Annotated in this window: 52 protein-coding genes, 5 tRNA genes and 2 pseudogenes (2 of these 59 running past the window's edge); 22 read left to right on the plus strand and 37 right to left on the minus strand. The window is 63.6% G+C overall.

The window, feature by feature from the left end:
- Positions 1-896: the 3' end of an ABC transporter permease gene (locus ACIPZB_RS23655; RefSeq protein WP_400642969.1), read on the plus strand. The gene continues 1,612 nt to the left of window position 1, outside the view; only the last 896 of its 2,508 coding nucleotides appear in the window; the start codon falls outside the window, past its left edge; it ends in the stop codon at positions 894-896.
- Between the two features lie 158 nt (positions 897-1,054).
- Here ACIPZB_RS23655 and greB read toward each other — a convergent pair whose 3' ends face one another.
- The 3 genes from greB to ACIPZB_RS23670 all read right to left on the minus strand — a co-directional run bounded on the left by greB (position 1,055) and on the right by ACIPZB_RS23670 (position 3,484).
- The gene (gene greB, locus ACIPZB_RS23660; RefSeq protein WP_400642970.1) at positions 1,055-1,528 is read right to left on the minus strand and encodes a transcription elongation factor GreB; all 474 of its coding nucleotides are present in this window, start codon (positions 1,526-1,528) and stop codon (positions 1,055-1,057) included.
- Between the two features lie 11 nt (positions 1,529-1,539).
- Positions 1,540-1,848 (minus strand): hypothetical protein, encoded by a 309-nt coding sequence (locus tag ACIPZB_RS23665; RefSeq protein ID WP_400642971.1) that lies wholly within the window; start codon positions 1,846-1,848, stop codon positions 1,540-1,542.
- A 229-nt stretch (positions 1,849-2,077) separates the two neighbouring features.
- Positions 2,078-3,484 carry a transglycosylase SLT domain-containing protein gene (locus tag ACIPZB_RS23670; protein ID WP_400642972.1) on the minus strand — a complete coding sequence of 469 codons (1,407 nt, stop codon included), beginning with the start codon at positions 3,482-3,484 and terminating at the stop codon, positions 2,078-2,080.
- 158 nt (positions 3,485-3,642) lie between these two features.
- On the opposite strand from ACIPZB_RS23670, the gene ACIPZB_RS23675 reads away from it, so the two are divergent.
- From ACIPZB_RS23675 to ACIPZB_RS23685, 3 genes are all read left to right on the plus strand, one after another.
- Positions 3,643-4,440, plus strand: a complete 798-nt coding sequence (locus ACIPZB_RS23675) for a TatD family hydrolase (protein ID WP_400642973.1) — start codon at positions 3,643-3,645, stop codon at positions 4,438-4,440.
- 117 nt (positions 4,441-4,557) lie between these two features.
- Positions 4,558-6,036, plus strand: coding sequence for a methyl-accepting chemotaxis protein (locus ACIPZB_RS23680; protein ID WP_400642974.1), 1,479 nt, complete (start codon positions 4,558-4,560; stop codon positions 6,034-6,036).
- Between the two features lie 75 nt (positions 6,037-6,111).
- Positions 6,112-6,480, plus strand: a complete 369-nt coding sequence (locus ACIPZB_RS23685; protein ID WP_400642975.1) for an Mpo1-like protein — start codon at positions 6,112-6,114, stop codon at positions 6,478-6,480.
- A 102-nt stretch (positions 6,481-6,582) separates the two neighbouring features.
- Here the strand turns inward: ACIPZB_RS23685 and ACIPZB_RS23690 are convergent, their stop codons facing one another.
- From ACIPZB_RS23690 to ACIPZB_RS23700, 3 genes are all read right to left on the minus strand, one after another.
- Positions 6,583-7,380, minus strand: coding sequence for an acyl-CoA thioesterase (locus ACIPZB_RS23690; protein WP_400642976.1), 798 nt, complete (start codon positions 7,378-7,380; stop codon positions 6,583-6,585).
- A 77-nt stretch (positions 7,381-7,457) separates the two neighbouring features.
- Positions 7,458-8,237 carry a CHAD domain-containing protein gene (locus ACIPZB_RS23695; RefSeq protein WP_400642977.1) on the minus strand — a complete coding sequence of 260 codons (780 nt, stop codon included), beginning with the start codon at positions 8,235-8,237 and terminating at the stop codon, positions 7,458-7,460.
- Positions 8,238-8,251: 14 nt separating this feature from the next.
- Entirely contained in the window at positions 8,252-8,530 is a 279-nt protein-coding gene (locus ACIPZB_RS23700) for a hypothetical protein (RefSeq protein ID WP_016394418.1), read from the minus strand.
- Between the two features lie 156 nt (positions 8,531-8,686).
- Between ACIPZB_RS23700 and ACIPZB_RS23705 the strand changes: the two genes are divergently transcribed.
- A complete protein-coding gene (locus ACIPZB_RS23705; RefSeq protein WP_043273707.1) occupies positions 8,687-9,727 on the plus strand; it encodes a patatin-like phospholipase family protein in 1,041 nt (346 codons plus the stop codon).
- A 200-nt stretch (positions 9,728-9,927) separates the two neighbouring features.
- Here ACIPZB_RS23705 and ACIPZB_RS23710 read toward each other — a convergent pair whose 3' ends face one another.
- From ACIPZB_RS23710 to ACIPZB_RS23740, 7 genes are all read right to left on the minus strand, one after another.
- Positions 9,928-11,799 carry a SurA N-terminal domain-containing protein gene (locus ACIPZB_RS23710; protein WP_400642978.1) on the minus strand — a complete coding sequence of 624 codons (1,872 nt, stop codon included), beginning with the start codon at positions 11,797-11,799 and terminating at the stop codon, positions 9,928-9,930.
- A 181-nt stretch (positions 11,800-11,980) separates the two neighbouring features.
- Positions 11,981-12,253, minus strand: a complete 273-nt coding sequence (gene hupB, locus ACIPZB_RS23715) for a nucleoid-associated protein HU-beta (RefSeq protein ID WP_008097930.1) — start codon at positions 12,251-12,253, stop codon at positions 11,981-11,983.
- Between the two features lie 152 nt (positions 12,254-12,405).
- Entirely contained in the window at positions 12,406-14,802 is a 2,397-nt protein-coding gene (gene lon / locus ACIPZB_RS23720) for an endopeptidase La (protein ID WP_400642979.1), read from the minus strand.
- A 163-nt stretch (positions 14,803-14,965) separates the two neighbouring features.
- Positions 14,966-16,249, minus strand: a complete 1,284-nt coding sequence (gene clpX / locus ACIPZB_RS23725; protein ID WP_008097935.1) for an ATP-dependent Clp protease ATP-binding subunit ClpX — start codon at positions 16,247-16,249, stop codon at positions 14,966-14,968.
- A 108-nt stretch (positions 16,250-16,357) separates the two neighbouring features.
- A complete protein-coding gene (gene clpP, locus ACIPZB_RS23730) occupies positions 16,358-16,999 on the minus strand; it encodes an ATP-dependent Clp endopeptidase proteolytic subunit ClpP (protein WP_008097937.1) in 642 nt (213 codons plus the stop codon).
- 91 nt (positions 17,000-17,090) lie between these two features.
- Positions 17,091-18,404 (minus strand): trigger factor, encoded by a 1,314-nt coding sequence (gene tig, locus ACIPZB_RS23735; protein WP_400642980.1) that lies wholly within the window; start codon positions 18,402-18,404, stop codon positions 17,091-17,093.
- Between the two features lie 246 nt (positions 18,405-18,650).
- A complete protein-coding gene (locus ACIPZB_RS23740) occupies positions 18,651-18,950 on the minus strand; it encodes a DUF6388 family protein (protein ID WP_400642981.1) in 300 nt (99 codons plus the stop codon).
- Between the two features lie 182 nt (positions 18,951-19,132).
- Here ACIPZB_RS23740 and ACIPZB_RS23745 point away from each other — a divergent pair, with 182 nt between their 5' ends.
- Complete coding sequence (locus tag ACIPZB_RS23745) at positions 19,133-19,489, plus strand: type II toxin-antitoxin system RelE/ParE family toxin (RefSeq protein ID WP_400642982.1); 357 nt, start codon at positions 19,133-19,135, stop codon at positions 19,487-19,489.
- Positions 19,486-19,788 (plus strand): Fis family transcriptional regulator, encoded by a 303-nt coding sequence (locus ACIPZB_RS23750; RefSeq protein ID WP_400642983.1) that lies wholly within the window; start codon positions 19,486-19,488, stop codon positions 19,786-19,788. The genes ACIPZB_RS23745 and ACIPZB_RS23750 overlap by 4 nt, the downstream gene beginning before the upstream one ends.
- Before the next feature lie 91 nt (positions 19,789-19,879).
- Here ACIPZB_RS23750 and ACIPZB_RS23755 read toward each other — a convergent pair.
- From ACIPZB_RS23755 to ACIPZB_RS23775, 5 genes are all read right to left on the minus strand, one after another.
- A tRNA-Leu gene (locus ACIPZB_RS23755) sits at positions 19,880-19,964 on the minus strand.
- 57 nt (positions 19,965-20,021) lie between these two features.
- Positions 20,022-20,097: transfer RNA gene (locus ACIPZB_RS23760), tRNA-His, on the minus strand.
- Between the two features lie 45 nt (positions 20,098-20,142).
- A tRNA-Leu gene (locus ACIPZB_RS23765) sits at positions 20,143-20,227 on the minus strand.
- Between the two features lie 54 nt (positions 20,228-20,281).
- Positions 20,282-20,357, minus strand: a tRNA-His gene (locus ACIPZB_RS23770).
- Positions 20,358-20,399: 42 nt separating this feature from the next.
- Positions 20,400-20,476: transfer RNA gene (locus tag ACIPZB_RS23775), tRNA-Arg, on the minus strand.
- Between the two features lie 255 nt (positions 20,477-20,731).
- On the opposite strand from ACIPZB_RS23775, the gene folD reads away from it, so the two are divergent.
- Positions 20,732-21,586, plus strand: a complete 855-nt coding sequence (folD, locus tag ACIPZB_RS23780) for a bifunctional methylenetetrahydrofolate dehydrogenase/methenyltetrahydrofolate cyclohydrolase FolD (protein ID WP_008089453.1) — start codon at positions 20,732-20,734, stop codon at positions 21,584-21,586.
- 160 nt (positions 21,587-21,746) lie between these two features.
- On the opposite strand, the gene ACIPZB_RS23785 is transcribed toward folD, so the two are convergent.
- Genes ACIPZB_RS23785 through ACIPZB_RS23810 form a run of 6 tightly spaced genes read right to left on the minus strand, consistent with a single transcriptional unit; the run spans position 21,747 to position 27,666 of the window.
- Positions 21,747-23,486 (minus strand): carbohydrate ABC transporter substrate-binding protein, encoded by a 1,740-nt coding sequence (locus ACIPZB_RS23785; protein WP_400642984.1) that lies wholly within the window; start codon positions 23,484-23,486, stop codon positions 21,747-21,749.
- A 38-nt stretch (positions 23,487-23,524) separates the two neighbouring features.
- Positions 23,525-23,797 carry a DUF2160 domain-containing protein gene (locus tag ACIPZB_RS23790; protein ID WP_008089450.1) on the minus strand — a complete coding sequence of 91 codons (273 nt, stop codon included), beginning with the start codon at positions 23,795-23,797 and terminating at the stop codon, positions 23,525-23,527.
- Between the two features lie 13 nt (positions 23,798-23,810).
- Complete coding sequence (locus ACIPZB_RS23795; RefSeq protein ID WP_400642985.1) at positions 23,811-24,611, minus strand: carbohydrate ABC transporter permease; 801 nt, start codon at positions 24,609-24,611, stop codon at positions 23,811-23,813.
- A gap of 3 nt (positions 24,612-24,614) precedes the next feature.
- Positions 24,615-25,478: a carbohydrate ABC transporter permease gene (locus tag ACIPZB_RS23800; RefSeq protein WP_008089446.1), complete on the minus strand. Its 864-nt coding sequence runs from the start codon at positions 25,476-25,478 to the stop codon at positions 24,615-24,617.
- Positions 25,475-26,572, minus strand: a complete 1,098-nt coding sequence (locus ACIPZB_RS23805) for an ABC transporter ATP-binding protein (RefSeq protein WP_400642986.1) — start codon at positions 26,570-26,572, stop codon at positions 25,475-25,477. Before ACIPZB_RS23805 ends, ACIPZB_RS23800 begins: the two co-directional genes overlap by 4 nt.
- A complete protein-coding gene (locus tag ACIPZB_RS23810) occupies positions 26,572-27,666 on the minus strand; it encodes an ABC transporter ATP-binding protein (protein ID WP_400642987.1) in 1,095 nt (364 codons plus the stop codon). The genes ACIPZB_RS23805 and ACIPZB_RS23810 overlap by 1 nt, the downstream gene beginning before the upstream one ends.
- A gap of 224 nt (positions 27,667-27,890) precedes the next feature.
- On the opposite strand from ACIPZB_RS23810, the gene ACIPZB_RS23815 reads away from it, so the two are divergent.
- The 3 genes from ACIPZB_RS23815 (at position 27,891) to ACIPZB_RS23825 (ending at position 31,435) form a co-directional block, all read left to right on the plus strand.
- The gene (locus ACIPZB_RS23815) at positions 27,891-29,645 is read left to right on the plus strand and encodes a sigma-54-dependent Fis family transcriptional regulator (protein ID WP_400642988.1); all 1,755 of its coding nucleotides are present in this window, start codon (positions 27,891-27,893) and stop codon (positions 29,643-29,645) included.
- Positions 29,646-29,798: 153 nt separating this feature from the next.
- Positions 29,799-30,863 carry an ornithine cyclodeaminase gene (locus tag ACIPZB_RS23820; RefSeq protein ID WP_400642989.1) on the plus strand — a complete coding sequence of 355 codons (1,065 nt, stop codon included), beginning with the start codon at positions 29,799-29,801 and terminating at the stop codon, positions 30,861-30,863.
- An 80-nt stretch (positions 30,864-30,943) separates the two neighbouring features.
- A complete protein-coding gene (locus ACIPZB_RS23825) occupies positions 30,944-31,435 on the plus strand; it encodes an Lrp/AsnC family transcriptional regulator (RefSeq protein ID WP_400642990.1) in 492 nt (163 codons plus the stop codon).
- A 111-nt stretch (positions 31,436-31,546) separates the two neighbouring features.
- On the opposite strand, the gene ACIPZB_RS23830 is transcribed toward ACIPZB_RS23825, so the two are convergent.
- From ACIPZB_RS23830 to ACIPZB_RS23845, 4 genes and pseudogenes are all read right to left on the minus strand, one after another.
- The gene (locus ACIPZB_RS23830; protein WP_400642991.1) at positions 31,547-31,684 is read right to left on the minus strand and encodes a hypothetical protein; all 138 of its coding nucleotides are present in this window, start codon (positions 31,682-31,684) and stop codon (positions 31,547-31,549) included.
- A gap of 13 nt (positions 31,685-31,697) precedes the next feature.
- Positions 31,698-33,386 carry a putative bifunctional diguanylate cyclase/phosphodiesterase gene (locus tag ACIPZB_RS23835; RefSeq protein ID WP_400642992.1) on the minus strand — a complete coding sequence of 563 codons (1,689 nt, stop codon included), beginning with the start codon at positions 33,384-33,386 and terminating at the stop codon, positions 31,698-31,700.
- 12 nt (positions 33,387-33,398) lie between these two features.
- On the minus strand, positions 33,399-34,475 hold the full coding sequence (locus ACIPZB_RS23840) for a methyl-accepting chemotaxis protein (protein WP_400643032.1): 1,077 nt from the start codon (positions 34,473-34,475) through the stop codon (positions 33,399-33,401).
- Between the two features lie 207 nt (positions 34,476-34,682).
- A pseudogene (locus ACIPZB_RS23845) lies at positions 34,683-35,048 on the minus strand (PAS domain-containing protein); the annotation flags it as partial.
- A gap of 344 nt (positions 35,049-35,392) precedes the next feature.
- Here ACIPZB_RS23845 and ACIPZB_RS23850 point away from each other — a divergent pair.
- The 4 genes from ACIPZB_RS23850 to ACIPZB_RS23865 all read left to right on the plus strand — a co-directional run bounded on the left by ACIPZB_RS23850 (position 35,393) and on the right by ACIPZB_RS23865 (position 39,400).
- The gene (locus ACIPZB_RS23850) at positions 35,393-36,703 is read left to right on the plus strand and encodes a C4-dicarboxylate transporter DctA (protein ID WP_400642993.1); all 1,311 of its coding nucleotides are present in this window, start codon (positions 35,393-35,395) and stop codon (positions 36,701-36,703) included.
- Positions 36,704-36,747: 44 nt separating this feature from the next.
- Positions 36,748-37,449: a FadR/GntR family transcriptional regulator gene (locus tag ACIPZB_RS23855; protein ID WP_400642994.1), complete on the plus strand. Its 702-nt coding sequence runs from the start codon at positions 36,748-36,750 to the stop codon at positions 37,447-37,449.
- A gap of 17 nt (positions 37,450-37,466) precedes the next feature.
- The gene (locus tag ACIPZB_RS23860) at positions 37,467-38,147 is read left to right on the plus strand and encodes a GntR family transcriptional regulator (RefSeq protein WP_008089425.1); all 681 of its coding nucleotides are present in this window, start codon (positions 37,467-37,469) and stop codon (positions 38,145-38,147) included.
- Between the two features lie 191 nt (positions 38,148-38,338).
- Positions 38,339-39,400 (plus strand): hypothetical protein, encoded by a 1,062-nt coding sequence (locus ACIPZB_RS23865; protein ID WP_400642995.1) that lies wholly within the window; start codon positions 38,339-38,341, stop codon positions 39,398-39,400.
- A 121-nt stretch (positions 39,401-39,521) separates the two neighbouring features.
- Here ACIPZB_RS23865 and ACIPZB_RS23870 read toward each other — a convergent pair whose 3' ends face one another.
- Complete coding sequence (locus ACIPZB_RS23870) at positions 39,522-39,950, minus strand: PACE efflux transporter (protein WP_008099818.1); 429 nt, start codon at positions 39,948-39,950, stop codon at positions 39,522-39,524.
- A 102-nt stretch (positions 39,951-40,052) separates the two neighbouring features.
- Here ACIPZB_RS23870 and ACIPZB_RS23875 point away from each other — a divergent pair, with 102 nt between their 5' ends.
- The 3 genes and pseudogenes from ACIPZB_RS23875 (at position 40,053) to ACIPZB_RS23885 (ending at position 42,961) form a co-directional block, all read left to right on the plus strand.
- A complete protein-coding gene (locus ACIPZB_RS23875) occupies positions 40,053-40,931 on the plus strand; it encodes a LysR family transcriptional regulator (protein WP_400642996.1) in 879 nt (292 codons plus the stop codon).
- Positions 40,932-41,074: 143 nt separating this feature from the next.
- Positions 41,075-42,103: pseudogene (gene mcpA / locus ACIPZB_RS23880) on the plus strand (methyl-accepting chemotaxis protein McpA); the annotation flags it as partial.
- A 117-nt stretch (positions 42,104-42,220) separates the two neighbouring features.
- Complete coding sequence (locus ACIPZB_RS23885) at positions 42,221-42,961, plus strand: methyl-accepting chemotaxis protein (RefSeq protein ID WP_400643033.1); 741 nt, start codon at positions 42,221-42,223, stop codon at positions 42,959-42,961.
- A 112-nt stretch (positions 42,962-43,073) separates the two neighbouring features.
- Here the strand turns inward: ACIPZB_RS23885 and ACIPZB_RS23890 are convergent, their stop codons facing one another.
- The 3 genes from ACIPZB_RS23890 to ACIPZB_RS23900 all read right to left on the minus strand — a co-directional run bounded on the left by ACIPZB_RS23890 (position 43,074) and on the right by ACIPZB_RS23900 (position 45,735).
- A complete protein-coding gene (locus ACIPZB_RS23890; protein ID WP_400642997.1) occupies positions 43,074-44,138 on the minus strand; it encodes a hypothetical protein in 1,065 nt (354 codons plus the stop codon).
- 70 nt (positions 44,139-44,208) lie between these two features.
- On the minus strand, positions 44,209-44,586 hold the full coding sequence (locus ACIPZB_RS23895; RefSeq protein WP_400642998.1) for a RidA family protein: 378 nt from the start codon (positions 44,584-44,586) through the stop codon (positions 44,209-44,211).
- Between the two features lie 12 nt (positions 44,587-44,598).
- Positions 44,599-45,735, minus strand: a complete 1,137-nt coding sequence (locus tag ACIPZB_RS23900) for an NAD(P)/FAD-dependent oxidoreductase (RefSeq protein ID WP_400642999.1) — start codon at positions 45,733-45,735, stop codon at positions 44,599-44,601.
- 114 nt (positions 45,736-45,849) lie between these two features.
- On the opposite strand from ACIPZB_RS23900, the gene ACIPZB_RS23905 reads away from it, so the two are divergent.
- The 3 genes from ACIPZB_RS23905 to ACIPZB_RS23915 all read left to right on the plus strand — a co-directional run bounded on the left by ACIPZB_RS23905 (position 45,850) and on the right by ACIPZB_RS23915 (position 48,033).
- Positions 45,850-46,473: a helix-turn-helix domain-containing protein gene (locus tag ACIPZB_RS23905; RefSeq protein ID WP_400643000.1), complete on the plus strand. Its 624-nt coding sequence runs from the start codon at positions 45,850-45,852 to the stop codon at positions 46,471-46,473.
- 109 nt (positions 46,474-46,582) lie between these two features.
- Entirely contained in the window at positions 46,583-47,368 is a 786-nt protein-coding gene (locus ACIPZB_RS23910; RefSeq protein ID WP_400643001.1) for a sulfite exporter TauE/SafE family protein, read from the plus strand.
- 71 nt (positions 47,369-47,439) lie between these two features.
- Positions 47,440-48,033, plus strand: coding sequence for a biliverdin-producing heme oxygenase (locus ACIPZB_RS23915; RefSeq protein ID WP_400643002.1), 594 nt, complete (start codon positions 47,440-47,442; stop codon positions 48,031-48,033).
- Here the strand turns inward: ACIPZB_RS23915 and ACIPZB_RS23920 are convergent.
- The 4 genes from ACIPZB_RS23920 to ACIPZB_RS23935 form a co-directional block, all read right to left on the minus strand.
- Complete coding sequence (locus ACIPZB_RS23920; RefSeq protein ID WP_400643003.1) at positions 48,026-48,358, minus strand: DUF3325 domain-containing protein; 333 nt, start codon at positions 48,356-48,358, stop codon at positions 48,026-48,028. The genes ACIPZB_RS23915 and ACIPZB_RS23920 overlap by 8 nt on opposite strands.
- Positions 48,355-49,869: a PepSY-associated TM helix domain-containing protein gene (locus tag ACIPZB_RS23925; RefSeq protein ID WP_400643004.1), complete on the minus strand. Its 1,515-nt coding sequence runs from the start codon at positions 49,867-49,869 to the stop codon at positions 48,355-48,357. The genes ACIPZB_RS23920 and ACIPZB_RS23925 overlap by 4 nt, the downstream gene beginning before the upstream one ends.
- Entirely contained in the window at positions 49,866-50,153 is a 288-nt protein-coding gene (locus tag ACIPZB_RS23930; RefSeq protein WP_400643005.1) for an iron transporter, read from the minus strand. The genes ACIPZB_RS23925 and ACIPZB_RS23930 overlap by 4 nt, the downstream gene beginning before the upstream one ends.
- Positions 50,154-50,282: 129 nt before the next feature.
- Entirely contained in the window at positions 50,283-52,523 is a 2,241-nt protein-coding gene (locus tag ACIPZB_RS23935; protein WP_400643006.1) for a TonB-dependent siderophore receptor, read from the minus strand.
- A 254-nt stretch (positions 52,524-52,777) separates the two neighbouring features.
- On the opposite strand from ACIPZB_RS23935, the gene ACIPZB_RS23940 reads away from it, so the two are divergent.
- Positions 52,778-54,061, plus strand: a complete 1,284-nt coding sequence (locus ACIPZB_RS23940) for an arsenic transporter (RefSeq protein WP_400643007.1) — start codon at positions 52,778-52,780, stop codon at positions 54,059-54,061.
- Positions 54,062-54,106: 45 nt separating this feature from the next.
- Here the strand turns inward: ACIPZB_RS23940 and mnxG are convergent, their stop codons facing one another.
- Positions 54,107-55,233 carry the final stretch of a manganese-oxidizing multicopper oxidase MnxG gene (gene mnxG, locus ACIPZB_RS23945; protein WP_400643008.1) on the minus strand. It continues 4,702 nt past the right edge of the window, so 1,127 of the gene's 5,829 nt are visible here — the last part of the coding sequence; its start codon lies off the right edge, out of view; its stop codon occupies positions 54,107-54,109.

The raw sequence follows: 55,233 nt of genomic DNA on the forward strand, positions 1-55,233 counted from the left end.
TGTATCCGGTCACGCCCGGCAGGCTCGTCCAGATCAACGACCAGCCGGTGCGTCAAGTCGTCAGCAAGGACTCGGCCGGCGAGCGCGCAGTACAGCGCGACCTGAGCCTTACCTGGGCGGCCGACTTGCCCACGGGCAATAACCTGACGGCGGGCCAATGGTGGCAGGCGCTGCCGCCAGCGGGCGAAATCCCATGGGTTTCGGTGGAGGCCGAATTGGCCACAAGCCTGAAGCTGCAACTGGGCGACCTGCTGACCTTCGACATTGGCGGCGAGCAACGCCAGGCGCGCGTAAGCAGCCTGCGCAGTGTGCATTGGGACAGCTTCCAGCCGAACTTCTACATGATCTTCCAACCTGGCACCCTGCAGGGCCTGCCAACGACCTACCTCACCAGCTTCTATCTGGCGCCGGGTCATGACCTGGAGGTGGTAGCCCTGTCACGGGCCTTCCCGGCGGTTACCATCCTGCAGGTCGATGCCTTGCTGGGGCAGCTGCGCAGCATCCTCGCGCAGGTCACCCTGGCGGTCGAGTATGTGCTGATGTTCGTGCTGGCAGCGGGGCTGGCTGTGCTGTTCGCCGGCCTGCAAGCGACGCTGGATGAGCGAATTCGCCAGGGCGCCTTGTTACGCGCCCTCGGCGCAGCTCGGCCACTGTTGGTGAAGGCCCGGCGTATCGAGTTCGGACTGCTGGGTGCGGTCAGTGGCGCGCTGGCGGCGCTGGGCTGCGAGCTGATTACGCTGGTGCTGTATCGCTATGCGTTCGACCTGCCGTGGAGCCCGCATCCGTGGTTGCTGGTGCTGCCTGTGGTTGGGGCGCTGCTGGTAGGTGGGGCTGGGGTGCTGGGGACGCAGCGAGCTCTGAATGCCAGCCCGTTGGCGGTGTTGCGGGAAGGATAGGGGTTGCCTGGGCCGGCCTCATCGCCGGCAAGCCGGCTCCCACAGTGAAGTCAGCGCGGCCTTTGTGGGAGCAACTGTCTTGCTCAATTTCTAAATGCTGATGCGATTCCTGTGGGAGCCGGCTTGCCGGCGATGAGGCCAGTACAGACAACATCACCTCATTGCCCGTAGCTGATCCTGTTCACGTACCAGGTCGCCTCGCCCGTCGGTGTATGCACCACCACCTCGTCGCCCTCCTGTTTCTTGAGCAGGGCGCGGGCCATGGGCGAGTCGATCGAGATGTAGTCGTTGCGCCCATAGATCTCGTCATAGCCGACAATGCGAAACTTCATCGTTTCGCCCTCATCGTTCTCGATCTCGACCCACGCACCGAAGAACACCCTGCCCTCCTGTTGCGGCGAATAGGCCACCACCTTGACGTCCTCGAGGCGCTTGCGCAGGTAGCGGACCCGGCGGTCGATCTCGCGCAGCAGCTTCTTGTTGTACTGGTAGTCGGCATTTTCGCTGCGATCACCCAGCGAGGCCGCCCAGGCGACCTTCTGGGTGATTTCCGGGCGGTAAACACGCCAAAGGTGGTCCAGCTCCTTTTTCAGCGCCTCATGACCCTCGGCCGTGATGATATTGGTGCTCAACAGCTCGCTCCTCAGCGTCGGGTAATCAAGCCCTGACGCGCGATGCGGGTGAGATGACCGATCACCTGGGCAGCGTCTTGCGCGGCCGGTGCCTGGATCACTGCCAGGTCGAAACGGTCGTTGCCAAACTGCTCCAGGTCGCAAGCAGTTTCAGCAAACTGGATGAGGAAAGCGCGGGCCTGGCCCTTGCGCCGGGAAAGGCCTTCAAGGTGCCGCAATAGGGTAGGCTGATGCTGGCCACCGAGCAGGATGCGCGGTGTGCGGGAGGCCTGATGGACAGGCAGTGGGCTCAAACAGACACTGGTACGTGGGCAACTCATGGAGTTTCTCTCCGCCTCGCGAATCCCGCTGGGCAGCGGTGGGAGGCGTCACCGAACCAGCGCTTTAGCGGTATTTCGGATGACCTGGTGCCAGGGCTGTCCTGCGCCCCGCAAGTAGCTGTTTAAATCGGCGCAAGCGGTATCCTAGAGGCTCGAGCGACAAGCTGCAAGTAGACCTTGATCGCAGCCGGACGCCCGCTGGGCTGCAGTGCTCCGCCAACTGGCGAGGTCAGCGTTTGACCACCCTCTCCAGCACCGCCCGCTCACGGTTGAACGCCAGGAAGTACTTGTTCACGCTGTTGACGAAATTGACCGGCCCCATGCCCACCTGCTCCATGGCCACCCGCTCGGTCTGGAAGAACCATTGATTGCCATTGAGGCCACGCTTGCGGGCCTCGACACGCATGGCCTGGACCCGTTCGGGCCCAAGGTTGTAGGCCGCCAGGACGAAGGCCATGCGCTCGCGCTCGTTGATCTTCGGGCTGGCAAAGAACTTGCGCCGGATCAGCGCCAGGTAGCGGGCGCTGGCCTGGACATTGCCGTCGACCGTAGAGGTATTGCTGACGCCGACCCGCTGGGCAGCCGACGGGGTGATCTGCATCAGGCCGTGCGCACCGCCACTACCACGCGCCTGGGTATCGAGGGTCGACTCCTTGAAGGCCAGCGCGGCAAGGTTCAGCCAGTCGATCTGCTGCGCCTGGCCATGCTTCTGCAATACCGGGCGCAATGCCGCCAGCCGCTGGCGGTCCTTGCTGTCCAGGGGATTATGCACCCGGTACTGGCGCCGATAGATCCGTTCGAACGCCGCGTCCTGGTTCTCCGGGGCGCGATAGCCTTGCAGGTATCGGTCGACCGTCGCCAGCAACATGGTCGCGTCGCGACGTACATACCAGCGCATGGCTTGTGGCTGGCCCAGTTGCAGGCGACTGTCCAGGCGCAGGCGTGGCATTACCCGCGCCCAACGCTGGGCGATCGGTCGCTCGACCATGGTCAGGTGGTAGATGCCGGCCTGGACCATTTCCAGCACATCTTCCACCGCCAGGGTCGAGTCGACCCATTCGATCTTGATCGGCGGCCGCTTGCGCAATGCCAGCTGCTGGTTCAACTGCTGAATCAGCGCGCCCGCGGCGCTGGCACTGGTCAGCGCCACGGTGCGTCCGGACAACTGCTCGACACGGGTAAAACTCCGTTCTCCCTTGCGACCGACCAGCCACAATGGCACCTGATCCAGTAAAGGGGCGCTGCTGTTCACCCCACCCACCACTGCCGGATCCAGCAGCTCACCCGGTGCGGCAAGGTCGCCTTCGCCACGCTGCAACGCGCCCAGCAATTGCTCCTTGGCCCGGGGAATGAGTTGCAGGCGGATCTGCTGGCCATCGCCGGCGCGAGCGTTGAGGTAATGTTCAAGGCCACGCAAACGGTAGTACTCGATACCCACCGGCTCACCCTTGACCTCACCAGAGCTGTTGCGGCTCTGGTTGACCAGCACGCGCAACACTTTACTGGTGCGAATCTGATCAAGGTCTCGGACTTTGCTCGCAGGCACATGCTGCTGGGGCCCCGGCGGGCGTGCGTAGGCAGGACCGACAGCCGTCAGCCCGAGCATCAGCAACAGTGTCAGCAGGTATCGCAGCATGCGAAAACGTGTCCGAGGTCGGTGGGCGTTGTCCATGGGGTGCGAGAATTCTTGATAAATGACGCTAAAAGACCGCCACAACAGGCTGAAGTTCTTCGCTTTTTTCCGAATATCACGCTTTTTGCTATGCTGGCCGGCCCGCGGCACGAGGTAGCACCATGCAACTGATCGATATCGGCGTCAACCTGACCAACAGCAGTTTCCACGACCAGCAGGCAGCCATCGTCGAGCGCGCCATCGAGGCCGGCGTGGTGCAGATGGTCCTTACCGGCACCAGCCTGGCAGTCAGCGAACAGGCCCTGGAGCTGTGCCACCAGCTCGATGCCGACGGCCAGCACCTGTTCGCCACGGCCGGTGTCCACCCCCACGATGCCAAAACCTGGGATGCCGAGAGCGAGCGACAACTACGCCAATTGCTCGGTGAACCGCGTGTACGTGCCGTGGGCGAATGCGGGCTCGACTTCAACCGTGACTTCTCCCCTCGCCCACTGCAGGAAAAAGCCTTGCAGGCCCAGCTGGCGCTGGCAGCTGAGCTGCACCTGCCAGTATTCCTGCACGAGCGTGATGCCAGCGAGCGCCTGTTGGCCATCCTCAAGGATTACCGTGACCACTTGCCGGCGGCGGTGGTGCACTGTTTTACCGGTGAGCGCGAGGCACTGTTCGCCTACCTGGACATGGACCTGCACATCGGCATTACCGGCTGGATCTGCGATGAGCGCCGGGGCACGCACCTGCACCCGTTGGTGAGCAACATTCCCCAAGGGCGCCTGATGTTGGAGAGCGACGCGCCGTACCTGCTGCCACGCAGCCTGCGGCCGAAACCTAAAAACGGGCGCAACGAGCCGGCGTTCTTGCCCGAGGTGCTGCGCGAGGTGGCGCTGCACCGGGGAGAAAGCGTCGACGCCACGGCGGCGCATACCACTGAGACTGCCCGGTCGTTCTTCCAGCTTTCCTGAGCCAGACGACGAACGCGAAGCATCCGTTGATACACATCAAGGCTTCCCCGGTGTGAGCGGGCACAATGATGGCACCTTGCCAATACTGTTTCCGCTCAACTCAGAGAAGACCTACCCATGGGTGCCTGGCTTAGCAATATTTCCCTGAAGTACAAATTCTGGGCCGTCAACGCGGTGGCCTTTGTCACGACCCTGCTGCTGGTGCTGTATGCCGTGCACCTTGAGCAGCGTGCCCGAACCGACGCGGCGCAGGCACAGGCGCAGGCCCAGGCCGAGCTGCTGTCGGCATGGCCCATCGGCCAACCCCTGCCCCACCAGGCCAACCTGATTACCTGGCAGCCTGGCCAGGCTCCAAGCTTTGCCGGCGAAACCCTGGACGCCCTGCGCGATGCCCAAGGCTGGGTGGCCCTGCCCGCGGCCTGGATTCTGGGCGACAACCCACTGCGCGGCGCGCAGGTGCTACGCCATGGCGAGCAACACGTGGCTGTGCTGGCCCAGGCACCTAGCCTGCGCCAGGTGTTCCTCGAACGCTTCGCCAATTATGCCGTGTGTGTGCTGATCCTGATGCTGGCCATGCTCTGCGCCTCGCAGTTGCTGATCCGCTTCCTGCTGAGCCAGCTCAACACCCTCAAGGACGTGATGCTGCACGTGGAAAAGACCGGCGACCTGTCAGCCCGGGTGCCGTTGGCCAGCGGCGACGAAGTTGGCCAGATGGCCGGTGCCTTCAATGCCATGCAGGCCACCTACCACCGCGTGGTCGGCACCGTGGCCCGCACCGCCGCGCAACTCGACGCTGGCGCCGCCCGCCTGGCCGCGAGCATGAACGACGTGCGCCACGGCATGCTCGGCCAGCAGAGCGAAACCGACCAGGCTGCCACGGCCATCAACGAGATGTCGGCCACCGTGCACCATATCGCCCAGCATGCCGGCGCTACCCGTGACCTGTCGCAGACCGCCGACAACCTGGCCGGCAGCGGCAAGGACGTGGTCGGGCGGGTGCAGGACTCGATTGCCGGGCTGTCCAGCGGCGTGCAACAGACCGCCGAAATGATCCGCCAACTGGCCGATGACAGCCAGAAGATCAATGGCGTGGTCGGGGTGATCCACAGCATTGCCGAGCAGACCAACCTGCTGGCGCTCAACGCTGCCATCGAAGCTGCCCGCGCAGGCGACCTGGGCCGTGGTTTCGCCGTGGTGGCAGACGAAGTGCGCAACCTGGCCAGACGCGTGCAAAGCTCCACCGATGAAATCACCCATATGGTCGCCGACCTGCAGGCCGGCACCCGCGATGCGGTGGAGTTCATGCAGGAAAGCTCGTACAAGGCCGATGACTGCGTCCGCCAAGCCCAGGAAGCGGGCGCCGCGTTGGCCGAGATCACCGGTGCGGTCGCGCAGATGCGCGAGAGCAACACGCAAATCGCCGTGGCCGCCGAGCAGCAGAGCCAGGTGGCCGAGGAGATGAACCGCGCCGTGGTCAGTATTCGCGACGTCACCGAGCAGACCGTGCAGCAGACGATCGGTTCGGCCACCACCAGCAACGAGCTGGCGGCATTGGCTGGCGAGCTGAACAAGGCGATCGGCCAACTGAAGCTATAGTCACCATAGCCAGCCTTGATTGGCTGCCATCGAGCGGCAGCACTAAGCTTTGGGCATGACCGCGAGGAAATGCCCATGAACAAGCGACTGCCCAACTTGCCCGCCTGGCAATGGCGCGGCTATCACCACAACCACCGCCACCCGACCAACCTGGTGCTGCACCTGATTGCCGTACCGCTGTTCATTCTCGGCGTGCTGCTGGTGCTGTCCGGACTGTTCGCCCTGGACCTGGGGCAGATCGCCGTGGGCATCATTGCCCTGCTCGCGGGGCTGGGCCTGCAGCGCCAGGGCCATCGGCTGGAAGCAGAACAGCCAGAACCGTTCGCCGACCGCAAGGACGCCATGCAGCGGCTGCTGACCGAACAGTTCATCACCTTTCCTCGCTTTGTGCTTAGCGGCGCCTGGTGGAAGGCCTGGCGCGAACGGCACAAGCATCGGCATTGAAACCTATCGCCGGCAAGCCGGCTCCCACAGGTTGCTCGGAGGCTCTGAGCCTGTGCTGTACCTGTGGGAGCCGGCTTGCCGGCGATAGGGCCAACTCGCTCGTCAGGCAAACACAGTCACGGTCTGCCGACTCAACGCCAACAGTTCGCCTTCTGCTGTCCACAGCGCAGCCGCCGCATGTCCGTAGCCATCCCGGGCATGTTCGGTCTCGACACAGTAACGGCACCAGTCCAAGGTCGACAACGACGCAACCGGCTGGATGAATTCGATGGTCCAGGTCAGCGTGCTACCCGCGGCAGGCTGCTTGAGAAATGGCATCAGGCTCGGTGGCCAGGCATCCACCAAGGCCAGCAGGTGAGCCTCGTTGACCTGCTCCTCGGCCACATCCCGCAGCCGCACCCATCCCCCCATCTGACGTGACTGATTGCCACTGAATGGCAACCCGCCGACCGCCCAGCGCAAGGCAACATGACGCATGAATTCGGGGGTGACGCCCTTGATATAGGGAAGCTCGGGAGCCGCCTGCTCAAGCGGTTTCATCTCCATGGCCGGCAACGCCGGCACCTCGACCACCGATGGCCGTCCCGCGCCAAAATTACCCTGCACCAACGTCACCACCTGGCCCTCCTGGACAGCGCGGCCCAGCAGAGTGCTGACCGCCTTGCCCTCGCGCAGCACCTCGACCTCGAAGCGGGTTGGCACGTCTGGTGCCGCAGGCGCAACGAAACTGATGGCCAGGGAGCGCACAGGACGGTTATCGGAGAGTTTCTGGCGCATGGCCTGGTAGACCATGGCCGCCATCAGGCCACCGAAGGCGGCACGCCCCTGGGCCCAGTTAGCCGGAATGCAGACCCCTTCGGGGTTTTCCTGCACGGCGTCGAGCAGTTGATTGAAGTTCATGGGCCGGCTCCTGCATACGGCAATAGGTGTCTGCCCATACTATCCAGCCTGGCGCGCTCGATCAGCCCGCATATCGGTCATTTGCCGGGCTTGCGCCGCTCCAGCGCAGCCTGCAACGCTGCCAGCGTGGCATCTGACTTGCCTTCAGCCTCATGCAGCTCTTGCTCCCAATCGGCCTTGCACGGCGCCAGATCGGCGTGTTCACGTGCCTGCAGCAGCCATTGCAGGCGGTCATGCCAGTTGCCCAGGTCACCCTGAGCCTTTTTCAGCAGGCCCTGCAGTTTCGGGCCCGCATGCTCGAGTTGCGGATAAGCCTGGTCGCCATAGCGCACACGCTTGATCAACAAACGCAAGCGATGGCGATCATGGGCGGGGTCCTGCAAGGCTTTGAGCAGCGTGCGCCATTGCTTTACCAGGCGCTTGTCGACGCGCTTGCCCAACGACTTGGCCAGGCCTTCGCGCCCCGCGGCGCGCAAGAACAGCGGAAACGCATCGAGGATTGCCAGCACCCTGTCCAACTGGGGGCTAGCGGCCACACTGGCAAAGGTCGTGGCGCGACCTTCGAGGCGATGCTGCGCTGCGCCGTCAAGACCTCGATTGCTCAATTCGGCCGCCAGCACCTCACGATCGCGCAAAGGCGTCGTCAGGGTCCCAAGGGCCTTTGCCGCATCCTCCAACTGCTCGACCCCAGGCAGCTCGCCCAGCGGCCGCAACAGGCTGCGCAGACGTCGCACACCGATGCGAAGGTCATGCAGCGCCTCGCTGTCGGTATCGGCAGCCAGGCGCTCGCGGCAGGCCAGCAGGCGCACCTGCAAGGCCAGGATCTGGGCAACCACATGATCGAGCATGGCAGACATACGACGCTCCTCGGTCAGCGCCCGGCGCGCGACTCACGAATGTAGAAACGCGCCTTCTCAGCTTTATGGGTGCAACCTTCGAAGCCTTCGAACTGCTGCTGGGTCTTGGCCCCGGTCAGCAGCGACAAGGCCTTGGAGTAACTGACCGTACCGGCAAAACCTTCAGCCTTGGCCAGGTCGAGTTCCTTCCAGGCGGCATCCAGCTGCGTCGCGCAGCTATCACGGTAGGCCGTCTTGCCCGCGCAGCCAGCCAGGGCCAGGGCAATCAGAGGAAGGGAAATCCAGGCTTTCATCAGGGGTACCTCAATGGTTGAAATAGGAGTGGCTGTTCGACGCTCGGGCACCCGAAAAGTGCCGCTTCCGGCCTGCTTTGCCTAGAGTCTACATTGAAGCACAGGCAACGCTCGGTGCATTGTAGGACCATGGTTGCACAGCGCGGGGGGCAGATCATGAGCAAACGTGTAGCACTGGTGTTGGGATCGGGGGGCGCCCGGGGCTACGCCCACATCGGCGTGATCGAGGAAATCGAGCGGCGCGGCTACGACATCGCCTGTATCGCCGGTTGCTCCATGGGCGCGGTCATTGGCGGTATCTACGCAGCAGGCAAGCTTGAGGAGTACCGTAACTGGATCGAAAGCCTGGACTACCTGGATGTATTGCGCCTGGTCGACGTCAGCTTCCGCCTCGGCGCGATTCGGGGTGACAAGGTGTTTGGCCAGATTCGCAAGATCGTCGGCGAGATCAACATCGAGCAATTGCGCATTCCCTACACAGCCGTGGCCACTGACCTGACCCACCAACAGGAAATCTGGTTCCAGGAAGGCTGCCTGCATCAGGCCATGCGCGCTTCGGCGGCGATTCCGAGCCTGTTCACCCCGGTGATGCAGGGTAACCGCATGCTGGTCGACGGCGGCATTCTCAATCCGTTGCCGATCGTGCCGGTGGTGTCCAGCCATTGCGACCTGATCATTGCGGTCAACCTCAACTCCACCAACCAGAAACAGTACCAGTTACCGGTGATCGAACGGCCGGCGGCGTTCAAGATGCGCTTCGATGCCCTGCTCAGCTCGCTGGGTTCGCGCCTGCCGTTCCGGCGCAAGCCCGCCGAGGAGCTGATCCGCATCGAGCAGGAGATCGTCGCCGAAGGGTTGGCGCCACCCAACCCCTGGTTGGCCGACGCGGCTGATCCTGCAAACCAGCAACCGGCGGCGGCGCCGGAAAGCGAGGGGGCACCGAAGTCTGCCACCGGGTCGTTCATCATCGACAACGTCGGGCCGGCTTCGCTGCTGGACCTGATCAACCAGAGTTTCGAGGTGATGCAGACGTCGCTGGCACAGTACAAGATCGCGGGGTATCCGCCGGATGTGCTGATCAACGTGCCCAAGCGGGTATGCCGATTTTTCGAGTTCTACAAGGCGCCGGAGCTGATTGCCCTGGGGCGGGAGATTGCGCGGGATACGCTGGATAACTATGAGGGGGAGAAGCGTTAATCTTTGTTCGCCTGTGCTGGCCCTTTCGCGGGACAAGCCCGCTCCCACAGGGACTGCACCGGCATCGAGAACAGCAACAGACTACCTGTGGGAGCCGGCTTGCCGGCTCCCACAGGAATCGCGAGAGCTTTGGGGTTTACACCAACCTGAGAAACGAAACAGGCCGCATTACGCGGCCTGTTTCGTTACCAGACAACCACTCAGTAGCGCGTGATGTCCGCGCTGCCTTCCAGCTGCTTGCGGTACGCCGCGAAGTCCTGCTGGCCAGCACGCGAAGCGAGGTAGCGGCGGATCTGCTGCTTCTCCTCATCGCTGGCGGACGCGCCTTCGTTGACGCCCTTGAGCTGCAGCACGACCAGGCTGCCATCGGCCAGGACCACACTGCCATACTCCGGCTTGTCCTTGGCTTGTGGCTTGGCAAGGCGGAACAGCGCCTGCAGCTCGGCGGGGTCGATGCCCTCCTGGCCGCGGGTGACCGCTTCGTAGGCCTTCCAGTTCTGACCATCCTGGCTCGCAGTGAGCGGGATCGAACCGTCACGCAGGCCGGCGATCAGCTTGTCCGCCTTGGCCTTGAGCTCGGCGGTCGCCTTCTCTTTGGCCAGGTGATCGCGGATGTTCTTGGCCACGGCTTCCAGCGGCATCTGCTCAGGCTTGCGGTGCTCCTTGACGCGCAGCACCACGGTGGTTTCCGGGTCCAGCTCGATGGCGGTACTGTTGGCAGCCTCCTCCAGCACTTCCTCGGAGAATGCAGCCTGGATCACGCCACGGTTGGCCGTAATGCCTTCACCCCCCTCACGCCCGAAAGGCGCCGAGGTATGTACCTTGAGGTTCAGGTCCTGGGCCGGCTGGGCCAGGTCTGCAGCCTCGTAGGCGGCGTCCTGCAGTTGCTTGGCGGCATCGACATAACGCTGCTCGACCAGCGGCATTTTCAGGTCGTGGGTCAGCTTGTCCTTCAGGCTGGCGAAGCTCGGTACTTCAGGCGCCTGCTTACCCAACAGCTTGATCAGGTGATAGCCGAAATCGGTGCGCACCGGCGCCGATACCTGCCCGTCGTTAAGCTTGTACAGGGCGCTTTCAAATGCCGGGTCGTACACGCCTGGGCCTGCAAAACCAAGGTCACCACCGTTGTTGGCGGAACCTGGGTCCTGGGAGAACTCCTTGGCCAGCGTGGCAAAGTCTTCACCTTTGGCCAGGCGTTGCTCGACCTCTGCGATGCGGGCCTTGGCCTGGTCATCGGTGACCTTGTCGTTGACCTCGATGAGGATGTGCGCCGCGTGGCGCTGCTCGCCGAGGTTGGCGATTTCCTTCTCGTACTGGGCCTTGAGCGCTTCGTCAGAGACCTTGACCTGGTCGAAGAAGGCCGACTTCTTCAGCTCGACGTAGTCGATGACCACTTGGTCAGGGGTCATGAACTCCTTGGCGTGCTGGTCATAGTGCGCCTTGATCTCGTCATCGCTCACCTGAACCGCAGCCGGGTTGGCCTTGAGGGTCAGAGAGGCGAAATCGCGGGTCTGGTTTTCCAGGCGGGCAAACGCATCGACTTGTTGGTCGGTGACGAAGCTGCTGCCAGCGATACCGGTGCGCAGCTGGCCGATCAGCATTTCTTCGGCAAGCATGTCGCGAAATTGCATACGGCCATAGCCCATCTGGCGGATGACCTGGTCGAAGCGGTCGGCATCGAACTTGCCATCGACCTGGAACTCAGGGGTCTGCAGGATCACTTGATCCAGCGCGGCCTCCGAGAAGGCGAACTTGGCGTCTTCAGCACCCTGCAACAGCAGTTTGCGGTCGATCAGCCCTTTGAGCGCGGCTTCGCGCAGCAGCTTTTCGTCCAGCATTGCCGGGTCGAAATCCTTGCCCAGCTGTTGCATCAGCTGGCGGCGCTGCATGTCAGCCGCTTGGCTCAGCTCGTTCTGGCTGATGGTTTGCCCGTTCACCTTGGCGGCGTCCTGGCTATGGGTAGCAGCCTGGAAAATGGCTTCGAAGCCGGTCAACGCCATCAGCACGACGATGAGGCCGATGATGGTCTTGGCAATCCAACCTTGTGAATTGTCCCTGATATTTTGCAGCATGCGTCCCCCAGAAACGGCTGTACCACTGCGTCGACAACCGCGGAGCGTGGGTAGAATCCTGATAAAAGAAAGGCGCATCCGAGGATGCGCCTTTTCTTAGCAAACGTGTCAGGCGGGAACGTTTGCGGCCCGCCATCAGCGTGCTCGGACCCGGCCAGGCCAGGTCCGGCTGAAAGACGACTTAGTTGACGGCGTCTTTCAGGCCTTTGCCAGCCTTGAAGCCTGGAACCTTGGCGGCAGCAATCTTGATCGCATTGCCGGTTTGCGGGTTACGGCCGGTGCGCTCTGCGCGCTCCTTCACCGAGAAGGTACCGAAGCCAACCAGGACGACATCGTCGCCTGCTTTCAGGGCACCGGTCACGGAGTCGATCACAGCATCCAGAGCCTTGCCGGCGGCAGCCTTGGAAATGTCAGCCGATGCAGCGATAGCGTCAATCAGTTCCGACTTGTTCACTCTAAGTCCCCTTATTTCTCTATTGAGTTTGTTTCTAAGTATGTAATGAAAAGCTTATGAAACGTGCGCTGGGTGGCTTGTTGACAATAGCGTGCCGCTTTATAGCAAGGCCCCGAAAAAACTGTCAAGGAAAGCCCCCCGAGCAAAAACTGCTAATGCGTGCTGATTCTTTCCTTAGCATCGCCGTCGCGCTTTTCTTCTTTCGCGACAATCTCAGGAGCCACATCTGGCAAGGGCTCCGGGGCGTATTGCAGCGCAATTTGCAGGACTTCGTCAATCCATTTGACCGGTTTGATCTGAAGATCCTGTTTGATATTTTCCGGAATTTCCTTCAAATCGCGAACATTCTCCTCCGGAATGATCACCGTCTTGATTCCACCACGGTGCGCTGCCAGCAGTTTTTCCTTCAGCCCGCCAATCGCCAGAACCTGCCCACGCAGGGTGATTTCGCCGGTCATGGCGACATCTGCGCGCACTGGAATCTGCGTCAGCGCCGAGACCAGCGCGGTGCACATGCCGATACCGGCACTCGGGCCATCTTTCGGCGTAGCACCTTCGGGCATGTGGATGTGCACGTCGTGCTTCTCGTGGAAGTCGGCGGCAATGCCCAGGCTGCGGGCGCGGCTACGGACCACGGTCTGTGCAGCAGTGATGGATTCGACCATGACATCGCCGAGCGATCCAGTCTTGATCAGCTGGCCCTTGCCGGGGATAACCACCGACTCGATGGTCAGCAGCTCGCCACCCACCTGGGTCCAGGCCAGGCCGGTCACCTGGCCGATCTGGTCCTGCTGTTCAGCCAGGCCGTAACGGAACTTGCGAATGCCCAGCAGATGCTCGAGCTGCTCGCTGGTGACCTTGACCTTCACCTGCTTCTGCCCGGTGTGCTCCTTGACCACCTTGCGGCAGACCTTGGCGATTTGCCGCTCAAGGCCACGCACACCCGCCTCACGGGTGTAGTAACGGATGATGTCGCGAATCGCCGAGACGTCGATCTCCAGCTCTTCCTTCTTCAGTCCGTTGGCCTTGACCTGCTTGGGCGTCAGGTACTTGACCGCGATGTTGATCTTCTCGTCTTCGGTGTAACCCGGCAGGCGGATGACTTCCATCCGATCGAGCAGCGCCGGCGGAATGTTCATCGAGTTCGAGGTGCACAGGAACATCACGTCCGAGAGGTCGTAATCGACTTCCAGGTAGTGGTCATTGAAATTGTGGTTCTGCTCGGGGTCGAGTACCTCCAGCAGCGCCGACGCGGGGTCACCACGCATGTCGCTGCCCATCTTGTCGATCTCGTCGAGCAGGAACAGCGGGTTGCGCACACCCACCTTGGTCATCTTCTGGATCAGACGGCCCGGCATGGAACCGATGTAGGTACGCCGGTGGCCACGGATCTCGGCCTCGTCACGCACGCCACCGAGGGCCATGCGAACGAACTTGCGGTTGGTCGCCGAAGCGATCGACTCGGCCAGCGAGGTCTTGCCGACGCCGGGCGGGCCGACCAGGCACAGCACCGGACCGCGGATTTTCTTGACGCGCTTCTGCACCGCGAGGTACTCGAGAATGCGTTCCTTGACCTCTTCCAGGCCATAGTGGTCGGCATCGAGGATTTCCTCGGCCTTGGCCAGGTCCAGGCGCACCTTGCTCTGCGCCTTCCACGGTACCTGCACGAGCCAGTCGAGGTAGGAGCGCACCACGGTCGCTTCGGCCGACATCGGCGACATCTGCTTGAGCTTGTTCAGCTCGGCTTGAGCCTTGGCCAAGGCATCCCTGGGCAGGCCAGCAGCTTCGATGCGCTTTTTCAGCTCTTCGACTTCGTTGTGGCCTTCGTCACCGTCACCGAGCTCTTTCTGAATGGCCTTCATCTGCTCATTCAGGTAGTACTCGCGCTGGCTGCGCTCCATCTGCTTCTTGACCCGGCCGCGGATGCGCTTTTCAACCTGCAGCAGGTCGATTTCGGCGTCCAGCAGGGCCAGTACGTGCTCGACGCGGGTCGACAGATCGACGATCTCGAGGATCTCTTGCTTCTGCTCGATCTTCAGCGCCATGTGCGCGGCCATGGTGTCGACCAGACGCCCTGGTTCTTCGATGCTGTTCAGCGAAGACAGCACTTCGGCCGGGACCTTCTTGCCCAACTGCACGTACTGCTCGAATTGCGACAGCAGGGTGCGCACGAACACTTCCGATTCGCGCTCGGCGGCATCGGTTTCGTCGATCAGGGAGACTTCGGCACGGATGTGCCCTTCTACTTCGCTGAACCGCTCGACGGCACCGCGTTGCTCACCCTCGACCAGCACCTTGACGGTGCCATCGGGCAGCTTGAGCAGTTGCAAGACGGTCGCGACGGTACCGACCCGGTACAGGGCATCTTCGCCTGGATCGTCGTCGGCTGGATTCTTCTGGGCCAGCAGGAGGATCTGCTTTTCGCCCGTCATCGCCGCCTCGAGGGCTTCGATTGACTTTTCACGCCCCACAAACAGCGGGATGACCATGTGCGGATAAACAACGACATCGCGCAATGGCAAGAGAGGCAAGTCGAGGGTGGTCTTCATGATTTCGCCTCTACAGCGGCCTTATGGCCGGAAACCGGTGGAAATGATGCTTGGACCTAATGTGGGGGCACGCCTGGGAAATTACAAGCGCTTGCATAGGAAAAGCAGAAAGGGGCCCGTAGGCCCCCTCCTCTTTGCAACCAGTACCCAACGTTCGCCTGAATCAGGCGTCAGGTGCGGCCTTGGCTTGCGGCTCGCTGTTCTCGTAGATCAGCAGCGGCTTCGACGTGCCTTCGATGACGCTCTCGTCGATCACCACCTTGCTGACTTCCTTCTGCGAAGGAATCTCGTACATGGTGTCGAGCAGCACGCCTTCGAGGATCGAACGCAGGCCACGGGCGCCAGTCTTGCGCTCCAGGGCCCTGCGTGCGACGGCCTTGAGGGCATCACTGCGGAACTCGAGGTCCACGCTTTCCATCTCGAACAGCTTAGCATACTGCTTGGTCAAGGCGTTCTTAGGCTCGGTGAGGATTTGCATCAGCGCCGCCTCATCCAGCTCGTCGAGGGTCGCCAGGACCGGCAGACGGCCGACGAACTCGGGGATCAGGCCAAACTTGACCAGATCGTCCGGCTCGACTTCGCGCAGCGATTCACCGACCTTCTTGCCCTCTTCCTTGCTGCGCACTTCGGCGCCAAAACCGATGCCACCCTTGGTGGAGCGATTCTGGATGACCTTTTCCAGGCCCGAGAAGGCGCCACCGCAGATGAACAGGATATTGCGGGTATCGACCTGCAGGAATTCCTGTTGCGGGTGCTTACGACCGCCTTGCGGCGGTACGGAGGCCACGGTGCCTTCGATCAGCTTCAGTAACGCCTGCTGCACGCCTTCGCCCGAGACATCACGGGTAATGGACGGGTTGTCCGACTTGCGCGAGATCTTGTCGATCTCGTCGATGTAGACAATGCCCATCTGGGCCTTTTCCACGTCGTAGTCGCACTTTTGCAGCAGTTTCTGAATGATGTTCTCGACGTCCTCACCCACATAACCGGCTTCGGTCAGGGTGGTGGCATCGGCAATGGTGAACGGTACATTCAACAGGCGTGCAAGGGTTTCGGCGAGCAGGGTCTTGCCCGAGCCCGTAGGCCCGATGAGCAGGATGTTGCTCTTGCCGAGTTCGACTTCGTCACCCTTCTTGTCACGCTGGTTCAGGCGCTTGTAGTGGTTATACACCGCTACGGACAGCACCTTCTTGGCGCGCTCCTGACCAATTACGTACTGGTCCAGGATGCCGCTGATTTCTTTCGGCGAAGGCAATTTGTGCGCGCTGCTCTCGGCCTGGGCTTCCTGCACCTCCTCACGGATGATGTCGTTGCACAGGTCGACGCACTCGTCGCAGATAAATACCGAGGGCCCGGCAATCAGTTTGCGCACTTCGTGCTGGCTTTTGCCGCAGAAGGAGCAATAAAGCAATTTGCCGCTGTCCTCGCCGTTACGGGTGTCAGTCATTCGATCGATCCAATCCGGTAGGCTTGCAACACAAGATGAAGGCAATTGCGGGCTTTTTCAAGTCCGCAGGTAGGCGCTTTCGGCGCCTACCTGCTCTGGCACCTAGGTTCAGGAGACCAGTTGCCGCTTGTCGTAGACCGAGTCGATCAGGCCGTACTCGGCCGCGCGCGAGGCGCTCATGAAGTTGTCACGCTCGGTGTCGCGTTTGATGGTCTCAAGCTCCTGGCCGGTGTGGTAGGCCAGCAGCTCGTTCAGGCGCGCCTTGATGTTGAGAATTTCCTGGGCGTGGATCTCGATATCGGTGGCCTGGCCCTGGAAGCCGCCCAGTGGCTGGTGGATCATCACGCGCGAGTTCGGCAGGCAGTGGCGCTTGCCCTTGGCACCTGCGGCCAAGAGGAAGGCGCCCATGCTGCAGGCCTGACCGATGCAGATGGTCGAGACATCTGGCTTGATGAACTGCATGGTGTCGTAGATCGACATGCCAGCAGTGACCGAGCCGCCTGGGGAGTTGATGTACAGATGGATGTCCTTGTCCGGGTTTTCCGCTTCAAGGAACAGCAGCTGCGCCACTACCAGGTTGGCCATGTAGTCCTCTACCGGGCCAACCAGGAAGATCACACGCTCCTTCAACAGGCGCGAGTAGATGTCGTAGGCACGTTCGCCACGGGCGGACTGCTCGATAACCATCGGGACCAGGCCGCCTGCGGCCTGGATGTCAGAGCTCTGCTGAATATAAGAATTGCGGGACATGTCCTGCGCTCACTCCCAAATAGTCATGGCTTGAATACGCACAAGCCAGCGCGAAGGCTGGCTTGTGGGGGTTTCCTACGAGAGAAACGTATTACTCAGCTTCGGCAGGCGCCTGTGCTGGCTTTACGGCATCTTCGTACGAGACCGATTTGTCGGTCACAGTCGCTTTCTGCAGAACAGTATCTACAACTTGTTCTTCCAGCACAACCGAACGGACTTCGTTCAGCTGCTGGTCGTTCTTGTAGTACCAGGAGATGACCTGCTCAGGCTCTTGGTAAGCCGAAGCCATTTCCTCGATCATCTCGCGAACCTTGGCGTCGTCCGGCTTCAGCTCGAACTGCTTGACCACTTCTGCGACGATCAGGCCCAGCACCACACGGCGCTTGGCTTGCTCTTCGAACAGCTCGGCCGGCAGTTGCTCAGGCTTGATGTTGCCGCCGAACTGCTGAACAGCCTGCACGCGCAGACGGTTGACTTCGTTCTCCAGCAGGGCCTTAGGCACTTCGATCGGGTTGGCGGCCAGCAGACCGTCCATGACCTGGTTCTTGACCTTGGTCTTGATCGCCTGACGCAGCTCACGCTCCATGTTCTTGCGAACTTCGGCGCGGAAGCCTTCCAGGGTCGATTCCTTGATGCCGAACTGGGCGAAGAATTCTTCGTTCAGTTCTGGCAGCTGAGGGGCCGACACGCTGTTGACGGTGATGGTGAACTCGGCGGCCTTGCCGGCCAGGTCCAGGTTCTGATAGTCCTCAGGGAAGGTCACGTTGACAACGCGCTCTTCGCCTGCCTTGGCGCCTACCAGGCCGTCTTCGAAGCCTGGGATCATGCGGCCGGAGCCCAGTACCAGCTGGGTGCCCTTGGCCGAACCACCGGCGAAGGCTTCGCCGTCGATCTTGCCGACGAAGTCGATGTTGACCTGGTCGTCTTTCTCGGCGGCGCGCTCAACGGCCTCGAAGCGGACGTTCTGCTTGCGCAGCACTTCCAGCATGTTGTCCAGGTCGGCATCGGCCACTTCGGCGCTCAGGCGCTCGACCTTGATCGACTCCAGGCCAGCAACGGTGAACTCTGGGAATACTTCGAAGATAGCGACGAATTCCAGGTCCTTGCCCTTTTCGAAGGACTTCGGCTCGACGGCCGGAGCACCAGCCGGGTTCAGCTTCTGCTCGACGATGGCTTCGTAGAAGGAAGCCTGAACCAGGTCACCGAAGGCTTCCTGACGGGCATCGGCTTCGAAACGCTGGCGGATCACGCTCATCGGCACTTTGCCTGGGCGGAAGCCCGCGACTTTGGCGCGCTTGGCAGTCTGCTGCAGACGCTTGTTGACTTCGTTCTCGACGCGCTCGGCCGGAACGGCGATGGTCATGCGGCGCTCGAGAGCGGAAGTGTTTTCAACAGAAACTTGCATGGATATTCCTCGTTGCACAGACGTTAGCCGGCGATAGCCCGACTCCAGAATCAAGGGCAAGCATTCTAGTGAGTCACGCAGCAGAAGTCACCCCACTCGGGACGACGGGAAACTACGCCGGTCGATTAGCTTCAAAGGCCCGCACGGCGTGCCGCCGGGCCTCTTTATATAAGTAAGCTGCACAGCGCCTCAGGCGACGCGCAGCCGAAATACCTTGTCAAACAACTGCAGCCTGCGAAAACGCCGTTATTGCGGGTCGATTTCGTTGAACTGACAGTACTCTTCCCACTCCATGCCCAGCGCCTCGGCCACCTCGCGATGGGTTTCCAGGCGCATGGCCTGAAGCTGCTCGGGGCTTTCGGCGATCAGTTGCAGCGCCAGCTCCCAGGGCTGGATGCCCTGCTCATCGGCTGCATCCTCGAATGCCCACTCGATCTGCTGGGCCTGCTCGCGCGCATCGAGCTCGCGGATTTCTTCGAGCAGTTGCGGGTTCGCTTCGGCGAATCGCTGCAGCGCCAGGGCCTGGCGGGCTTCTTTAGCAATCATGGGGTAATTCCTCTACCGGCCTACTGGCCGGCGTTTCAACCGGCTGAAATCTATCAGCTTTTATTGGGGCGCCACCAGAGGATTACAAGGGCTGCGCGCATTCCTACGCAACCATAAGAAGCAGCCTCTGTCATCGCATGTCCCGCACCGCTTGAATGGAGTACCTTTTTTGGTACACTTCAATGAGCGAAAACCCACCTTCACTGGAAGTCTGCTTTTACCGAACCCAAGCAGGCAACGAGCCCGTCCGCGACTGGCTGACCTCCCTACCCTGCGACCAGAAGCGAATGATTGGGATCGAGATAAAGACGATCCAGCTTGGATGGCCACTCGGCATGCCCCTGGTAAGAAAGCTGGAAAAAGATCTATGGGAAGCGAGAGTCAACCTGGGCAACACCATAGCGCGCGTGCTGTTTACCGTATCCGGCAACCAGATGGCCCTGCTCCATGGCTTTATCAAAAAAAGCCAGAAGACACCGGAAAACGAACTGCAAACCGCCCGACAACGCAAATCGGCCCTGGAGAGAAACAAACAATGACCCCCCATATCGGCTCCAACTTCGACGATTTCCTCTCCGAACAAAGCCTGACAGAAGAGGTCACCGCCGCCGCGCTCAAGCGCGTGATTGCCTGGCAGATCGCAGAAGCCATGAAGTCCCAGAAGGTAACCAAGAAAATTCTGGCAGAACGCATGCACACCAGCCGCACCGCGGTAGACCGAGCACTGGACCAGAACGACCCGGGCATGACCCTTGCCACCCTGGCAAGCGCCGCTCGCGCGCTAGGGCAACGAGTTGAAGTGCGCCTGGTCCCCGAGCACAGCACCACCCAGCCCTGAGCCGGGCAATCTACAGAAAAGCAAAAGGGCAGCCCATGGGCTGCCCTTTTTGTCGTCATGCCCTGAAAAATTTGAGGGCACGCCCGCTAGATGGTGCGGACGAAGAGACTCGAACTCTTACAGCTTGCGCCGCTGGAACCTAAATCCAGTGTGTCTACCAATTCCACCACGTCCGCGCGAGGCAGAAAAAACAAAGGCGCCTGATTATACAATCAAGGCGCCTTCGAAGAATATGGGGTGGACGATGGGAATCGAACCCACGACAACTGGAATCACAATCCAGCGCTCTACCAACTGAGCTACGCCCACCATATTGCGGTCTTGCGATGCTGCGGTACTGCCTTTACAGAAACATGGTGCGGACGAAGAGACTCGAACTCTTACAGCTTGCGCCGCTGGAACCTAAATCCAGTGTGTCTACCAATTTCACCACGTCCGCGTAGCGCTTAAAACAAAGGCGCCAGATCTACAATCAAGGCGCCTTTGAAGAATATGGGGTGGACGATGGGAATCGAACCCACGACAACTGGAATCACAATCCAGCGCTCTACCAACTGAGCTACGCCCACCATATCGCTAAACAGCCTTACTTGCTTGCCCATGCGGCCTAATGGCGCACCCGGCAGGACTCGAACCTGCGACCATCCGCTTAGAAGGCGGATGCTCTATCCAGCTGAGCTACGGGCGCATAAGCTTAAAGCCTAACCGAACGAGCGACAAACCACTCATTCTGCCCGACTTAGCCAACCAGTGCTAGGCTGTGCCCGACAAGTGCGGCGAATCTTATAGGCGAGCCGGTAGAGCGTCAACACCTTTTTCAAAAAAATTTAAATTATTTAAGGGGTTAGGGGATTTGCCCGACCACCCGCCTTTGCCCTCGGGCCGTGTCGTGCGAGAATGCGCCCTCTTTATTGTTCCTTTCTCGATGGTTAATCACGCGTCTATGACTGCACACCTAATCGATGGCAAGGCGATCGCCGCCAACCTGCGCAAAGAGATCGCTCAACGAGTCGAGGAGCGTCGCCAGCAAGGCCTGCGCACGCCGGGCCTGGCGGTGATCCTGGTCGGCACCGACCCCGCCTCCCAAGTCTATGTCTCGCACAAGCGCAAGGACTGCGAAGAGGTCGGCTTCATTTCGCAAGCTTTCGACCTGCCCAGCGATACCACGCAGCAAGCCCTGACCGAGCTGATCGACCGCCTCAACGACGACCCGGCCGTCGACGGCATCCTGCTGCAGTTGCCGCTGCCGGCGCACCTGGATGCCTCGCTGCTGCTCGAGCGTATCCGCCCGGACAAGGATGTCGATGGCTTCCACCCTTACAACATCGGCCGCCTGGCCCAGCGTATCCCGCTGCTGCGCCCGTGCACGCCAAAAGGCATCATGACCCTGCTGGAAAGCACCGGTCAGGACCTGTACGGCATGAACGCGGTGATCGTCGGCGCGTCCAACATCGTTGGCCGGCCGATGGCCATGGAGCTGCTGCTGGCCGGCTGCACCGTTACCGTCTGCCACCGCTTCACCAAGGACCTGCCCGGCCACGTCGGCCGCGCCGACCTGGTGGTAGTAGCCGCCGGCAAGCCGGGCCTGGTCAAGGGTGAGTGGATCAAGGAAGGCGCCATCGTCATCGACGTCGGTATCAACCGCCAGGACGATGGCAAGCTGGTCGGCGACGTGGTCTACGAGACCGCCCTGCCCCGTGCCGGCTGGATCACGCCGGTGCCGGGTGGCGTCGGGCCGATGACCCGCGCTTGCCTGCTGGAGAACACGCTGTATGCCGCCGAAGAGCTGCATAAGTAAGATGGCGTGAGATGAAAACGGCACCTCTGGCAGGTGCCGTTTTTTTTGCCTGTGACTTGTTGGCTGACGGTACTGGCCCTATCGCCGGCAAGCCGGCTCCCACACAATACCCTGTGGGAGCCGGCTTGCCGGCGATAGGGCCAACGCGGTCTCTAGCCGATCACTTGCGCGCCGCCTCCCACGACTTCAGCAGTTCCTCGTAACTGACCGTCTCGCCCTTGGGTTTCTCGTTGGCCAGCTTTGGCTTTGGTGCCCCCGGCTGGTCGAACCAGTACTGGGCATCTTTCTCCGGGTTGAGCTTCGGCGCACAGGTCGCCTGCGCATTGGAGCGCTGCAGCCGCTCCATCATCTTGTCCTGGTCGCGCGCCAGGCCATCCAGTGCCTCCTGCGGGGTCTTCTCGCCACTGGCCACTTCGGCGATATGGCTCCACCACAACTGCGCCAGGCGTGGATAGTCCGGCACGTTGGTACCGGTCGGCGTCCACTGCACCCGCGCCGGGCTGCGGTAGAACTCCACCAGCCCCCCCAGCTTGGGCGCCAGATCGGTCATGGCCTGGGAGTTGATGTCCGACTCCCGAATCGGCGTCAGGCCGACAATGGTCTTCTTCAGCGACACCGTCTTGGACGTGACGAACTGGGCGTACAGCCACGCGGCCAAGCGTTGCTTTTCCGGCGTCGACTTGAAGAAGGTCCAGGAGCCGGCATCCTGATACCCCAGCTTCATCCCCTCCTCCCAGTACGGCCCCTTGGGCGATGGCGCCATCCGCCATTTCGGCGTGCCGTCGGCATTGACCACCGGCAGCCCCGGCTTGGTCATGTCGGCGGTGAACGCGGTGTACCAGAAGATCTGCTGGGCAATGTTGCCCTGGGCCGGTACCGGGCCGGCCTCGGAGAAGGTCATGCCCTGGGCTTCCTTGGGCGCGTAGGCTCGCATCCAGTCGACGTACTTCTGCGTCGCATAGACCGCCGCCGGGCCATTGGTATCGCCGCCGCGGGTCACGCTGGAGCCGACCGGGTGGCAATCCTCCACGCGAATCCCCCACTCATCCACCGGCAAGCCATTGGGCAGGCCCTTGTCGCCGCCGCCGGCCATGGAAAACCAGGCATCGGTGAAGCGCCAGCCCAGCGAGGGGTCTTTCTTGCCGTAGTCCATGTGGCCGTACACCCGCTTGCCGTCGATTTCCTTGACGTCCTCGGTGAAGAACTTGGCGATGTCCTCGTAGGCCGACCAGTTCACCGGCACGCCCAGTTCGTAACCGTATTTTTCCTTGAACTTGGCCTTGAGCTCCGGCCGCTCGAACCAGTCGGCGCGGAACCAGTAAAGGTTGGCGAACTGCTGGTCGGGCAGTTGATAGACCTTGCCGTCTGGGGCGGTGGTAAAGGACAGGCCGATAAAATCCTTGATGTCCAAGGTTGGCGAGGTGTAATCCTTGCCTTCGTTGGCCATCAGGTCGGTGATCGATTCCACCTTGCCATAGCGAAAGTGCGTACCGATCAGGTCGGAGTCGTTGACCCAACCGTCATAGATGTTCTTGTCCGACTGCATCTGCGTCTGCAGCTTCTCCACAACATCGCCTTCTTGCAGCAGGTCGTGGGTCAGCTGGATGCCGGTGATCTCGCTGAAGGCCTTGGCCAGCACCTTGGACTCGTACTCATGGGTGGTGATGGTTTCCGACACCACGTTGATCTTCATCCCACGAAACGGCTCGGCAGCCTTGATAAACCACTTGAGCTCGGCCAACTGCTGTTCAGGCGTCAGGGTGGACGGTTTGAACTCGCTGCCGATCCACTTTTTCGCCGCGTCCTCGTACTGGTCGGCCCACGCCGTGCCCTGCACGCTGGCCAGTACCAGCCACGCGGCCAGGGTCAAATGTCGCCGTTTGTGATTGTTCTGGAACATTGTGATCTCCCGATTGAGTTATTCCCCGGAGCCGTCGCTCAGCCCCAGCGCATCACCACCACCAGCCAGCCCAGCGACAGCAGCGAGGCCACCCACAACGGCCAATCGCTGAGCCCGACCACCAGCAGGTGCAGGTAGGCGCTGGCCAGCAGGCCGATGAACAACCGGTCGCCACGGCTGGTGACGATCGGCAGGAAGCCGCGCCGCTCGACACAGGGGCGGCGCAGCTCGAACAAGGTCATGCACAGCAACAGCACGCCGACGGCCGCGAAGAACAGCGCCGTGGGCAGGGTCCAGGCCATCCACTCCATGCGTGCTACCTCCCTATACCCGGCCCAGGGCAAAGCCCTTGGCCACGTGGTTGCGGACGAACCAGATCACCAGCATGCCCGGCAAGATGGTCAGCACTCCGGCCGCGGCCAGCACCCCCCAGTCGATTCCTGAGGCGGACACGGTGCGGGTCATCACCGCTGCGATCGGCTTGGCATTGACCGACGTCAGGGTGCGCGCCAGCAGCAGCTCGACCCACGAGAACATGAAGCAGAAAAACGCCGTCACGCCGATGCCGGAACCGATCAGCGGAATGAAGATCTTCACGAAGAAGCGCGGGAAGCTATAGCCATCGATGTAGGCGGTTTCGTCGATTTCCTTGGGCACGCCGGACATGAAGCCTTCCAGGATCCACACCGCCAGCGGCACGTTGAACAGGCAATGGGCCAAGGCCACGGCAATGTGCGTGTCGAACAGGCCGATCGACGAATACAGCTGGAAGAACGGCAGCAGAAACACCGCCGGCGGCGCCATGCGGTTGGTCAGCAGCCAGAAGAACAGGTGGCGGTCGCCGAGAAAGCGGTAACGTGAAAAGGCATAGGCCGCCGGCAGCGCCACCAGCAGCGAAATGACCGTGTTCAGGCACACGTAGTACAGCGAGTTGAGGTAGCCGCTGTACCAGCTGGCATCGGTGAAGATCACCCGGTAGTTGTCGAGGGTAAAGGCCTGCGGCCACAGGGTCAGGCCACCGAGGATCTCGGTGTTGCTCTTGAACGACATGTTCAGCAACCAGTAGATCGGCACCAGCAGGAAGAAGAAATACAGCAGCAGGACCAGGGTCTTTCTCGTGCTCATGGCCTAGTCCTTGTCGGCGTGGGTCATGGCCGTATAGAACAGCCACGACACCAGCAGGATGATCAGGAAGTACACCAGCGAAAACGCTGCCGCCGGGCCCAGGTCGAATTGCCCCACGGCCATGCGCGTGAGGGTCTGGCTGAGGAAGGTGGTGGCGTTGCCCGGCCCCCCGCCGGTCAGCACGAACGGCTCGGTGTAGATCATGAAGCTGTCCATGAAGCGCAGCATCACCGCGATCAGCAATACGTTCTTCAGCTTGGGTAGCTGGATGTGCCGGAACACGGCCCAGTTCGAGGCGCGGTCGATGCGCGCCGCCTGGTAGTACACGTCCGGGATCGCACGCAGGCCCGAATAGCACAACAGCGCCACCAGCGAGGTCCAGTGCCACACGTCCATCACCAGCACGGTCAGCCAGGCGTCGAAGGTGTCGCTGGCGTAGTTGTAGTTCACCCCAAGCTTGGCCAGCGTCGCGCCGAGCAGGCCGATGTCGGCGCGGCCGAAGATCTGCCAGATGGTGCCGACCACGTTCCACGGAATCAGCAATGGAATGGCCATGACGATCAGGCACAGCGAGGCCCGGCGCCCCTGGGTCGGCATGGTCAGGGCGATGGCGATGCCCAGCGGGATCTCGATCGCCAGCACGCAGGCCGAATAGATGAACTGGCGCAGCAAGGCATCGTGCAAGGCCGGGTCGCGCAGTACCTGGCGGTACCAGTCGGCCCCCACGAAGTAACGGTTGGACTGGTCGAAGATGTCTTGCAGCGAATAATTGACCACGGTCATCATCGGCACCACGGCGCTGAAGGCCACCAGCAGGAACACCGGCAGCACCAGCCACCAGGCCTTGTTGTTGGGCACCTTGTTCATGGCCCGGCCTCCAGCAGCACATCGTCGACATACAGCATCAGCCACTGCGCCGGCAGGCTCACCCAGGCCTGTGCCGCCGGCAAGGGACGGTCCTCCGCCAGGCGCGCCTTGAGCGACACCCCACCCAATGCCAGGGTGACGATGCGGTAGGTGCCCAGGTCCTCGACGTCGAGCACCTGCGCCGGGTAGGCCTGATCGAACGGGCTGTCCCACAGCTGCACGAATTCCGGGCGAATCCCCACCTGCAGGCGCCCGCCGCCCGTCGCCGCCAGACGCTCGCGCAGTCCCTCGGGCAGGGGTAGGTGGATATCACCGAACGCAACGCCATCGGCCTCGCCCCGCACATCGATCAGGTTCATGCCCGGGCTGCCGATGAAGTAGCCGACGAAGGTATGCCGGGGTCGCTCGAACAGCTCGCGCGGGGTGCCGAACTGGACGATGCGCCCGCCGTGCATCACCGCGATCTTGTCGGCGAAGGTCGAGGCCTCCAGCTGATCATGGGTGACGTAGATCATGGTGATGTTGAACTGCTCATGGATCTGCTTGAGCTTGCGCCGCAGCTTCCATTTCAGGTGCGGGTCGATCACCGTCAGCGGCTCATCGAAGAGAATCGCCGAGACGTCGTCGCGCACCAGGCCGCGGCCCATGGACACCTTCTGTTTTTCGTCGGCGCTGAGGTTGCGCGCCTTTTTCTGCAGCACCGCCGACAGGTCGAGCACCTCGGCGATTTCCTCGACCCGGCTGCGCACCCGGCCCTCGTCCAGGCCCTGATTGCGCAAGGGAAAGGCCAGGTTGTCGAACACCGTCATGGTGTCGTACACCACCGGGAACTGGAACACCTGGGCGATGTTGCGCTGTTGCGGCAGCAAGTCGTTGACCGGCTTGCCGTCGAACAGCACCTCGCCATGGGACGGCGTGAGCAGGCCCGAGATGATGTTGAGCAGGGTCGACTTGCCGCAACCGGAGGGCCCCAGCAAGGCATAGGCACCGCCCTGCTCCCATACATGGTCCAGCGCATGCAGGGCATAGTCCGCCTCGCTGGCAGGCTGGCGGCTGTAACTGTGGGCCAGTTGCCGCAGGCGGATCTCGGCCATCAGGCACTCCTCGCCTGGCGCAGGCCAGGCGCCTGCACCAGTGCACCTGCGCTGTCGAAGACGAACAGCTTGTGGGTGGGGATGAACACACGTATCGGCGCATCCACTTGGTATTCGTGTACGCCGGGCAGGTGCAGGACCATCCGCCAGTGCTCGTTACGCACATGCAGGAAGGTTTCCGAACCACTGATCTCGGCCAGCTCCACCCGCACGGCCAGCTCCAGGTCATCGTCGTGTGACGGTACCAGGGTGATGTGGCTGGGGCGCACGCCGAAGCGGTAATCGCCATCCCCCAGGCGCTGCAAATCGGCGTTACGGGCGAAGTGCACGGTCTGGGCCAGGCTCACCTCGTTGCCGCTGATGCGACCCGGAATCAGGTTGATCGGGGGTTCGGAAAACAGCTCGGCAGCCAGCACGCTGCAGGGGCGTTGATAGACCTCGGCAGTGGCCCCGCTCTGCACGATACGGCCCTCGTGCAACACGGTCGTGGTGCCGCCCAGCGCCAGCGCTTCGTTGGGCTCGGTGGTGGCATACACGGCAATGCAGTGGCGCGCGGCGAAGAGCTCGCGCAGTTCCTGGCGCAGGCCCTCACGCAACTTGTAGTCGAGATTGACCAGCGGCTCGTCGAACAGGATCAGCGAGGCATCCTTGACCAGCGCCCGGGCCATGGCCGTGCGCTGCTGCTGACCGCCGGACAGCTCCAGCGGCAAGCGTTGCAAGTAGGCCTCGATGCGCAGCATCTCGGCGGTTTCCTGCACGCGCCGGCGGATGTCCGCCTCGGCCAGGCCCGCCTGGCGCAGAGGCGAGGCAATGTTCTCGAAGACACTCAGGGTCGGGTAGTTGATGAACTGCTGATACACCATCGACACGTTGCGGTGGCGCACCGCAATGCCGGTCACATCCTTGTCATCCATCAGCACGCGCCCCCGATCCGGGCGGTCGAGGCCGGCCATCAGGCGCATCAGGCTGGTCTTGCCGGCCAGGGTGCGCCCCAGCAGCACGTTGAACGATCCTGGCTCGAAACGCAGGGAGGCATCGATGATCCAGGCATGGCCATCGATACTTCGACTGACCTGCTCCAGCACCAGGGACATGGTGTGCGGCCCTTTTTGATTGTTGTCCGCCACACAGAGCCAGTTCCATGCCAGTTTTGCCCCTTCGCTCTGGCACGCGCCTTTGCCAACGCTGACCGGCCACCCGTGGTTCACAACTGAACAGATTCGCTGAACACCTGAACACTCGCGGGTTTGACATTGAACAGCCGTGAACGACACTGAACGACGGTCGGCCGATAACAACAATCACACAGGACAGGCCCATGGCCACATCCGCTTCGACCCACGCCCAACTGATCCAGGCCTCCTGGGCCCGTTGTCGCGAGCATGGCCTGCAGCCGCAAAGCGCACCGGACTTCGACTGCCTCACCCGCGCCGAACTGAACGCCCTGCTGGAGCGTCGCCAGTCGCTGCTGCGACTGACCCGCGATGAGGTGCTGCCGCAGTACGCGCACTTGCTGGGCAATGCCAGTTACCTGGTGATGCTGGCCGACGCCAGCGGTTGCCTGCTCGACACCTGGGGCTCGCGGCGTTTCGTCGAGCCGCGCCAGCAGCACGGCTTCAGTGCAGGCGCCCATTGGCACGAACGGGGTGTAGGCACCAATGCGCTTGGCACTGCCCTGGTCTGCGCCGAGCCGATCCATGTCGGCCAGGATGAACACTACCTGCGCCAGAACCACTACCTGGCCAGCGCCGCGGCGCCGCTGTTCGATGCCGAGCGGCAGCTGGTCGGGGTGCTCGATGTGGCCAGCGACGGCTACCTGCCGGCCACCCAGACCCTGGGCCTTGTGCGCATGATGGGCCAGAGCCTGGAGAACCGCCTGATTCTGGCGCAGTACGCCGACCGCCACGCGCAGCTGCTGTTCAACAGTGGCTCCGACAACCTCGACAGCCCCTGGGCCGGTTTACTGGTATTCGATGAGCGTGGCCAGGTGCTTGCGGCCAATCATCGGGCCGACAGCCTGCTGGGGGTCGACCCGCGGCGACAGAACCTCGAACAACTGTTCCAGATCCCCTTGCGCCAGTTGCTCGCTCACCCCCAACATCACGCCTTCGCCCTGCAGGCGGCCGGGCGCAACCGCTTCCACTGCCAGTGGCAAGCCCCCCGCCAAAGCCCGCCGCGCACAGCAGCGCCGGGCAGCGACCCACGCCTGGAAAAGGCCCTGGCACAGGCCAGCCTGTTGCTGGAGAAAGACATTCCCCTGTTGATCCAGGGTGAAACGGGGGTGGGCAAAGAGCTGTTCGTCGAAACCCTGCACCGCGCCAGCAGCCGCGCCCGCCAGCCGTTGATCGCAGTCAACTGCGCCGCCATTCCCGCCGAGCTGGTGGAGTCGGAGCTGTTCGGCTACGACAAAGGCGCCTTCACCGGCGCTCACCACAAGGGCAACCCCGGACTGATCCGCAAGGCCGACCAGGGCATCCTGTTCCTCGACGAAATCGGTGACATGCCGCTGCCTACCCAGGCCCGCCTGTTGCGTGTATTGCAGGCGCGCAGCATCCAGCCGCTGGGCAGCGGTGAACCGGTGGCGGTGGATATCCGGGTAATCTCGGCGAGCAACCGCGACCTGGCAGAAGAAGTGCGTGTCGGGCGCTTTCGTCAGGATCTCTACTACCGCATCGCCGCCATGGCAGTGGTCTTGCCAGCGCTGCGCGAGCGCAGCGACCGGCGGCAACTGATCGAACAGGTGCATGCCCAGCACCGCGACCCGGGGCAGCCGGCGCGGCTGCCCCAGGCCATCCTCGAGCTGCTCGAACGCCACCCCTGGCCAGGCAATGTGCGCGAGCTGGTCAGCGTGATACAGGTGGCGCTGGCATTGGCGGGCACCGAGCCAATCACGCTCGAACACCTGCCGTCGGGCTTTCTGGCCGAGGCATACGGGCCCGTGGCCGTCAGCGCCGTACTGCCCGAAGACGACCTGCAGACCCGGCTGCAAAATGCCAACGGCAATCTCTCGGCCGTCGCGCGCGAGCTCGGGATCAGCCGCACCACCCTGTACAAAAGATTGCGCGAACAGTGATTGCAGACACCCCACAGCCGATTCGGCTGCCACTCGCCTGAAATCAGCCGGTCCCGCTGGGCGCCGGCCCTGCTTCAGCCAGTATGTGCCCTCTGCCCACGGGACAATGGTTTTGAACCCATTTCTGGACAGCGCTGCCGCAGGGAGACTGCCATGACTCGCTATATCGATGTGCAAGACCTCGCCCGCCTGGTCAACCGCAAGGGCCTGGCCACCTGCCTGGTGGAAATGGCCGAGTACATCCGCCAGGACTACCTGCGCTGGCAATCTTTCGAGAAGTGCGCCCGGGTGGCGAACCACTCACCTGACGGGGTGATCGAACTGATGCCGGTCGCCGACGCCGGCCTGTACGCCTTCAAGTACGTCAACGGCCACCCGAAGAACACCCGCCTCGGCCTGCCCACCGTCATGGCGTTCGGTGCCTTGAGCGAGGTCAGCTCCGGTGCGCCGCTGCTGCTGAGCGAGATGACCCTGACCACGGCGATCCGTACCGCAGCCACCTCGGCCCTGGCCGCCCGCTACCTGGCGCGCGAGGACAGCCGGAGCATGGCGTTGATCGGCAATGGCTCGCAAAGCGAGTTCCAGGCCATCGCCTTCAAGACGCTGCTGGGCATCGATGAAATCCGCCTGTACGACATCGACCCCTGCGCCACGGCAAAACTGGTGGCCAACCTGGCCGGCCGCCCTGGGCTGAAGCTGATCGTCGCCAAGTCCGTCGCCGAAGCGGTGCGCGGCGCCGACATCGTCACCACGGTCACCGCCGACAAAGCCTATGCCACGATCCTGACCCCGGACATGATCGAACCCGGCATGCACCTGAACGCCGTGGGCGGCGACTGCCCCGGCAAGACCGAGCTGCACCGCGACATCGTCGAGCGGGCCCGGGTGATCGTCGAGTACGAGCCACAAAGCCGGGTCGAAGGCGAGATCCAGCAGATGCCGGCCGACTCGCCGGTGACCGAGTTCTGGCACGTGCTCGCAGGCACCGCCCCAGGCCGCGAGAGCGCAGCGCAGGTGACCCTGTTCGACTCGGTCGGTTTTGCCCTGGAGGATTACTCGGCACTGCGCTACGTGCTCGATACAGCGCGGGCCATGAACATCGGCCAGGACATCGCGCTGGTGCCGTCGCTGGAAAACCCGAAAGACCTGTATGCGCTGCTGCAACCTCGGGTGGTGGAAATTCGTGCCAAGCCCAGGGCTGGCTCCGCTTGTGCCTGATGGATTGACCAGGGGCTGCTGCACAGCAGCCCCTTACCGCCTATCTTGTCCATGCCCCTTCGACAAAGAAGCCCAAGCGCATGGACACCAAGGACGTTCCACTTCCTCCCCTGGACCGCATCGACGAAGCCATCATCAATGTGCTGCGCGTTGACGGCCGTATCACCTTCGAGAAACTTTCGACGCTGGTTCACCTCACCCCGCGCCCGTGCCTGGAGCGCGTGCGCAAGCTTGAGCGACGCGGCGTGATTCGCGGCTACGGCGCGATCATCGACGCGCAGAAAGTCGCCCCCGGCCTTTCCCTGCTGGTGCTGGTGGCCTTGTCCAACCAGAGCGGCCGTGCCGCCCAAAAGGCCTTCGAAGCCACCATGCGCGCCTGCCCGCAGGTTCATGAATGCCAATTGATCAGCGGCCATTTCGACTACAGCCTGCGCCTGCGCTGCCGTGACCTGGAGCACTACCGGGTGCTGAGCGAAAGCTGGATGAACACCGAGGCGCTGCACATCGACAAACTGGTCGCCCACCCCGAACTGGCGGTGGTGAAAAGCAGCGCTGGGCCTGTCAACGGGTAGAGTCTATCTACCCGCGCACCCGTACAGGCATCGCTAGCCTCCCAGCTCCCTCACCCGCAGGAGCTGTCGATGACCCACGCCCCCCGATCGCTATGTCGATGAAACCGACATCTACACCCGCGCGAGCGCGTTGCTGCTCAGTACCCGCACGGCGGCGGAACAGGCACTGCTGCGCAGCCTGACCGAGGTCATGGCCAGCTCGCTGGCCTGAACCGAGACCTGGAGGGCGCCTTGCCGGATACCTGGCACGGGGCCGTCCAGGTCACTCGTCTTTCCACTCGCTGGGTTGCCGATAGCTCGCCACCCACTGCACCACCTGCGTAGCGGGCATCGGTGGCGCAATGCAGTACCCCTGCGCCAGCTCGCAACCCAGCGCCATCAGCACCCGCCCATGCTCGACACTTTCCAGCCCTTCGGCGATCACCTCGCGGCCAAAGGCCCGTGCCAGGCTGATCACCGCACCGGTCAGGGCCAGGTCATCCTGGTCGTGAAGGATGTCGCGCACGAACGACTTGTCGATCTTGATGGTCTGGGTGGGCAGGCGCTTGAGGTAACTGAGCGACGAGTACCCAGTGCCGAAATCATCCAGGGAAAACCGCACCCCCAGCGCCTGGCAGGCTTCCAGGCAGCGGCTGACATGCGGCAGGTTGTCGATCGCCACCGACTCGACGATTTCCAGGTCCAACCGGTTCGGGTCGACGTGCGGATACGCCACCAGCAACTGCTTCAGGCGCTCGACAAAATCGTCACGCTGCAAGTGACGGGCGGCAATGTTGACGCTCAGCGACCAGGGCCGACCTTGGCGCTGCCAAGCCTGCAGCCGCTGCAGGGCGTGTTCGATCACCCACTCGCCGATCTCGACGATCAAATCGGTCTGCTCCACCAGTGGCAAGAACTTGCCCGGCAAGACCAGCTCGCCGCCTGGTCGCTGCCAGCGCAGCAGGGCCTCGAAGCCCAGGACCTGGCCGGTACGCAGGTTGACCTTGGGTTGATAATGCAGGCACAGCTCACGGTTGCGCAGGGCCCAGCGCACCCGCGCCACGGTCTGGTGTGTGGCCTGCAGTTCAAGTTCCTGGGACACGTCGAACACGTGGTAGCGGTTGCGACCCTGCTGCTTGGCCACATACATGGCCTGGTCAGCATGGCGCACCAGGGTGTCGGCATCCTCATCGTCAAGGGGGAACAGGGTGACCCCGATACTGGCGCTCAACGACAGCCGTTGCTCGCGTATCGCATAGGGCGCAGCCACCCCCCGTAGCACGCGCTGCAAGGCGACATGCAACTGCTGGGGGGTGTCGACATGGCGCAATATCAGCACGAACTCGTCGCCCGACAGCCGAGCCACCGAATCACCAGTGCGCAAGATGCCCTTGAGCCGCTGCGCCACCTCCACCAGCAGCAGGTCGCCCGCCGCGTGCCCGTAGCCATCATTGACCGCCTTGAAACCATCCAGGTCGAGCATGCACACCGCCAGGGAGATCTCTTCCCGGCGGGAAAAGGCCAGGGCCTGGTTGAGCAAGTCTGACAGGTAGGCACGGTTGGGCAGGCCGGTGAGCACATCGTGCCCCACCCGCCACTGCAGGGTATGCAGCAGCTGGCGCTTTTCGGTGACATCGAAGCGGATCGACACGTACTTGCGCACCTGCCCGGTCGACGGGTCGATCAACGGCACCATGGTGCTATCGACCCAATACAGCGAGCCATCCTTGGCGCGGTTGCAGATCTCGCCCTTCCACACCTTGCCCGCGGCCAAGGCCCGCCACATGCCCAGGAAGAACTCCGGCTCGTGCAGGCCCGAATTGAGAATGCGGTGGTTGGCCCCCAGCAATTCGTCGCGGCTGTAGCCGGAGATACTGCAGAACTGCTGATTGACGTAGGTGATAGACCCACGTAGATCGGTTTCGGAAAAGATCGCGGCCGCGTCCACGGCTGCGCGATAGATATCGTCCATAAGCATCCTGGGTCAGCGGTTGAAGCGCTCTACCAGGGCGCGCAATCCAACGCACACCTGCTCAAGCTCCGCACCCCGCGAAGCGGCGGCATTGGCACTGCGGGCGCTCTGCTGCGCGATGCCCGCCACGCCATTGATCTGCCGCGAGACGTCTTCGGCCACCGCCGATTGCTGCTGCGAGGCGGTCGCCATCTGCTGGCTCATGCTGCTGATGCGTTGCACCGCGTCACGGATGTCATGCAGCGTCTGCTGCGCTTGCTGCACCTGCACCACGCCCTGCTCGGCACCGGCGATACCCTGGCTGGCCATGTCCACGGCCTGCTCGGCACCGCTGCGCAGGGCGTCGATGATGCCTTGGATATGCAAGGTCGATTGGCGAGTCTTGTCGGCCAGCGCCCGCACTTCATCGGCCACCACGGCAAAGCCGCGGCCCTGCTCGCCGGCGCGCGCCGCTTCGATGGCCGCATTGAGGGCCAGCAGGTTGGTCTGTTCGGCGATGGCGCGGATCATCCCGGTGGCTTCGCCAATCCCGGCGCACTGACCGGCCAGGTGCAGGACCGCCTGGTTGATCTGCTCGACCGTGTCGGCCAGCGCCCGGATCGCCGCGCCGCTGGCGTCGGCCACCTGGCTGCCTTGCTCGGCGAGCAGGTGCACGGTATGTGCCTCGCCTGCCGTGAGCTGCACGTGGCTGGCGACTTCGCCGATGGAAGCGGCCATTTCGGTCATCGCGGTGGCGCTCAGGTCCGTCTCCGCACGCTGCTCCAGCAATGCCGTCTCGGTGCCGCGCGACAGGCGCCCCGCATCCTGCGCCGCCACGGCCATTTGCGCGGCCAGGTCGCTCAGGCGAGTGAGCGCGGTCTTGAGGCGCGCCTCCTCGCCGATCAGGATCAGTTGCAACTGCCCAGCCGCCCCCGGCAAGTCGCTGTAGGTCAGCGCGGCCAGCGGGTCGGCGAACGTGCCCTCAGCGCCATCGATCACCTGCCGCAACTGCCGGCCCAGGTCATTGCGCGCCCACAGCCCGTAGGCCGCGAACAACGTCAAGGTCAACCCTTGGCCGAGCGGCCCCGGCCACAGCTGGTTGGCGCCCACGGCGAGCAGCCCGCCCAGCAGCGGCAAGGCCAGCGTCTGGCCCAGCAGCGCCAGCCGGCGGCCCACCGGTATCGCTGCCTGCCCCTCGCGCAAGCGTGCATACAGGGCCTCGGCCCGGCGTATCTGTTCACGGGTCGGGCAGACCCGCACCGACTCATAGCCGACCACCCGCCCACCTTCGAGGATCGGCGTGACATAGGCATTGACCCAGTAGAAGTCGCCGTTGCGGCAGCGGTTCTTGACGATCCCCATCCAGCTCTTGCCCGCCTTGAGGTAACGCCACATCAACGCGTACACCGCCGGCGGCATGTCCGGATGGCGTACTAGGTTGTGCGGGCTACCGATCAGCTCGGCTTCGCTGTAGCCGCTGATGGCGGCGAATTCGGGGTTGCAGTAGGTGATCAGGCTGGCGGTGTCGGTGGCCGAAATCAGCCGCTGATCGGGGGGGAAACATTGCTCGACCGGGGTAACCGGCAAGTTGAGGCGCACGTTGAAACTCCATTCACTGACGCACCGACAGCTGTCCAGGCAGCCATCGGGACTTATCCACGCCGTGAATTCTACGAAATTCATTACCTGAATGATACAAATGTAACGAAATATGCCTTACCGCCCCAAGATCTTGGCAAGCTGATTGCAGCGATGGACCCGGTGCTGGCCAAGCCCTGATCTCGCTCCGCACACCTGCGGCCTGTTGAACCTTTCCAATCAACGTACGCACCGGACTAGAGCCTGGCAGGCCAGAATGCACCACAACTGGTCAGACCGGTAAGGCCAAAATTCCTTGCAATGGCCGATTTTTCGCGGTTTTATGAGTTCGCGCTGAACAAACCGGTAAGACCACAAAAATAAATAAGTCCTCCGCTCTTTCGCCCCGTGCGGCACCGAAGCAAGGACACCGACCAGAGATCACTCCCATGCTCAAATGGTGCTCGCGTTCGATCTTCCTGCAAGTGGTGCTCGGCCTTGCCCTCGGCATCGCCTGCGGCCTCAGCTTCCCCGACCTTTCCCTGCAACTCAAACCCCTGGGCGATGGCTTCATCAAGCTGATCAAGATGCTCATCGGCCTGATCGTCTTCTGCGTGGTGGTCAGCGGCATTTCCGGTGCCGGCGACCTGAAGAAAGTCGGCCGTATCGGCTTGAAGTCGGTGATCTATTTCGAAGTACTGACCACCATCGCCCTGGTGATCGGGCTGGTGTTCGCCTTCAGCAGCGGCATCGGCAGCGGTGCCAACATCCACCTGGACCAACTGTCCAGCGCCGACGCCAGCAGCCTGGCCGAGCGTGGCCAGCATATCCACGGTGCCACGGCGTTCTTCATGGACCTGATCCCGACTTCGGTGGTGGGTGCCTTCGCCGACAACAACATTCTCCAGGTGCTGCTGTTCTCGGTGCTGTTCGGCAGCGCGCTGAACCTGGTGGGCGAATCGGCGGCCGGCATCTCGCGGCTGATCAATGAACTGAGCCATGTGATCTTCCGCATCATGGGCATGATCGTGCGCCTGGCGCCGATCGGCGTATTCGGCGCCATCGCCTTCACCACCAGCAAGTACGGCCTGGAGTCGCTGCAGCACCTGGGTGGCCTGGTGGCCCTGTTCTACCTGACCTGCGCCGGCTTCGTGCTGGTCATCCTCGGCTCGGTGATGCGCCTGTCGGGCCTCAAGCTGCTGCCGTTCATCAAGTACCTGCGCGAAGAACTGACCATCGTCCTTGGCACCGCATCGTCCGACGCCGTGCTGCCGCAGATCATGCGCAAGCTCGAGCACCTGGGGATCGGCAGCTCCACTGTGGGCCTGGTGATCCCGACCGGCTACTCGTTCAACCTGGACGGTTTCTCCATCTACCTGACCCTGGCCATCGTGTTCATCGCCAACGCCACCGGTACGCCGCTGGAGATGACCGACCTGTTGACCATCCTGCTGGTCTCACTGGTGACTTCCAAGGGTGCCCACGGCATCCCAGGCTCGGCGCTGGTGATCCTTGCCGCTACCCTGACCGCCGTGCCGGCCATTCCGGTGGTGGGCCTGGTGCTGGTGCTGGCGGTGGACTGGTTCATGGGCATCGGCCGGGCCTTGACCAACCTGATCGGCAACTGCGTGGCCACGGTGGCCATTGCCCGCTGGGAAAAAGACATCGACCTTGAGCGTGCGCAGAACGTGCTGGCTGGCAAACCCGGCTTCGCCCATGCACCACGCAAACCAGCCAACGCCCATCAACAGGAATTCTGAGCCCATGTGGCCGGCGCTGACGCCGGCCCTTTCAGGAGCGAAACGTGATCAGCTCATCGACCGTCGTCACCTCAGTGGTGGAAAAACTGCGCCAGGCCCTGGCCCGCGGGCAATGGCGCTCCGGCGACATGCTGCCCGGGCAGCGCGAACTGGCCGAACAGATGGGCATCAGCCGCCCCAGCCTGCGCGAAGCGGTGACCGTGCTGGAGACCCTGGGCCTGGTGCGCTCGCTGCCGGGCAAGGGCGTGCTGGTGCTGGATGCCGAGGCAGCCCTGCACGAGCCCAGCAGCGATACCGCCGCCGCCAGCCTGGCCGACGTGCTGGAGCTGCGCTACACCCTCGAACCGTTCATCGTCGGCCTGGTAGCGCAGTCGGCCAACAGCCAGGACATCGGCCAATTGCGCCTGACCCTGATGGACATGCGCGAGGCGCTGGAAGCCGATGACAGCGAGACCGGTGCCAAGGCCTACATCGCCTTCCACGAAGCGCTGTTCGCCCTGACCACCAACCCGATCTTCCAGAGCGTGGTGCAGCAGACCGGCAATGCCCTCAAGCAAAGCGCCAGCATGCTGCGCAACTCACCCGAACACCTGGCCGCGCGACTCAAGGAAAACGAAGCCGTGGTCCGCGCCATACGCGAACGCAACAGCGCCCAGGCCAGTGCCCAGATGCGCCAGCACATCCTGGCCGAAGGCCTGCGCATGGGCATCGAACTGAACATCCCGGACGACCATCCGCAGCCCTGACCCCAAGGAGAGCGACCATGACCGCCTGCGCCCACGCCGCCCCCCGCCTGCCTGCCCTGCTCGCCGCTGGCGAAACTCGCCTGTCGGCCGATCAGATCTACCCGCGTTTGTTCGACGCCATCCTCGAACAACGCCTGCCACCTGGCAGCCTGCTGCCGGAACAGGCACTGGGCAATGCCTTCGGGGTTAGCCGCACGGTAATCCGCCGGGTGCTTGGCCGGCTGTCGGACCAGCAGGTGGTGGTGCAACGCCCCAGCCACACCGCTCACCTGGCCGCGCCCGACCCGCAACAGGCACGCCAGGTGCTCAGCGCACGGCGCCTGGCCGAAACCACCTTGATCAGCCTGGCTGCCCAGCGCGCGCGGCCTTCGCAGGTGCGCCAATTGCGCCAGCTGGTGGAGCGCGAACGCCAGCATCATGAACGTGGCGAGCGCTGCGCGGCCATCCGCTTGGGCGGCGAGTTTCACCTCAAGCTCGCCCAGGTGGCCGCCAACGCGCCACTGGCACGGTTTCTCAACGGTCTGGTGCCGATGACCTCGTTGATCATCGCCCGCTATGAGTCACCCTGCTGCGACCACTGCGCCTGGCAGGAGCATGCCGCGATCATCGATGCCGTGGAGGCCGGTGACGAGGCGGCGGCGTTGGCGTTGATGCATGAACATCTCGACCGTCTGGAAGACAAGTTGAACCTGGAATAACAGCGGCCGCTGCGCGGCCATCGCCGGCAAGCCGGCTCCCACAGGGACCTCACTGCCTTCGAAGCCTGTGCTGTACCTGTGGGAGCCGGCTTGTCGTGGCGACGAACCGCGGCGATGGACTGCAGCGCAGTCCCCCTGCCCCCGCCCTATACTCGAAGAACCACCCAGCCTCTACCCAGGGAGGCAGCCGATTGAGCACGCGCATTCCAATCCTGCTCTGCCTCTTGCTGGCAATCGCCGGCTGCGCAGGCAAACCCCCGGCCCCGCCGCCCCCATTCGCCGTGCTCGACCCGGTCACCTGGCAACGCATCGACCAGGAACTGATCGACGCCTCGGTCGGCGCCGCAGGCTCGGCCAACGACTATGCGCGACGCTCGATGCGGGTATGGAAGGAACAGGTCCAGCAACGCACGGAAAGCGACTTCATCCCCTGGTTCACCGGCTACTGGACCCAGCAATGGCTGACCCTCAAGGTCGCCTGGTACAAGCTCGACAGCGGTGAAGGCCGCGAGTCCGCGGAAAAGCGCCTGGCCCTGTACCTGCAGGAGCAATACCACGAGCGGGTCATCGAACCGGTTGCCGAGCAGATCAACCCCGAAGGCATTCGCGACCGCGCCAGCGAGCTCTACCTGCAGTTGTTCGGCCAGCAACTGCCGTCCATCATCCAGCGCTACAACGCCCCGCCCGAGCAGGTCAGCCAGCGGCTCAACCACATCCCGGCGATCCACTTGGGCCCTCCGCAAGCACGCAATGCCAGCCTCTATCAACTGTTGCGGGCCAAGCCCCTCGACCAGCAACCGGCTTGGCTGGCCCTGCGTGAACACTTGCATCAGCAAGCCGCCAAAGGGCCAGGCCAGACCGACGCAGGTCTGTCATCGGTGGCCACCCGCGCCAGCGAGAAGCTCGGCGCCACCCTGGCGCCGCGTGGCATCGCCAGTGCCGTGGCCAGTGCGGTAGGCAAGGTGGCCGGGGCGATGATCTCGGTGGCGGCCGCAGGCTACGGGATGATTACCCATGACCGCGAGCACCCGGAGATGGTCGAGCAGTTGCGGGTGATCCTCAATGTGGCGCTCAACCAGGAATGGCGGGAATTGATGGATAACCGCCAGAGCGGTGCCATGGCGGGGGTTTACTACTTGTCGGGGCAGGTCGAGGACAGTTTGCTGGCCAGTGCGCCGCGACCGCAGCAGCCTGAGCAGCCGCAGGCGCAGGGGCCGCGGCAGGAGCCCTTGTTGATTCGCATCCCGCCGTAGAGGTTGTTCTTACCGGCCCTATCGCCGGCAAGCCGGCTCCCACAGGGAATGCACAAACCTCAAGGGCTGTGGGGTACCTGTGGGAGCTGGCTTGCCAGCGATCGGGCCAGTACGGCCCCCCTCAAGCAGCCGCGAGCGCCGAATTGGGCAAACCAAAGATCCGGTCAAACGCCCAGTTGTAGGCAAAGGTGTAGCAAGGCACCAGAACAATGAACGCCAGGTCCACCAAAAATGCCTCGACCAGGCTCATGCCCAGCCACCAGGCGATCAGCGGAATCAGGTACACCACTAAAGTCAGCTGGAAGCCGATAGCATGCGCCACCCGCCGCGCCACGCTACGCCCGCGCTTGGCCTGGCGGCTTTCCCAGTACTCGAACAGGCTGTTGTAGATCAGGTTCCAGAGCATCGCGATGGTGGTGATCATCACCGCCAGGGGCCCAGTGTGCGAGGCCTGGGTGTCGGACAGGTAAGCCAGCCCCAGGGTCGACATGCACAGGCCGATCAGTTCGTAGAAGGTCACATAGACCAGTTTGCGTTTGACTCCCTGCACCGCGATAACCTCGTGTGGCGATAAGCGAAGGGGCGCAAGGATGCTTCAATCTTCTTGACAGAAAAAGTCAGCAGCTTTCAGATTAACTGACAGGAGGCTGCCATGAACTTTTCCAGCGACAACATCCAGCTGTTTCTCGCCGTGCTCGACCGCGGCTCGTTTTCTGCCGCAGCGCGCGCCTTGCAGCGCGTGCCCTCGGCGGTGAGCATGGCGATCGGCAACCTCGAAGCGGAGCTGGGCTATGCCCTGTTCGAGCGTGGCCCACGCGAAGTCCGCGCCACCGCCCAGGCCCTGGCGCTGGAGCCCCACGCCAGGCTGATCGCCGAGCAGTTGGGGCTGTTGCAGGTACACGCGCTGGAGCTGTCCCAGGGGCTGGAAAGCCGCCTGACCCTCGCCGTCGTTCCCGACATCGACCACCGCCCATTGCTGGCCGCCATCGCCACGCTCGGCGAGCGCTTTGCGCTGCTCGACATCGAGCTGCTCAGTGCCCCCCAGGAAGAGGCCCTGCAGCTGCTCGACAGCGGCCGCGCCGACCTGTGCCTGGCCTTCGCCGGCCTGCAGGTCGATGCCCGGCGCGGCTTCCAGCACGTCGGCATGGAGTCGCTGGTGGCGACCTTGGCCCCCACCCACCCGGCCTTGCGCGAGGGACGCATCGAATACCTGGAAGACCTGATCAAGGTGCGTCAGATCCTGGTGCGCAGCCGCGACCTGCCGCTGCTCGATCCGCGTGCGCTGATCGGCGCCACGCACTGGACCACCGACAGTTTCGACCTGGCCCTGCAGATGGTCGAGGCCGGCCTGGGCTGGGGTGACTTGCCGCTGGCCAGGGTCGCGCCGCTGATCGCCAGCGGGCGGCTGGTGCGCCTGGCGTTTCGCAATACCCACAATGAACTGCAACTGCCGGTGCATGCCTTCTGGCGCAAGCAACAACCGTTACGCCAGGCGGCACGCTTGCTGATCGAGCAACTGGCCGCCCGCTAGATTGCCGTCCGTCGCCTTTCGCCGAAGACAATGCGCAAGCATTTCAATGTTTTACCGCCCGAGCCGATAGCTCAGGAGACAGGCCCCGCCGTTGCGTCACAAGCGCACGGCGCCCTCCCCTCCATGGCTCAAGGTCTCGAAACATGAACCTGAAATTTCGCCACAAGATCCTGCTCAGCGCCTGCGGCGTCGTGGTGCTGGCATTTGCCCTGTTCACGCTCTACAACGATTACCTGCAACGCAACACCCTGCGCCAGAACATCGAGGCCTCGGTCCAACAGGCCGGCGCACTCAGCGCCAGCAGTGTGCAGAACTGGATGAGCGGGCGCATCCTGGTGCTGGAAAACCTGGCCCAGGACATCGCCACGCAAGGGGCCAGCGACACCTTGGCCGGGCTGATCGAGCAGCCTTCCTACACGCGAAACTTCCTGTTCACCTACCTGGGCCAGGCCAACGGCGTGTTCACCCAACGCCCCGACACCCAGATGCCCGCCGGTTACGACCCACGCCAGCGGCCCTGGTACGCCAGCGCGGCAAATGCCGGCCAGACCGTGCTCACCGCCCCCTACCAAGGTGCGGTCGGCGGCCTGATGGTGACCATCGCCACGCCGGTGAAAAGCCGGGCCAACGGCGAACTGATCGGCGTGGTCGGCGGCGACCTGACCCTCGACACCCTGGTGCAGATCATCAACTCGGTCGACTTCGGCGGCATCGGCCACGCCTTCCTCGCCGACAGCGACGGCCAGGTGATCGTCAGCCCCGACAAAACCCAGCTGATGAAAAACCTCAAGGACATCTACCCCGGCAGCGGCCTGCGCATTGCTTCGGGGATGCAGGACGTGGTGCTCAACGGCCAGCAGCGGTTGATTTCCTTCGCCCCGGTGGCGGGCCTGCCGTCGGCTCAGTGGTACATCGGCCTGTCGATCGACAAGGACAAGGCCTACGCCGCCATCGATCAGTTCCGCACCTCGGCGATCATCGCCATGCTCATCGCCGTGGCCGCCATTGCCCTGCTCCTGGGCCTGCTGATCCCGGTGCTGATGCGCCCGCTGACCACCATGGGCCGCGCCATGCGTGACATCGCCGAGGGCGAAGGCGACCTGACCCGCCGCCTGGAGGTGGTGCACAAGGACGAGTTCGGCGAGCTGGCCACCTCGTTCAACCGTTTCGTCGAACGCATCCACACCTCGATCAGCGAGGTGTCCTCGGCCACCCGCCTGGTGCATGACCTTTCGGAAAAGGTGGTCAACGCCTCCAACGCCTCGATCATCGGCTCCGAAGAGCAGAGCATGCGGACCAACAGCGTGGCGGCGGCGATCAACGAACTGGGCGCTGCCACCCAGGAAATCGCCCGCAACGCGGCGGATGCCTCGCAACATGCCAGCGGCGCCAGCGAACAGGCCCATGGGGGCCGAGAAGTGGTCGAGGAAGCCATCAGCGCCATGACCGCCTTGTCCCAGCGCATCAGCGAATCCTGTGCGCAGATCGAAACGCTCAATGCCAGCACCGACGAGATCGGCAAGATCCTCGACGTGATCAAGGGCATCTCCCAGCAGACCAACCTGCTGGCGCTCAACGCCGCCATCGAGGCTGCCCGCGCGGGCGAGGCCGGGCGCGGCTTCGCCGTGGTCGCCGACGAAGTCCGCAACCTGGCGCACCGCACCCAGGAATCGGCCGAAGAGATCCACCGCATGATCACCAGCCTGCAAGTGGGTTCACGCGAGGCAGTGCACACCATGAACACCAGCCAGGTGTCCAGCGAACAGACCGTGCAGGTGGCCAACCAGGCCGGCGTACGCTTGGCCAGCGTGACCCAGCGCATTGGCGAGATCGACGGTATGAACCAGTCGGTGGCCACGGCTACCGAAGAGCAGACGGCCGTGGTCGAGAGCCTGAACCTGGACATTACCCAGATCAACACCCTCAACCAGCAAGGGGTGGAGAACCTCAACGACACCCTGCGTCATTGCGATGCGCTGTCGCAGCAGGCTGGGCGCTTGAAGCAATTGGTGGGCAGCTTCCGTATTTGAGGGCCTTTTGGGGGCGCTCTGCGCCCCTTTCGCGACACAAGGCCGCTCCTACAAAAGCACGCGAGTCTCTGTAGGAGCGGCCTTGTGTCGCGAAAGGGCTGCGCAGCAGCCCCTATGCCACCACCGCTTTCCCCTGCCTCCCCCGCCGCACCCAGGCCAGCAACACCGCCGCCATCAGCACGAACCCCAGGTACCCAAACAGCGGATACACCTCACCCACCAGGCTGATGAACCCCACCAGGCTGCAGACAAACGCCGCCGCCCCCGTCACCACCGAGCCCCAGCGGAACTTCGCCGTGCCCGCCGGCAGCAACCGCGACAGGAACGAGAACAAGGTGCCCACCGCCGTGTTGACGATCATCCCGAAGATGATCAGGCACATCACCAGCCCCAACAGCGGTGAAACCTCATTGGCGATCGACAGCATCGGCATCGGCAAATCGGCGACGCTGTCCAGGCGCGACAGCAACCCGGCGCTCATCACCAGCATCAGCCCGCCCAGTGCCGCGCCGCCCAGCAAGCCGCCCCACACCGCCGTCTTCTCGCCCTTGGCCGAGCCGCCCAGAATCGCCAGGATCGGCGCACCCGCGACGATGTTGTACGACACATACAAGAACGCCCCCAGCAACCAGTGGTGCGTACCTGCCTGCTGCTGACTGGCCAGTTGATCGAGCATGGCGAAACTCTGCCCACGGGTGAACACGGCGTACAGCGCGATGGCCGAGGCCACCAGGATCAGCAGCGGCGTGATGGCGCCGATGGCGACGATCACCTTGCGCACGTCCAGGCACACGATGCCTACCACCAGCAAGGTCACCAGCACACTGCCGGTCAGCGCCGGAATAGCGAACTGTTGCTCCAGCAAGGCGCCGCCGCCAGCCAGCATGACCACGGTCACGGCGAACATGAAGAAGGTGATCAGCCAGTCGACGAACAGGCCCAGGTGGCGCCCGCAGATGGCCTGGATCACATCTTTGTGCGAGGTCGCGCGCTGGCGGTTGCCGAGCCCGGCCAGGGCCATGCCGAGGAAGGTGAACAAGGCGGCGCTGACCAGCGCGCCGACCAGGCCCCAGACGCCGAAATCGACGAAGAACAACAGCAATTCCCGCCCGGACGCGAAGCCCGCTCCCACGATCACGCCGACGAAGGCCCCGGCGATCTTCAGTTGCTCTTGCATGTGAACCTCAGGTTATTGTTGTTGTGCGCGCCAAGGCCCTTTCGCGGGCAAGCCCGCGAAAGGGTTCTACTCAGCGATCGCCGACATACGCTTGCACTTCGATTTCCACATCCACCCCCAGCGCCAGCGCCGAAGCGACGGTCGAACGCACCGGAAACGCATCGCCGAAGAAGGTCTTGTAGACCTCGTTGAAACCGGCGAAATGGGCCATGTCGGACAGCCACACGGTCACCTTGACCACCTGATCGAAGCGCGCGCCGCACGCCTCCAGGCTTTCGGCAATACGCTCGCAGGCAGCGCGGGTCTGGGTCTGGATGTCACCGCGTACCACCTCGCCGCCGGCACTCATCGGCACCTGACCGGAGAGGAACAGGAAGCCGCCGGCCTTCACGGCACGCGAGAACGGGAATGGCAGGCTGCTGGGGAAACGCTGGATGTCGTTGCTCATGGGAAGCTCCTTTCAGGATGACTGGAAACGTGCCGAGGACAGGCGCTCGGGCGCCACCCCCTGGGCGATCAGGCTCGGGCACAGCGGTTGCCCGAGCAGCAGGTCGGCGGCCAGGCGCGAAGCACCGGCTGCCGACTGGATACCATAGCCGCCTTGCGCCGCCAGCCAGAAGAACGCCGGCACCTGCGCATCGAAGCCGATCACCAGGTCGCCATCGGCGACGAAGGAGCGCAGGCCGGCCCAGCTGTGGCTCGGGCGTCGAATCGCCAAAGTGGTCATGGCTTCGATGTTGTAGATGCCGAGGGCGATATCGAGCTCCTCGGGGGCGGCGTCCTGCGGCTCGACCGGGTCGGCGTTGGCCGGGGAGCCCAGCAGCTGGCCGGCGTCCGGCTTGAAGTAGAAGCTTTCGTCGACACCGATCACCGCCGGCCAGTGGGCAAAGTCCTGCTCGGCCGGGCCGGGGAAGGTGAAGGCGCTGCGCCGGCACGGCTGCAGGCCGATCGGTGCCACGCCACACTGCACGGCCACACGGTCGGCCCAGGCACCCGCGGCATTGATCAGTTGGCGTGCCTGCAGGTGGCTGCCATCGGCCAGCGTCACCTGCCACAGTCCGTCCTGGTAGTGGGCCTTGTGCAACTCGGCATTGCAGCGCAACTCACCGCCAGCGGCGCGGTAGCCGCGCAGGAAGCCTTGGTGCAGCGCGTGCACATCGAGGTCCATGGCACCCGGTTCATGCACGGCACCTGCGATGACGTCCCCGCGCAGGCTCGGCACCAGGGCAAGGGCGGCATCACGGTCGAGCAGACTGACCTCGGTGCCGTTGGCCAGGTTTTGCGCGTATGTGTCTGCGAGCAGCTCACCTTGCTCATGACTGGCGACATACAGGCAGCCACGCGGTTCCAGCAACGGATGTTCGCAGAAACCTGCCGGTGGCGTTTCGTAGAACGCCCGGCTGGCCCGGGTCAGGGCCTGAATCTGCGGGGTGCCGTAAGCCTCCATGAACATCGCCGCGGAACGCCCGGTCGAGTGGTAACCCGGCTGCGTCTCACGCTCCAGCAGCAGCACCTGGCGCTGGCCCGCCAGGCGGTAGCCCAAGGAGGCGCCGGCAATACCGGCGCCAATGATCAAGGTGTCGTAGATCGGGGTCATGCACACTCCTGCCCGAGAATTATCATTTATGAGAATTCTAATATATGAGAATTTCGAAATGTGCAAGGCCGCAAGGTAAGATGCGCGACCTTTGCCGTATACCGAGAGCCGCGAATGCCCGATGACCGCCCTGCCGCCACAGGCCGCCCCGATGCCCTGCCCCTGCTCGATCGCGCCGAGGTCGGCGGGCGCCTGCGCCAGGTGCGCAAGGCCCGCCAGCTGACCCTCAAGCAATTGTCCGCGCTCAGTGGTGTACCGGTCTCGACCCTGTCGAAAATGGAGCTGGCGCAGGTCTCGGTGGGCTACGAAAAACTTGCCGCCGCGGCGCGGGCGCTGAATGTCGACATCGCCCAGCTGTTTCGCGCCAGTGGGCCGGTGAGCGCCCCAGTACCGGTGACCGTGGTGGTCGATTCCTTGCCCGCGGCGGCGGGCTATTCCACTGGCACCTACGACTACCACCCGCTTGCCGGGGCCTTTCCCGAACGCCGCATGACCCCCGCCTATGCCCGCATCATCGCGCGCGAACGCGGCCAGTTCGACGATTTCATCCGCCACCCGGGGCAGGAGTTCGCGGTGGTGCTGAGCGGGCGTGTGCGCATCGAGTTCGAAACCGGCGAAGCCGTGCGCATCGGCCCGCAAGAGACGGCGTATTTCGACAGCCAGGTGGGGCACATCTACCTGTCGGAAAGCGAAGACGGCGGCGATGCCTATGTGATGGTAGTGATGACCGACCGCTGATCGGCAGTGGGTTATAACCTAATAACGAACAAGTCTATTTGGCTATAAAAAACTCCCTATATGCTGGCGACCATCCGATCACGAGCAAAGCTGGGCAGTCGAGTAGCGTATGGATGTAGGTTCTTTCGGTTTCACCCTCGCCGGACTGGTGGTGGGCTTCATCGTCGGCATGACCGGCGTGGGTGGCGGTTCGCTGATGACGCCCATCCTGCTCTGGTTCGGTATCAACCCCGCCACCGCCGTGGGCACCGACCTGCTCTATGCCGCCATCACCAAGGCCAGCGGCGTCTGGGTGCATGGCCGCAACAAGAACATCGACTGGAAGATCACCGGCCTGCTCAGCCTGGGCAGCGTGCCAGCCGCGGCACTGACCCTGTGGTTCCTCACCACCCTGCACACCGATACCTCGGCGCTCAACGCCGTCATCAAGCAGGGCCTGGCCGTGGTGCTGATCCTCACTGCCCTGGCGATCCTGTTCAAGTCGCGCCTGCAGGCGTTCGCCAGCCGCCATGCCGGTGACCACTACCACCTCAGCGACCGTAACCTGAACATCCTCACCGTGCTCACCGGCGTGGTGCTGGGGGTGATGGTCACCCTCACCTCGATCGGTGCCGGCGCGCTGGGCACCGTGGCGCTGTTCCTGCTCTACCCGTTCCTGGTTACCCGCCGCCTGGTCGGCACCGAAATCGCCCACGCCGTGCCCCTGACCCTGGTGGCGGGCCTGGGCCACGCCGGCATGGGCAACATGGACTGGTCGCTGCTGGGCTACCTGCTGCTCGGCTCGTTGCCCGGCATCTACCTGGGCAGCCACCTCACCGGGCGCATTTCCGACCGTGTGCTGCGGCCGTGCCTGGCCACGATGCTGCTGCTGATCGGCTACAAGCTGGCGTTCTGACGGCGGCCCGGAAGGAACGCCAGGCTATGATCGGCACTCCAAGTAGGCGAAATGCCACCAGAGCCGATCCGATGCCTGCCAGCCCCAGCCCGTTACTCCTCGCCCTTCGCGAGGGAACCCTTGCCTGCCACCAGTCGCTCGAAGCGCGCCTGCCGTTCTTCGATGCCGGCTTCGACACCGCCGCCTACAGCCGGTTGCTGCAAGCCTATTACGGTTTCCACGCCCCGCTCGAAGCGTGCCTGGGCGCGTATCAGGAGCCCCTGCGCGCCAAGACGCCCGCACTTACCCAGGACCTCCAGGCCCTGAAGCTGAGCCCCCGTGAAATCGACACCCTGCCCATGTGCCAGGCCTTGCCGGCGATCCGAGACGAAGCCAGCGCCCTGGGCGTGATGTACGTGCTGGAAGGCTCGACCCTGGGCGGTCAGGTACTCAAGCGGGCAATGGCCGAGCGCCTGGGTCTGGGCCCCACCAGCGGTGCGGGCTTTCTTGATGTCTACGGCGCCCTGACCGGCCGCTACTGGCGTGACTTCCTAGACCGCCTTGGCCAGGCATCGACCGCCCCGGCGGCGCAGGCGGCCACCGTGCGGGCGGCAGTCGACACCTTCGAATCTTTCGAACGCTGGCTGGGGCAATGCCGTGTGCTCAACCCGGTGCGAATCAGCTGATCCACTGCAATAGGCCCCACACTGGCAGCGCAGCTACCAGCCCCACCGCCAGCCGTGGCCAGTAGGGCAACAGCATGACCAGCAGCAGCCCCGCCAGCGATATCATCGCGAACCAGGCCACCGGCCCCATGGCCCAGCCCCAGGCCTGGGCACAGAGCCACAGGCTGGCCAGCAGCGCCAGCCACCCCACCCCGCGCAATACCTTGCCCAGGGCCACCGGGCAGGCGTGATTCCATACGTGCTTGTAGTGCCGTTCCAGCCCTTGGCACAACCCGAGCATTCCGGCATAGGCGAACAGCGCTCCCCCTGCGACCAGCCACATCATGCTTCAACCTCCACACGTCGACCTGATCTGACCTTGCGCGCGGTCGGTTGCGCACGCTGAACGCGCCACGCCACCAGGCCCAGCAGCACTCCCAGCACCAGCGCGCACGCCGCCACACCCAGGCGCAGGCCATCATCCAGCCCGCCGAAAGCGACCAGGCCGATGCACAGCAGCGCCGCCAACCCCAGTTGCTCGACCCACGCCTGTCGCGCAGGCCGGATGCCCGCATGCAACAGCGCCAGCAGCCACAGACCGAAGAACGCGCGCACCTCCCAGGCTCCCCGCCCGGCCAGTTCGACCGGAAGCAGCCGGCTGGCCCACAGCAAGCCCACGCACGCCAGCAGCAGCCCGGCGACGAAGCCCACGTTGCACACCTCGGCCAGCCGATACCAACGATGCCCCGGCACTTCGGCGGCGGCGTACTTGCGCCCGCGCTTGACGCAGAACAGCACCAGGCCGCTGGCGATCATCACGCAGCTGATCACGCCGCAGACGAAATACAGCCAGCGCATCGCGTAGCCGCCGAACTGGGCGAAGTGCAGGCCGACCATCACCCGCTGGGTCAGGGGTGCCGCCCGCCACTCGCTGACGTCGCTGAGCAGCTGCCCGCTGACCCCGTCGAAGGCCATGGCCTGGCCCTTGGACAGCGCAATGCGGTTGCCCAGTTCGGGGCGGATCTCGATGCGGGCCCCGGCGGTGTTCGGATTGCGGATGTTGAACCCGGCGATCGGCCCCAGGCGCGCCTCGGCCTGGGCCAGCAGCGGCGCCACGTCGACCATTTCGGCGGGTTGTTTGCTCAGGCCCCGTGGTTGCTCCAGGCGGGTATTGCCCTGGGCCTGGAAGTAGGCGCGGTTGTCACCGGCGAACAACGCATCGACCCCTGCCGGGATGTAGATGAGCATGAAGATGACCAGCCCGGTGTAGGTGATCATCAGGTGGAATGGCAGCAACAGCACCGCGCTGGCGTTGTGGAAGTCCAGCCATGAACGCTGGCCCTTGTCGGGCCGGAAGGTGAAGAACTCCTTGAAGATTTTCTTGTGGATGACGATGCCGGTGACCAGCGCCGCGAGCATCACCAAGGCCAGCGCACCGACGACGAAGATGCCCCAGTTGCGCGGCAGGTCGAGGGTGAAGTGAAAGCGGAAGAAGAAGTTGCCGCCCACGCTGTCGCGTACCGCGATGGCCTCGCCGGTGCCCGGGTCGAGTTGCACCCCGCCGCCATGGCGCCGATCGCCGGTGGACACGCGCAACCCGGGTGAACGCTCGATCGGCAGGCTGACGCCCCAATTGCCGGCCTGCGGCTCATGGGCCTGCAGGTAGGCGATGGCGCGGTGCGCGGCTGCCGCTTGGGACACCGGTGTGGCCGGGATCTCTGGCTGCATCCAGTGGTTGAGCTCTTTGTCGAACACCGCCAGGGTGCCGGTGACGAAGATGGCGAACAGCAGCCAGCCGAAAATCAGCCCGGCCCAGGTATGCAGCCAGGCCATCGATTGCGTGAAGGTGTTCTTCATGCCAGCCACTCCAGGGCCTGGGGCCAGAAGCCGACCAGCGCCAGGGGGGCGGCCACGGCCAGCGGCGCCCAGGCGCGCAGGGCATCGCGGCTGGCGAAGGACCAGAGGATGGCCAGGGTGTAGAAGATGAAGGTTGGCAGGGTGGCGACGATCACGGCGTCGCCGGGTGACAGTGGCAATAGCCGGGCCAGGCAGGCTGTTGCGGCGTAGCTGAAGGCATAGCCGCCGAGCAGTGCGGCGCTGCTGCGGGAGAGGATCTGCAGCCAGGCGGGGACTTTGCTCATGGGAGAGTCCTTGAGGTTGTGGTGGCATCTGGGGCTGCTTTGCAGCCCTATCGCGACACAAGGCCGCTCCTACAGGGGCGTGTAGGAGCGGCCTTGTGTCGCGATAGGGCCGCAAAGCGGCCCCAAGGCTCAAAAGGAGATATTCAGCGAAGCAAACAGCGCCCGCCCCGGCTGGTTATAGGTATTGGCCCCCGAGCTGCTGGCATTGCCACCCCGGTAGATCTGCTTGTCGAACACGTTGTTCACCCCCACCCGCACGTCGTAGTTGGCGTTGAACCTGTACCCGGCACTCACATCCACCAGCCCATAGGCCTCGACATCCTGCTGCGCCTCGATGTCGTAGTTTTCCTGGGTGCGGTAGTTGTAGCTCGGCGACTTCTGCTTGCCGTAGTAGGTGCCGGCGACCTGGAACGACAGCTTGTCGGTGGCGCGCCAGTCGAGGGTGCTGTTGACCGTGTACTCGGGGATCACCGACAGCGGCTCGCCGGTCTCGCGGTTGTCGTTGTCGAGCATCCAGGTCAGGTTGGTGTTCCAGTCCAGCACCGGGCTCAGCTCGACGAACAGGTTGCCCTCGATCCCTTCCACCCGCGCCTCGCCGGCATTTTCCCACTGGGTCACGCGGCGCCCGTTGTTGATGGTGTAGAGCACATCGGTGCCACCGATGATCTTGTTCTGGTAGTCGTTACGGAAGTAGGTCGCGCTGGTACGCCAGGTGCCACGGTCGTACTGCAGGCCGATCTCCTTGTTGACGCTGATCTCCGGCTCGAGGTCGGCGTTGCCCTGCAGGTAGCAGCCGCCCGAGTTGCCCTGCTGCACGCTGCAGCCCTGGCCACGGCTGTAGAGCAGGTAGTTGGGGTTGGACTGGTACAGGTTCGGCACCTTGTAGGCACGGGCGATACCGCCCTTGAACGTCAGCGCTTCGGTGAGCTTGTGCGACAGGTTGAGGCTCGGGCTGAAGTTGTCGCCGAAGGTCTCGTGGTGGTCGAAGCGCAGGCCCGGGGTGACGGTGGTGTCACCGAGGATGATGTTGTCCTCGGCGAACAGCGCGTAGCTTTTCGCGGTCATCTTCGAGTCGCTGCGGTCGAAGCCGATGATCGCGTTGTTCCCGGAACCGCTCGGGTCGAAGCTCTGCGGACGGAACGAGCCCTGGTCGTTGAGCGACTCGTACAGGTACTCGCCGCCCAGGGTCAGCACATGCTCAGTGCTGCCCATGGCGAACGGCAGGTTCACTTCGCTGCTCAGGCGGGTATTGCGCAGCCGCGACACCGCTGCGCCGCTGTCGTTGATCGCACCTTCCGGACCGCCGGCCAGGCCCTCGTTGAGGCGCCAGTTGCGCACGTACTCGTAAGCCAGGGTGCTCTTGCTGGTGCCCCAGGTGAAGTCGCCCAGGTGCGTCAGGTCATAGGTGCTGCGCTGCATGACGTTGGTTTCATGGCCATACAAACTGGAAATCAGCTCGACGTCGCTGCCACCGTTGCTGTTCATGGTGTCGCCGGCATAGATGTTGCCCTGGCGGCTGTAGCCGGCGCTGGCTTCGAGGCGGTGCTCGTCGTTGAGCTTCCAGCTCAGCAGGCCGTTGATGTCCTTGTTGCGCACGCCCTCGCGGCCGGCGACCAGCGCGCTGTTGGCGTGGTCGGCGTTGATGTCCAGGGCGTCGGCGTCGGTCTTGGCCAGGCCACCGAACAGGCGGAACCCGAGGTTGTCGGTGAGCCCGCCGCTGAGGTTGAAGTTAGCGCGGCGGCTGGCGCCCTCGGCATTGTCTTCGGGCAATTGCGTGTAGAAATTGAGGTTGCCCTTGAACTCATCGGTGGGGCGCTTGGTGATGATATTGACCACCCCGCCCATGGCACCGGAACCGTAGCGCGCCGCCGCCGGGCCACGGAGGATCTCGATGCGCTCGACCGCCTCGGCCGGCACCCAGTTGGTTTCGCCGCGGGTGTCGCGGTCGCCGTTCCAGCCATAGCGCACAGCGTTGCGAGCGCTGGACGGCTTGCCATCGATGAGGATCAGGGTGTTCTCCGGACCCATGCCGCGCAGGTCGATCTGCCGGTTGTTGCCGCGTGCACCGCTGGCGCTGTTGCCGGTCAGGTTGACCCCAGGTTCCCGGCGGATGATGTCCGACAGGTCGTTGGCCGGTGGCCGGCGCTTGATGTCTTCAGCGGTGATGATCGACGAGCCCAGCGCCTGGCGCGCCTCGCGCTCGGCGGTGACCAGGGTGTCCTGGATCACCAGGGCGTTGTCGGCCGCCGGTACCTCCAGCACCTCACCGGCGCGCTGCTCGTCAGCTTCGGCGGCGTTCGCCAGCATGGCCGGCGATGCCAGGGCAACGAAGGCCAGGGCCAGGCTGTTGGGTGAGGTTCTGCACTGCATGGATACATCTCCTGCGAATCATGAGCGAAAAGGCACACCCTTGGCGCAAGCCGGGAGCCCTCGCCCACCGGCCGCGCAAACAGTGTTTGGGGGCCAACAGGGATGGTGAATATAGTGATTCTCAAATGAGTTTAAATCTTATTTACGAAACTTACATGTTTGTAACGGAACTTGTCCAAAGCACCCACGGCCCGTGTAGAGTCGTCACCGCACATCCCTGCCGCCCTTCCCGCCCACGTCGAGACACCGTGCTCATGCTCACCGCCACACTGATCTTCCTGTTCACCCTGACCCTGGTCATCTGGCAACCCAAAGGCCTCGGCGTCGGCTGGAGCGCTACCCTCGGCGCCGTGCTGGCGCTGCTGTTCGGCGTGGTATCGCTGCACGACATTCCCACCGTCTGGGCCATCATCTGGAACGCCACCGGCACCTTCATCGCCCTGATCATCATCAGCCTGCTGCTGGATGAAGCCGGTTTCTTCGAATGGGCCGCCCTGCACGTGGCGCGTTGGGCGCGGGGTGACGGGCGCCGCCTGTTCGCCTTCATGGTGCTGCTGGGCGCGGCGGTGTCGGCGCTGTTCGCCAATGACGGTGCGGCGCTGATCCTGACCCCGATCGTCATGTCGATGCTGCTGGCGCTGCGCTTCTCCCCCGCCGCGACCCTGGCCTTCGTCATGGGCGCCGGCTTCATCGCCGACACCGCCAGCTTGCCGCTGGTGGTGTCGAACCTGGTCAACATCGTCTCAGCGGATTACTTCGGCCTGGGTTTCAACGCCTATGCCGCGGTGATGGTGCCGGTCAACCTGGTGGCGGTGGCGGCCACGCTGCTGGTGCTGTGGCTGTATTTTCGCCGCGACATTCCGCAGCGCTACGCGACCGCTGAACTGAAGCTGCCAGCCATGGCCGTGCGTGATCGCGCGACCTTCCGTGTCGGCTGGGTGGTGCTGCTGGCCTTGCTGGCCAGCCTGTTCGTGCTCGAACCCCTGGGCATCCCGGTCAGTGCCGTGGCCGCGGCTTGTGCGGCGGTGCTGTTCGCCGTGGCGGCACGCGGCCATGTGATATCCACCCGCCGCGTGCTGCGCGAGGCGCCGTGGCACATCGTGGTGTTCTCGCTGGGCATGTACCTGGTGGTCTATGGGCTGCGCAATGCCGGCCTGACCGACTCGCTCACCGGCGCGCTGAACTGGCTGGCCGGGCACGGGCTGTGGGCCGCCTCGCTGGGCACCGGACTGATTGCAGCGGTGCTGTCGTCGGTGATGAACAACCTGCCCAGCGTGCTGATCGGGGCGCTCTCGATCCATGCCAGCGACGCGCAGGGGGTGGTGAGGGAGGCGATGATCTATGCCAACGTCATTGGCTGCGACCTGGGACCGAAGATCACCCCGATCGGCAGCCTGGCCACACTGCTGTGGTTGCATGTGCTGGCGCGCAAAGGGGTAAGCATCGGCTGGGGCTATTACTTCAAGGTCGGGGTGTTGTTGACGGTGCCGGTGTTGCTGGTGACCTTGGCGGCGTTGGCAGTGCGGCTGAGTAGTTGAGATTGCAGGGGCTGCTTTGCAGCCCCCTCCTCGTCAAGCAACCCTTTACTGCGCGGTGGTCGGCACAGGCTCATCGCTGACACGCAGCAGCCCCCACATGCCGCCCAGATTGCCGAATGCCGCATAGTCCCGGTACAGGTAGTCGCCAGGTATCGCGTTGGCGCCGCCGGCACTGGGGAACATGAAGCTGAAGTGCGCCGCCGGCAGTACGCTTTCCTGAGCGCCGATGTACATGGCCATGGGGTTGTAGCCAAAGCGCACCGAACCGATTCCCGCGTCCTTCATGGGGTAGCCCCAGAGGTCGACCCTTTCGGCCTGGAACGGGTTGAATGCCCAGACATGGCCGTCGAGCTGGAAGGTCGCGCCGCGACTGCCGCCCGAAGGCATCAGCACGTGGGTGCGGAACGGCTGCCCGGGCTTGACGCGCAGTATCGGCGTGACCGGGTCGCCGCCGACCAGGGCATTGCTGTAGGCCATGTGGGCGTTCGGGACGGCGCCCAGGCCATTGCCACCTGCCTGGCCGAACGGTGCGTTGGGCGCACGGGCGAAGCGGTACCACAGGGGCTCGCTCTTGTAGTTGATGGCCATGTCCGAGTTGTCTTTGGGGTCGTTGGGAATGCCCGGCCCTTCGGACGACATGTTCTCCACGGGCAAGCCGTTGGCCCAGCGCATGTTCAGGGACTTCTGCCAGACCGTGATGAAGTCGCGATAAGGGCTGGCGCCCGGTGCCTGCACCGTAGCCGACGCTCTGGAGGCAGCATCCTCCTGCCAGGTGGCGCCCGCTGGCGTCACCGACATGGCCGCCACCAGGCCTTTTTGCGGCTGCTTGATCGGGTCGGCCGGCATCAGGTTGAGGCCACCGAACTCGATGGGGGTCGCCTCGATCGTGTCGACGTTGCGCCCCAATTGCGACCCCACCGGCTGACCGGCGCGCTCCAGGTGCCCGGCATAGTACTGATAGGTCCGTGTGGGCCAGGCCCCCGTGTTGCCTGCCCGGGGCGCCACTGTCTGCACCGGGTTGCTGCCGACGTTGAAACCATCCGACTTGCTCACGTCGTAGGTCAGCAACTGGGCGTGCAGGCCGACGTGGCTGGACGGTCGCATCAGGTTGTTGTTGAACGTGGTCGAGCCTTGCGCACCGGAACGGTCACGCTTGACCGTGCCTTGCATCA

Origin of the sequence: Pseudomonas sp. NPDC089396 (assembly GCF_044749545.1) — a bacterium.
In the GTDB taxonomy this organism is placed as follows: Bacteria; Pseudomonadota; Gammaproteobacteria; order Pseudomonadales; family Pseudomonadaceae; genus Aquipseudomonas.

Coding starts and splice junctions, on each gene's coding strand:
- ACIPZB_RS23665 (WP_400642971.1), bottom strand. CDS start 1,848: ATGAGTTGCCCACGTACCAGTGTCTGTTTGAGCCCACTGCCTGTCCAT.
- ACIPZB_RS23670 (WP_400642972.1), bottom strand. CDS start 3,484: ATGCTGCGATACCTGCTGACACTGTTGCTGATGCTCGGGCTGACGGCT.
- ACIPZB_RS23675 (WP_400642973.1), top strand. CDS start 3,643: ATGCAACTGATCGATATCGGCGTCAACCTGACCAACAGCAGTTTCCAC.
- ACIPZB_RS23680 (WP_400642974.1), top strand. CDS start 4,558: ATGGGTGCCTGGCTTAGCAATATTTCCCTGAAGTACAAATTCTGGGCC.
- ACIPZB_RS23685 (WP_400642975.1), top strand. CDS start 6,112: ATGAACAAGCGACTGCCCAACTTGCCCGCCTGGCAATGGCGCGGCTAT.
- ACIPZB_RS23690 (WP_400642976.1), bottom strand. CDS start 7,380: ATGAACTTCAATCAACTGCTCGACGCCGTGCAGGAAAACCCCGAAGGG.
- ACIPZB_RS23695 (WP_400642977.1), bottom strand. CDS start 8,237: ATGTCTGCCATGCTCGATCATGTGGTTGCCCAGATCCTGGCCTTGCAG.
- ACIPZB_RS23700 (WP_016394418.1), bottom strand. CDS start 8,530: ATGAAAGCCTGGATTTCCCTTCCTCTGATTGCCCTGGCCCTGGCTGGC.
- ACIPZB_RS23705 (WP_043273707.1), top strand. CDS start 8,687: ATGAGCAAACGTGTAGCACTGGTGTTGGGATCGGGGGGCGCCCGGGGC.
- ACIPZB_RS23710 (WP_400642978.1), bottom strand. CDS start 11,799: ATGCTGCAAAATATCAGGGACAATTCACAAGGTTGGATTGCCAAGACC.
- lon (WP_400642979.1), bottom strand. CDS start 14,802: ATGAAGACCACCCTCGACTTGCCTCTCTTGCCATTGCGCGATGTCGTT.
- clpX (WP_008097935.1), bottom strand. CDS start 16,249: ATGACTGACACCCGTAACGGCGAGGACAGCGGCAAATTGCTTTATTGC.
- clpP (WP_008097937.1), bottom strand. CDS start 16,999: ATGTCCCGCAATTCTTATATTCAGCAGAGCTCTGACATCCAGGCCGCA.
- tig (WP_400642980.1), bottom strand. CDS start 18,404: ATGCAAGTTTCTGTTGAAAACACTTCCGCTCTCGAGCGCCGCATGACC.
- ACIPZB_RS23740 (WP_400642981.1), bottom strand. CDS start 18,950: ATGATTGCTAAAGAAGCCCGCCAGGCCCTGGCGCTGCAGCGATTCGCC.
- ACIPZB_RS23745 (WP_400642982.1), top strand. CDS start 19,133: ATGAGCGAAAACCCACCTTCACTGGAAGTCTGCTTTTACCGAACCCAA.
- ACIPZB_RS23750 (WP_400642983.1), top strand. CDS start 19,486: ATGACCCCCCATATCGGCTCCAACTTCGACGATTTCCTCTCCGAACAA.
- folD (WP_008089453.1), top strand. CDS start 20,732: ATGACTGCACACCTAATCGATGGCAAGGCGATCGCCGCCAACCTGCGC.
- ACIPZB_RS23785 (WP_400642984.1), bottom strand. CDS start 23,486: ATGTTCCAGAACAATCACAAACGGCGACATTTGACCCTGGCCGCGTGG.
- ACIPZB_RS23790 (WP_008089450.1), bottom strand. CDS start 23,797: ATGGAGTGGATGGCCTGGACCCTGCCCACGGCGCTGTTCTTCGCGGCC.
- ACIPZB_RS23795 (WP_400642985.1), bottom strand. CDS start 24,611: ATGAGCACGAGAAAGACCCTGGTCCTGCTGCTGTATTTCTTCTTCCTG.
- ACIPZB_RS23800 (WP_008089446.1), bottom strand. CDS start 25,478: ATGAACAAGGTGCCCAACAACAAGGCCTGGTGGCTGGTGCTGCCGGTG.
- ACIPZB_RS23805 (WP_400642986.1), bottom strand. CDS start 26,572: ATGGCCGAGATCCGCCTGCGGCAACTGGCCCACAGTTACAGCCGCCAG.
- ACIPZB_RS23810 (WP_400642987.1), bottom strand. CDS start 27,666: ATGTCCCTGGTGCTGGAGCAGGTCAGTCGAAGTATCGATGGCCATGCC.
- ACIPZB_RS23815 (WP_400642988.1), top strand. CDS start 27,891: ATGGCCACATCCGCTTCGACCCACGCCCAACTGATCCAGGCCTCCTGG.
- ACIPZB_RS23820 (WP_400642989.1), top strand. CDS start 29,799: ATGACTCGCTATATCGATGTGCAAGACCTCGCCCGCCTGGTCAACCGC.
- ACIPZB_RS23825 (WP_400642990.1), top strand. CDS start 30,944: ATGGACACCAAGGACGTTCCACTTCCTCCCCTGGACCGCATCGACGAA.
- ACIPZB_RS23835 (WP_400642992.1), bottom strand. CDS start 33,386: ATGGACGATATCTATCGCGCAGCCGTGGACGCGGCCGCGATCTTTTCC.
- ACIPZB_RS23850 (WP_400642993.1), top strand. CDS start 35,393: ATGCTCAAATGGTGCTCGCGTTCGATCTTCCTGCAAGTGGTGCTCGGC.
- ACIPZB_RS23860 (WP_008089425.1), top strand. CDS start 37,467: ATGACCGCCTGCGCCCACGCCGCCCCCCGCCTGCCTGCCCTGCTCGCC.
- ACIPZB_RS23875 (WP_400642996.1), top strand. CDS start 40,053: ATGAACTTTTCCAGCGACAACATCCAGCTGTTTCTCGCCGTGCTCGAC.
- ACIPZB_RS23885 (WP_400643033.1), top strand. CDS start 42,221: ATGCGGACCAACAGCGTGGCGGCGGCGATCAACGAACTGGGCGCTGCC.
- ACIPZB_RS23890 (WP_400642997.1), bottom strand. CDS start 44,138: ATGCAAGAGCAACTGAAGATCGCCGGGGCCTTCGTCGGCGTGATCGTG.
- ACIPZB_RS23895 (WP_400642998.1), bottom strand. CDS start 44,586: ATGAGCAACGACATCCAGCGTTTCCCCAGCAGCCTGCCATTCCCGTTC.
- ACIPZB_RS23900 (WP_400642999.1), bottom strand. CDS start 45,735: ATGACCCCGATCTACGACACCTTGATCATTGGCGCCGGTATTGCCGGC.
- ACIPZB_RS23905 (WP_400643000.1), top strand. CDS start 45,850: ATGCCCGATGACCGCCCTGCCGCCACAGGCCGCCCCGATGCCCTGCCC.
- ACIPZB_RS23910 (WP_400643001.1), top strand. CDS start 46,583: ATGGATGTAGGTTCTTTCGGTTTCACCCTCGCCGGACTGGTGGTGGGC.
- ACIPZB_RS23915 (WP_400643002.1), top strand. CDS start 47,440: ATGCCTGCCAGCCCCAGCCCGTTACTCCTCGCCCTTCGCGAGGGAACC.
- ACIPZB_RS23920 (WP_400643003.1), bottom strand. CDS start 48,358: ATGATGTGGCTGGTCGCAGGGGGAGCGCTGTTCGCCTATGCCGGAATG.
- ACIPZB_RS23925 (WP_400643004.1), bottom strand. CDS start 49,869: ATGAAGAACACCTTCACGCAATCGATGGCCTGGCTGCATACCTGGGCC.
- ACIPZB_RS23930 (WP_400643005.1), bottom strand. CDS start 50,153: ATGAGCAAAGTCCCCGCCTGGCTGCAGATCCTCTCCCGCAGCAGCGCC.
- ACIPZB_RS23935 (WP_400643006.1), bottom strand. CDS start 52,523: ATGCAGTGCAGAACCTCACCCAACAGCCTGGCCCTGGCCTTCGTTGCC.
- ACIPZB_RS23940 (WP_400643007.1), top strand. CDS start 52,778: ATGCTCACCGCCACACTGATCTTCCTGTTCACCCTGACCCTGGTCATC.